This window comes from Streptomyces sp. NPDC104371 (genome assembly GCF_055583785.1).
Genome location: NZ_JBVJNF010000001.1, coordinates 851,429 through 909,099, shown reverse-complemented (window position 1 = coordinate 909,099; position 57,671 = coordinate 851,429). Strand labels below are relative to the sequence as shown.

Below are 57,671 nucleotides of genomic sequence, written 5' to 3'. Positions count from 1 at the left end.
GTCGTGTTCGTCCTGTGTCCAGCGCGTTGTATGTCGTGCGCTCAACGCCTCGGCGTCGCCGCTGTTTCGCGCAGCCGGGCGTGTGCCCGCGGTGAGTCTCGCGTGTCGGAAGTGATTCCTTGCGGAGCTTGGCCCCGTAGGTGCAGTTGGTGTCGCGTTCGCCATGGAACCCCCCGAAGGGACGGGCGCAGCCCCCCGTGGCTGCGACCTCGTGTGCATCACGGTACGGCGCTCGGCGGTTGGGCAGGAAGAGCCCGGTGTCTTCGGTGGACAACGGCGGGAATGTGGAGAACTCCCTCACTCCTGCGAGGGAAGCGGCCCCTGAGCACTCCGGGCGGTCCGCCCAGGCCCGCCGGGCCTTGTGGCGCAGGCGGGCGGGCGACTCCGGCAGGCCCTACGCCCGAGTTCCCACGGCCGCGGGATCGTCGAGCACCGCCCGTACCACCGAGTGCGCGGCACCCAGCAAGGGTCCCTCGGGGCCCAGCCGGGAGACCCGTACGGCACAGGCCCGTCCGGCGGACCTCTGCTCCAACTCCCGCTCCAGCGACGGCAGGAGCCAGGGAGCGAGAGCGGCCAGCGCACCGCCGAGCACGACGGCCTGCGGGTCCAGCAGGTTCACCGCCCCGGTCAACGCGATCCCGAGCGCGGTCCCGGCGTCGCACAAGGCCCGACGAACCTCCTCGTCCCCTTGCGCGGCACGCTCGGCCAGCACCTCGACCCGGTGCTCGCCCGGCGTCAGCCCGGCGGCACGCAGCACAGCCTCCTCGCCCGCGTACTGCTCCAGGCAACCGCGCCCGCCGCACGCGCACGCGGGACCTTCCGGGTGCACCGGCACATGCCCCAACTCGCCCGCGAAACCGCGTGTCCCGCGCAGCAGGCACCCGTCCACGACCACCGCGCCGCCGATGCCGATCTCCGCCGAGACATGCAGGAAGTCCAGCGGCGTGTCGTCCCCCAGCCAGAGTTCCGCGAGCGAACCGAAGTTGGCCTCGTTGTCGACGGTCAGGGGCAGCTCGGCAGGCAGGAGCGCGCCGAGGTCGATGTCGTGCCAGTCGAGGTTGGGGGCGCGGACCACGGTGCGCGCGTCACGCGCCACCAGACCGGGCACCGCGACGGCGAGGCCCGCCGGCCACAGCCCCTCCGACTCCGCCTGTGCGACCACCTGCTCCACCAGGGCGCTCAGTTCGGCGACCACCGGCCGCGGCGGGCGCCGACGGTTCGTGCCGTGCCGCACCGCCCGAGCCCGTACCGCACCGCGCAGATCGACCGCGCACACCGCGAGGTGGTCGACGCCGATCTCCGCGCCGATCCCGGCCGGGCCACGCCCGCTGACGGCCAGGGCGGACCCGGGGCGCCCCACCCGGCCGGGACGCTCCGGTCCCAGCTCCTCGAGCAGCCCCGAGCGGATCAGTTCGTCCACCAGCGTGGAGACGGCCGCCCGGGTCAGTCCGATCCGTGAGGCGACCGCGGCACGCGACAGCGGACCCTCGGCGTTCACGGTGTGCATCACCCGCGCGAGGTTGCGGCGGCGCATGCCCTGCTGGGTGTCAGGCAGCCGACGGCCGGGGCTCGACGGATGGGCTTCGTGCAGTGGTGCGGTCATGCCTCCCCCGGATCTCGTCGGCGACTCGTCAGCGCCGGTCCGGTTCCCGCTCCAGCAGCGGCGCCGCATCGGAGAGTACCCCGGTGATCCGCGCGAGCGTCGCCTCGTCCCGCTCCACGGCCTCCAGCACCGGTCCGTGGGCGGTGCCCCAGCGTCGGGCGACGGCCGCCGGGTCCTCGCCCGTCAGCAGTCCGGCGGCCTGCGCGGCGGCCCCCAGCGCGACCAGTTCCTTGGCCACCGGCACCCGCACGGGACGTCCCGAGAGCCGACGTACGGTCTCCTGCCAGGCCCTGCCCCGCGCGCCACCGCCGATGAGCAGCAGCGGAGCGCTGCGGTCCGCGTCGGCTTCGAGCACCAGATCGAGTGCGCCCAGCAGCGCGTGCACCGCACCGTCGTACGCCGATTGCAGGAGTTGCCCCGCCGTCGTGTCGTGCCGCAGCCCGTGCAGCAGTCCCGAGGCGTGCGGGAGGGCGGGAGTGCGCTCGCCGTCGAGGTAGGGGAGCAGCGTCACGCCCGTGCCCGGCTCGACGGCCTCGCGGTCGAGACCCAGCAGGGCGGCGATCCGGTCGACGGCGAGCGTGCAGTTCAGGGTGCAGGCCAGGGGCAGCCAGTCGCCGTGGGCGTCCGCGAAGCCCGCGACGGTTCCCGTCGGGTCGGTCGGGCGCCGCTTCGCGACCGCGTACACCGTGCCGGAGGTGCCGAGGCTCAACACCGGGGTGCCGGGCCGCAGTCCGAGGCCGAGCGCGGCGGCGGCGTTGTCGCCGGTGCCCGGTGCGACCAGGGTGCCCTTGGAGAAGGGCAGGTCATGGGTGTCGCGCACGGTGCCGGCCACTTCTCCGGGCCGGACCACGCGCGGCAGCAGGGCCGGGTCGAGGCCCACGCGCGCGAGGATCTCCTCGTCGTACGCCTCCGTCGCCGAAGCCCACCAGCCGGTGCCGGAGGCATCGCCGCGGTCGGTCGTGCCCTGCCCCGTCAGACGCTCGGTCAGATAGTCGTGAGGCAGCCGTACGGCGGCGGTCGCCCGGACGGCCTCCGGTTCGTTCTCCGTCAGCCAGGCCCACTTCGTCACCGTGAACGAGGCGCCGGGCACACTCCCGGTGCGTTCCGCCCAGGCCTTGGGGCCGCCGAGCTGGTCCACCAGGCGGCGCGCCTGCGGCGCCGACCGCACGTCGTTCCAGAGCAGGGCGGGACGCACCGGTTCGCCCTGCGCGTCCAGGGTGACCAGGCCGTGCTGCTGGCCGCCGATGGACACCGCGGCGGCCTCGTGCGCCGCCTCGCCGCACTGGCGCAGGGCGTCGCACAGGGCGTCCCACCACTGACGCGGATCGCTCTCCCGGCCCGCGCCCGACGTGACGGTGTGCGGCGCCTGACCACTCGCCACCACCTCGCCGGTCGCCACGTCGACGACCAGGGCCTTGGTGGACTGGGTGGACGAATCCACCCCGACGACGAGCGGACCCTCGGCTGCTGACATCGGGCTCTCCCTCTTCCGCGGCTCGCGGGACTCTGGCGTGTCGGCGCGCGTCTCACCAGCCGTCTCGGTCCGGCGCGCCCCCGTCACCGTACGAACTCTCCGGACGGGACACAGCGTCTCTTCCCAGAGATGCCCTCGCATACTAATTTGTTAAGCGCCATGACGAAATAGTCTTCAGCGAGCAAGGAGCCACGACATGAGCTATCAGCCCACCCCCGAGGACAAGTTCACCTTCGGTCTGTGGACCGTCGGCTGGCAGGGCAGGGACCCCTTCGGCGACGCCACGCGCGGCACCCTGGACCCCGTCGAGACGGTGCAGCGCCTCGCCGAACTCGGCGCCTACGGCGTCACCTTCCACGACGACGACCTGATCCCCTTCGGCTCCTCGGACAGCGAGCGCGAGGCGCACGTCAAGCGCTTCCGGCAGGCCCTCGAAACGGCCGGGATGACCGTGCCGATGGCCACCACCAACCTGTTCACGCACCCCGTCTTCAAGGACGGCGCCTTCACCGCCAACGACCGGGACGTGCGTCGCTACGCCCTGCGCAAGACCATCCGCAACATCGACCTGGCGGTGGAACTGGGCGCGACGACGTATGTCGCGTGGGGCGGCCGGGAAGGCGCCGAGTCCGGCGCGGCCAAGGACGTGCGCGTCGCCCTCGACCGCATGAAGGAGGCCTTCGACCTCCTCGGCGAGTACGTCACCTCCCAGGGCTACGACCTGCGCTTCGCCATCGAGCCCAAGCCGAACGAGCCGCGCGGCGACATCCTGCTGCCCACGGTGGGCCACGCCCTGGCCTTCATCGAGCGCCTGGAGCGCCCGGAGCTGTACGGCGTCAACCCCGAGGTCGGTCACGAGCAGATGGCCGGGCTGAACTTCCCGCACGGCATCGCCCAGGCCCTGTGGGCAGGCAAGCTCTTCCACATCGACCTCAACGGCCAGTCCGGCATCAAGTACGACCAGGACCTGCGCTTCGGAGCGGGCGATCTGCGCGCCGCGTTCTGGCTGGTCGACCTCCTGGAGAGCGCGGGCTACAGCGGACCGCGCCACTTCGACTTCAAGCCGCCGCGGACCGAGGACCTCGACGGCGTGTGGGCGTCCGCCGCGGGCTGCATGCGCAACTACCTCATCCTGAAGGAGCGTTCGGCCGCCTTCCGCGCGGACCCCGAGGTCTGGGAGGCGCTGCGTGCCTCCCGCCTGGACGAGTTGGCACAGCCGACCGCCGCGGACGGACTCCAGGCCCTGCTCGCGGACCGCGGTGCCTTCGAGGACTTCGACGTGGACGCCGCCGCCGCGCGCGGGATGGCCTTCGAACGCCTGGACCAGTTGGCCATGGACCACCTGCTGGGCACTCGCGGCTGATCGCTTGCCGGAGCCTCGCCGACCGGTCGGCCGACCAGCCAACCGGTCGGTCGACCAGCCGACCGACCGGCTGGCCGCCGCGCGGGATGCCGGGAATCCTGAGCTGTATCAGGGTTCGGTCTCAGGGTCGTCTCAGGGTCACGACCCGGAACCGCGCGTGGCGCGCACCCGTTCTCACCACAGAGAGCGGCGCTGGCCGTGAAGGAGGCGACACATGTCGAAGAACGCGAAGATCGCCACCGGGGGCGTGGTGGTCGGACTCATCCTGTGGATCTGGCTGCCCTGGTGGGCTGTTCTCCTGATCGTGCTGGGAGTCCCGACCGCCGCGTACCTCACGCTGGACCCCTCGCAGCGGCGCAGGCTGCGCCGGGTGACGCGCAAGGAACTCGGCCGCTGAGGGAGGGGGCGCCCTCCGGCGGCCGACGGCCCTTGTGCTCCGGCGTGTCCCCGCCGCGCGGGCGGGCGCGCCCTCACGGCGTCACGCCGGGCGCACTGCCATCCTGTCGAGCGCCTCGAGGAGTCCGGGCAACTCCGGACCCCGCCCCACCGGCAGCACCTCACCGGGCTTCTCGTCCAGCAGGACGAACGCGATGTCGTCGGTCCTGGCCACCATGGACCAGCCAGGCCCGTCGGCGCGCAGGGTGCGCGCCTCACCGGGCGCGAAGGAGGAGCGGACCCGGCCGGGCGGCGGGGGCGTGTCCACATACGCCCGCGCCTCCGCGAGGACACGACGAACGCCGCCGCGAGCAGGGCTCGCGCCCTCACCCTCCGCGGGTCGTGCGGCCGTTCCGGCCGACGCCCCGCTGTCCGCGGGCGCGAAGTCGGCGTCGTCGATCTGCTCACGCCACTGGGCCCACCGCAGCGCGATCTCGTCCGCTCCCAGGCGCCGTTGCGCGGGACCCCAGATCTCGGTGTCGGGCGGGGCCAGCGGCGCGTGCTCGGTGAGTTCGGGCGCGGGGTCGTGCGGGGCGGGGACACCGGGCGCGGCGACGGCGACGGCCAGCGGCCACCCCGGCAGCGTGGCGACGACCGTCCGCTCGTCGGGCGACAGGTCGTGCTCCATCCCGCAGTCCCAGGACGCGATCGCCACGGCCACGAGGGAGACATCGTCGGTGGCCACCGTCCAGCGCGCACCGTCGCCGTCCTGACCGAGCACGAGGCCGTAGCCCTCGGCCACAGGAGGGAGACCGAGCGCCGCGCAGGCCTCCGGATAGTCGTCGCCCAGCACGCTCGGGAACTGCGCGGGGGTCAACAGCACCGCGGTCAGCAGATACAGCGCGTCGTCCCCGACGGCGACGGCGTCATCACCCGTCCCGACCATGTCACCCTCCCCATCAGTTCGTCCGTCGGCGCACCCTAATGCGCCCCCGAGTCGGTTGTCACGAGCCCGGATCCCCTGAAGAGCTGCAAAGACGGGCGAGGACCGGGGTGAAATGACCGTGCCTGGTGCGATGTCAGGCAGCGTGCGTGTCGACAGGCCTGCGCGCGAGCGCACTTGGCGGCTCGCCGTGCCCCGTAGAGTGGAATCTCCGGAGGTACAGAAGGGGGCCCGGACGGTGAAGCGCTTCGAGCGGCTCGAGCAGATGCTGCGCATGGATCCCGAGAAGGACGCCTCGGAGATCTACCGGATCAGCAGTGCCTACGAGTTCCCCTGGGACCACACCCGCGCCTTGGAACTGGCCCTCTACCGCACGTACGCCGTCCCGTCCATCGGCCGACTGCTCGCCGAGACCGCCGAACTCACGGACCGTACGCAGCGACGCTACGACGACACCGCGATTCTCCTGGACACGGTCGTCGAGCACGGCTTCGCCAGCGACGAGGGCCGCACCGCGATCCGCCGTATCAACCAGATGCACCGCAGCTACGACATCAGCAACGACGACATGAGGTACGTGCTCTGCACCTTCGTCGTCGTGCCCAAGCGGTGGATCGACGCCTATGGATGGCGCGAACTGTCGCGGCACGAGACCATCGCCTCCGCCGTGCACTACCGCACCCTGGGGCGGCACATGGGCATCAAGGACATCCCCGAGACGTACGAGGAGTTCGAGGCCTGCCTCGAGGCCTACGAGGAGGCCCACTTCGCGTGGGATCCCGAAGGCCGCCGCGTGGCCGACGCGACCCTGAACCTGATGGCCTCCTGGTATCCGCGCCCGCTCGCACCCCTGCTGAAGCTCACGACGCTCTCCCTGCTCGACGACCCGCTGCTGAAGGCATTCCGGTACGAGCGGCCGAGCGATGCCACGCGCGCGTGGGTGCGTCGCGCGGTACGCGCGCGTGGCCGCCTCGTACGCCTCATGCCCCCGCGCCGTGCCCCGCACTTCGCGCGGCAGAACTGGGAGATCCAGAGCTATCCGAACGGCTATCGCATCACCGACCTGGGCACGCGCCCGGTCCCCGGAGTGAAGGGCTGCCCTGTGCACCGGGCGAGGACGGCACCGGCCTCCGCCGCCGAGTGAGTTCAGCCCTCGCGGACGGCCAGGGCGAGGAAGCGGGCGTCCTCGTCGACGTACGACGTCATGCGCCACCCGGAACCCGCCAGCAGCGGGCGGAGGTTGGCTTCGGCGCGCAGGTCGTCAGGGGTGATCTGCCGCCCCTGACGGGCTGCGAGGGCCGCCCGGCCGATCGGGTGGAAGAGCGCCAGCAGACCGCCGGGCCGTACCACGCGCGCCAACTCCCGCAGATTCTCGGCGGGATGGGGCAGATGGGCGATCAGCCCCGCTCCGAACACCGCGTCGAGGGACTCCGTACGCAAGGGAAGCCCCGCCACGTCGGCGAGCAGCAGGTGCCCGTCACGGTTCCGTCCCGCCTGCACGGCGGCTTCCAGCATCGCCGGAGTCAGATCGGCTCCCAGAACCACCCCGGAGGGGCCCACGGCCGCGCGCAGGGGTGGGAGGGCCCGGCCCGTACCGCATCCCGCGTCGAGCACACGGTCCCCCGCGCACAGCCCGAGCGAGGCGATCGCCGAGTCGTACGCCGGACCGTCGTCGGGGAACCGCGTGTCCCAGTCGGCCGCGCGCGCGGTGAAGAACTCCTGCACTTGTGTGTGGTCGTTGCTCATGCTTCGCATGATTCCTTACTCGGGCGAAGGACGTGTCGGTACGCACATTCGAGCACGGCGCGATCGTTCCATGGTTCGCTCGCGCCGGATCCCGACACTTCTCGGCCCGCATCCTGGCCGATATGCCGTCCAACTCATTGAGATCGCAGCAGAGTTGACATGATGCTGGCTCCGTACAGATGTGCAGGCGTCGACCGTGGTCGGCACTCCCGAGAGAAGTGATCGATGGTCTCCGAGCACTCCGACGAGCCGCCCGACGGTGAGATGGCCGAGGGTGAGCCGCCCGACGGCGAGACGACCGACCTGGCGTTGAAGATACTGATCGCCGGCGGATTCGGCGTGGGCAAGACCACCCTGGTCGGCGCGGTCAGCGACATCAGGCCCCTGCGTACCGAGGAACTGCTGACCCGGGCGGGCCAGTTCGTGGACGACACCGACGGAGTGGACCACAAGGTCACCACGACCGTCGCCATGGACTTCGGACGCATCACCATCCGCTCCGGACTCTCGCTCTATCTCTTCGGCACGCCGGGCCAGGACCGCTTCTGGTTCCTGTGGGACGAACTCTCCCAGGGCGCCCTGGGAGCCGTCGTCCTCGCCGACACCCGGCGGCTGGAAGGCTGCTTCCCCGCTGTGGACTACTTCGAGCGCCGTCGCATCCCGTTCCTGGTGGCCGTCAACTGCTTCGCGGGAGCCCGCACCTACGACGCCGACGACGTGTCACGCGCCCTCGACCTCGACCACGGCACGCCCGTGGTGCTGTGCGACGCCCGGGACCGGGAATCCGGGAAGGAAGTGCTGATCCGCCTCGTCGAGTACGCCGGGCGCGTGCACACCGCCCGACTGCTGGACTCCGTGAGCTGACGCGCTACTCCGCGACGCCCGAGTAGGCCAGCACCTTCTCGACCCGTACGCGGACGAGCAGTTCGCCCGGAACGCCGTTGCGGGTGCCGAACTCCTCGGCCCGTGCCTCGCCCATGTACCGGGCGCCGATCAGGGTGGCCCAGTGCCGCATCTCGTCGAGCTCCTCCGACAGCGCGGCCCGGCCCTGCAGGACGACGAAACCGTACGGGGGACGGTCGTCGTCCACACACAGAGCGACCCGGCCGTCCCTGGCCAGATTCCGCCCCTTCACCGTGCCCTTCCCGGTGTTGAAGACGACATCGTCTCCGTCCAGCAGGAACCAGATCGGCGCCACATGCGGGCTGCCGTCGGCGCGGACCGTGGAGAGCTTGCCCGTACGGGTGCCGTGCGAGACGAAGGCGCGCCATTCGTCGTCGGTCATCTTGTGTGCCATGCCCTCATTCTGCTTGCCGGGACGGCGACCGTGGTGAAGGCTGGCTGACGGGACCCTCCGGCCGGGGGGAGCGACACCACGGGGAGAAGGCACCATGGCGCAGAACACGGGGCTCGGTTGGCTCCTGGACGATCTGACCGAGCGCGTGGAACACATACGGCACGCACTGGTGCTGTCCAACGACGGTCTGGTGACCGGCACGAGCACGGGGCTGCGCCGTGAGGACGCGGAGCATCTCGCGGCGGTCTCGTCCGGGCTGCACAGCCTGGCCAAGGGATCGGGCCGCCATTTCGGCGCCGGCCAGGTACGTCAGACCATGATCGAGTTCGATGACGCCCTCCTGTTCGTCACCGCCGCCGGGCTGGGCAGTTGTCTGTGCGTGCTCAGCGCCGCCGAGGCCGACATCGGCCGGATCGCCTACGAGATGACGCTGTTGGTGAACAGGGTCGGGGAACATCTGGCCGTGGACGCGAGGCAGCAGGGAGACACACCGGACTCGACCCGCTGACCGCGTCACCATCACCCCTCTGACCAAGGGAAATGATGGGGCGGGCAGGGTTATCCACAGGCCCGCCCGCCGATTTCGTTCTCCAGCTACCGTTTTGTCCGAAGCGGGTGCACACCGCACTCGCCACGGACTCCACGGGGGAGAACCGCCATGGCAGCGAACACGATCACGGCCACCGTCACCGACACCACCGGCAGCGCCAGGGATTCCGCAGCGCGGCAACCCGCCCTGACCCCGAGCCGCGCCGCACGGGAACTGGAGCTCAAGCAGAGCGAGTTCGACCTCGCGGTACGACTGGGACATGTACGGACCGTTCCCGACGAGGGCGGTGGTGGCCGTCGGGTCACCCGCGCCGAGATCGACCGCGTACGCGCCGAAGACGGCTTCCCCACAGCGCTGCGGGAGCGGGTGAAGACCGTGGGCACAAGGAACGGCGCGGCCCTGATGGAGGTGTCGCCCGGCAGGTTCACGCGGCTGGCACGGCTGGGCCTGCTGGTGCCGGTGAAGTGGTATCTGAACCGCTACCGGGCCGTGGTCTGGCTGTATCTGGCCGAGGAGCTGAAGCAGTTCGCCGCCAAGGAGGAGAACGCGCTGCTGCTCACCGGTACGACACCACAAGGGCTGCGCGATCAGTTGGACGCGGGCCTGGACCTGCGGCCCCGCAACTGGCGCGGACGCCACCTCGGTTGGCATCTGCGGCAGACGGAGGATCCATGGGCGAGGGCCGCTGCCGTGGCGTCCTTGCTGGATCCGGTGGAGGTGGCGGAGATCGTCCAAGATCCCTATGAGCGCGCGCAGTTGCGCCGTCTGGAGCCCGCGCGGTCCGCGAGCGGGGCACCCGAATCGGCCGCCGGCCGGATCACCGCGCGGATCATGACAGCGGACGACCCCGACGAGATCGGCCGCCTGCGGGCCGACTTGCGGCAGGCGCTCACCGAAGCTCGTCGACTCCGCCAGGCGCCGCGTCCGTCGCCGGGGGTTTGGGACGAGACGCGGCCTGGGACCACGACCGACCGAGGAACCAAGACGCCTGGTGAGACCGGGGTTGCTCGCCACACCGCGACCTCCCGGGCAACAGAGGTCGCCCCTCGGGCCCCGGTCGTACGGTCGCAGCCGACGCGAGCGCGCGGCATGTTCGGGTGGCTGCGTCGAGGGAACCACGACCGGCCTGGCGCGGCACGGCCGAACCGCGACAGGAGACGACCCGCCGCGTCAGCGTGCGAGCCCGCGGAACAGCCCCTCCTGGACGACCGAGACGAGCGCACGCCCTCCGGTGTCGTAGCTGCGGCTTCGGGCCGGACCCTGTCGCGGACGCCCTGCGGCACGAGGACGTCGAGTGGGAATCCGCCGACGACGGCCGCACGCGCGCCACGCCCGCACTCGACTCCCGGCAACGGCTCCTCGCCCCCAGGAGTCACCTCGGTGCGGCGTTCCGCAGCGAAGCGCCGTACGCCATGACCTCCGCGATGCGGCAGTTCGCTCAACGCCTCATCGACACCATCGGATCCGGCGCGCAGCAGCCGCCCGAGGCCGGAGCCTCTCGGGGCAGGGTTCTCCCTAGTCGCTCACCGCCCGGCGGATGCCGGTGACCAGGGCGGGGTGGATGCGTACGACGTGGTCCGGGCCGTGGTCCGACTGTGGGCGCAGCGCCGCCCGGTAGCGTGCCACCTGCTCCGGGTCCGTGACGAGATGGCAGTGGCCGGTGGCGACGACGCTCCATCGCAGGCCGGTGTGGTGGTCGATCTCGTCGGCCTGGTAGGCGACGGCGACGCCTTGGGAGCCCGCCTGCTCTGTGGGGGCGGTGAGGACGGCGCCGTTGCGGGCGCAGACGATGATGTCGCCGCCGTCGAGGATGTGGTTGACGGGGCGTACGGCGGGCAACGCCCACTGCGGGACGTCCAGCGGGAAGACGATACGGCCCAGGGGGACGCTGCTGAGCAGGCGCAGGGCTTCGTCGGGGTCCAGGTCCACGGTGCGGCGCGGCTCGGGAGGTAACCGATGCGTCATGGGCGGATGTCCTTCGCGCACGGCGGTACTCGTCCGCCGTACAGGGTCGGTGCCACTGGCAGGTCTGGCGGCCCTCATACAACGCGTTTCGGCCGTGCGCTGCCAGAGCCGTTCGGCCCATAGGCGTATGTGATGCGGATCACTTCAAGGGGGTTCTTGTGTCGTACGAAGACACTCTCCGGGCGGCGTCGCTCGCTTCGGTTCGCTGGTCAGGCGGGAGATCGCTGCGAGATCTTCCGTGCGAGCGCCTCCCAGGCGCTGGCGCATTCCGCGGCTGCGGCGGACACCATCGCGGCCTGGTGGGAGGGGACGGATTCCGCGATCTCGTCCCAGCGTCGTACGCCGGCGATCTGCGTCTCCAGCATGCGCAGCAGCAGTCGCCCCGTCTCCGTGTAGCGAAGGGAGGGGTCTCCGCACAGGTTCTTGAAGACCGCGGTCAGATCCGCCTGTGCGTCACCGTCAGGAGTCTTCGCGACCGACGGGCTCGGCGGGTTCGGCGGTGCGTCGGGCGTGGTGGCGAGGGGCTTCTCCTCCGCGCCGATCGCCCCGGGAAGCCGGGTCGCCGGGCTCGGCGCCGGTGGCCGCGTGCGCTGCCTCGGGGCCGCCCGGCGGGGGGCGGGTACCGGGTCCTCGCCCCGCAGGACCCGGTCGCGTACATCGCGCACTGTCCCCAACGAGAGGTTCGCCTGCTTCGCTATCTCCCTCAACGGTGCGTCGGGTGATGCGGCGATGAGCCTGCCCGCGGTCCGGCGTCCTTCCGCCGCGCTGAGCGGACGGACCCTGCCGTCCCGGCCGATGCGGGAGGTGGGAGCCGTGCCCGCCGCGCTTCTGCGGCGCCGCAGTCCGCCCACGGTCGTGGCCGAGAGTCCGGTCGCCGAGGCGATGACGCGGTCGGACCACTGGGCGTGGGAGGCGATGATGCGCTCGGCGGCGCTCACCCGTTCGGCCAGTGTCAGCGGTAGGCCGTGGCCGACGTTCGACTTCACCGCCAGCACGAAGGCGTCGGCCGCGGACCCTTCGAAGAAGCAGACCTGGATCTCCGGCTGCCTGCGCAGCATGGCCACCCGGAGCCGGTGCATTCCGTCGATGACGCGCATGGTCTGGCGGTGCACGATGATGGCCGGGAGTTCCTGTCCCGAGGCCGCCAGCGTGTGGGCGTGCTCCAGGTTCTCACCCGACAGGCGTGGCGAGTCCGCGGGGAGCAGCAGCGCGATCGGCACGGTGGTGACCACGGCGAGGTCCGGGTGTCGGCCGCGGTCCCGAGGCGAGGCGCTCGGTTCACGCGTGGTGTGGGCGTGCGGCGGTGGCTCGAAGTGGACAGCACCCATGGACGTTCCCCCGTATTCGTCTCTCAGTGTCATCCAGGGTGCGACTCGACGCCGATGGCCACCTCACTGGCATCGGCAGTCGCATCCGCACCACAGTCACTGTCCTCAACGCCCGCTGAACAAGCGGCACATGCGGGTGATGAGCCCCGCGTCTTGTCCGGAAACCGTTGCCGTGAGATTACAAGCCCCCAAGAGGGCTTGCAACAAGCGCATTTGAAGTTTGAGATACTGTGTATCTTCACTTCACGCCGCTGACCTGCTTGTTCAGAAGAAGATCAACGTTTGGGACACGGTGTTTTATGGCTGAAAACCAACGACATCCCTCGCCTTGGCGCGTCCTGGGGGCAGGGCGGGCCGAGGCGAGGGATGTCGGGTGGGGGAGGAGGCGGGGGAGGCGGGACGAGAGGTGCCCGGAACCGGTCAGGTCACGCCGGTGACTTCTTCGGGTCGTCCAAGTCCGTGAAGAGCCGGGCCACCGCGGCTGCCTGCTTGCGGGCACAGCGCATCGACGCGCCCCCGCAGCCGTCGCCGTCGTGGTTCAGGGAGGCGATGCGACTGTGCGGGGAGAGACGCATGCCCTTGGTCCTGGCCGGATTCGGGGCGGGGAAGTCGAGGCCGACCGGTGCCGCGTACCCGGTCGCGGCGATGATGTGGTCGTACTTCTGAACACTGCCGTCGGAGAACTCGACTCGGCCTCCGTCGACGTGGAGGACACGGCTCGGCACGATCGTGCAGCGGGACGAGACCGTGGAGGGGCTCTTGGTGATCAGGAATCCGCGAGGCGCCTCACCTCTCGTGGAATAGCGCACGCACGTCCCCAGCATGGCGAGGGGGGAGTGCCGGGTTATCAGTCTCACCTTGCGCCCGGTGCACCACGACAGTCGGATGTCGGGCCGATCCTCGATGATCTCCTCGCAGATCTCCACCCCGCTCTGTCCACCGCCGATCACGAGGACCGACTGGTGGGGCTGGATGTGCGACAGGTCCCGCAGGCTGGAGGCGTGACAGCAGTTGTCCCCCGTCCATGCGTCCGGGATGCGCGGCGCCCCGTAGTGACCCGTCGCGACGACGACGAACGCGTACGGTGTCTCGCCGTCAGGGGTCGTGACACAGACGTGTGAGTCGTACTCCACGACGCTGTCGACGCGGGTGAGGAACCGCCTCCGCTGGAGGTCGGCTCTCTCGTCGGACCAGGACTTCAGGAGAGTGCGGAACTCCTGGACCGTCACCGTCGGCTTCCTTCTGAACTCGGGGGCGATGCACCATCCCGGATTCACCAGCTCGGTGCTCTCGCGGGTCTTGCCCCACGGCATGGGCTGCCAGATGCCACCCGGTTCGGGATCCGATGAGTACCAGTCAACGGTGTTGCCTCGGCGTGTGAACTCGCGGACGGCCTGGATGCCGAAGAGGCCGCTTCCGATTACGGCACAGCTCTTGTCCGTCGCCATGCGGTTGAACTCCCTCTCTGGGGGACTGACTTGGCACGTGCTCGGCAACCGGTCGAGCGGGTCGATACGGCGCGGCGAGCCCGTCGACTGTGATGACCGGGCTCAGCCGGCTCGTAGGTCTCTGCGTTGAAAGGCGAGAACGGCAACTGCCGCCAGGGCGAGCGCCAGGAGCGTCATGACCAGCGCGGCAGGCCGGTCCCAGGCGTCTCGGGGAACGGCACCCACCCAATGCACCGGAGACAGCCGTCGTGCCCACTCCGGGAGGTCGAGCAGGTCCGCACGCAGGCACACGACGATGCCCCAGCCGACGGCGAGCCAGGTGACGGTGACCACGCGGGGGTTCACCGACTGCAGCGCCAGGGCGATCACCGCCAGGAGCAGCACCGCCGGTGTGTACGCGAGGGTGGCCGGCACGCCGTCATCGAGATAGCCGAGGTCACCGAATCCGGCCGCGAGTCCGAGACCTGTGCAGACGCCCATGCAGATCAGCAGGACGAGCGACCAGGCGGTCACCAGCGCGGCGGAGGCTCCCCACCAACGCCCCCTGCTCACCGGGCTCGCGAGGGCGTACCCCACACGCCCGCTGATCTCCTCGGCGGCCAGCCACTGCGTGAGCTGGATCGCGGCCGCCGCCGCGAGCAGCGCGTTCATCTGCACGAAGAGCGACAGAGTGGCGTCGATGTCGGCAGTCCGTGTGGCGCCGGAGAGCGCGCTCAGGACGCTTATCTGCTTGGTCAGGTATCCGAAGGAGAAGGCGAAGAGGCTTCCCCCGACGGTCCAGCCGAGACAGACCCCGAGCGTGAGCCGGAACAGTACACGCACCGGTTTCGTCAGCCAGGACGGCGCCGCGGCTGGTCCGGGGCGTGGGGGGACGAGCCCGGCGCCTTGGTCGCGACGCGTGGCCACCACACCGGCGGCTGCGAACGAGACCGCGGCCGTCGCCGCGATGGCAAGCCACGGCCACAGCGGCGGCCGGTCCGCGAACGGACGGATCTCCGCCAGCCAGGACTCCGGATTCACCCAGGTCAGATCGAAGCCGCGGGCGTCCACCACGGCACGGGTCAGATAGCTGACCATCCAGCACGCGACGGCGAGTACGTACGAGGTGCGCGCGTCCCGGCAGCACTGGGCCACCAGGGCGCCGATGCCGGTGAAGGCCAGCATGAGCGCAGCGAGGCCGCCCGCGTACCGCAGCGATCCGGCGACCGGATAGTCGAGCGTGACCAGCGCGGCGGCACTGAGGAGGAAGGTCAGGACGGCGGTGAGGGCGGCGGCGGTCAGCCCGGCGGCGGCCGGGGCGAGCCGGTGGACCGACCCCGCGGTCAGGATGTCGAGCCGACCCGTGTCCTCGACGCTGCGGGTGAAGCGGATCGCCAGGTGCAGGCCGATCAGCGGCAGCATGATGAGGGTCAGGTAACCCAACTCGTTGGCCAGGATGCCGCCCAGGGTCTCCAGGCTGTAGCCGCGGCCCTGGAGGGCGGCGCTGCTCTGCGTGCCGACGTAGGTGGCCGCGTAGGCGTCCCGGCTCGCCTGCTCGGTGTACTTGTCGCCGATGGCGGACGCGCTGCTGGTGACGAGCGCGCAGACGGCCAGGGCCCAGCCGAGGACCTGGGCGGGCGCGGTGCGCAGGCTGATGGCGACCAGGCGCCAGTATCCCGTCATGCCGGGGTCCCCTCGGTGACCGCCGTGTCGCTGCGGTAGTTCGTCAGGAACAGTTCGTCCAGGCTCGGCGGTTCCACGGTGAGGGCCGTCGGGTCGGCCGCGGCGACGTGTCCGACCGCGCTCGCCAGCGCGGCGCGGCCGACCCGGAAGCGGGTGTGCACACCGTCCGGCTGCTGTTCGGCGGTGAGGTCCACGATGCCGTCGATGTCGGCCAACCGCGCTATGGCGGTCCCGGATATCGCGGTCACCGTCGTCAGTGTGTGGCTGCGCAGGTCGGCCAGCGTGCCCTCGCGGACCACCGCGCCGCGCCGGACGATGCTGACCCGGTCGCAGAGGGCCTCCACCTCGGACAGGATGTGGCTGCTCAGCAGGACGGTGCGGCCGGCGTCCTTCAACTCCCGGACGCACTGCTGGAACACGTCCTCCATCAGCGGGTCGAGCCCGGAGGTCGGTTCGTCGAAGAGGTAGAGGTCCGCGTCCACGCTCAGGGCCGCGACCAGTGCGACCTTCTGCCGGTTGCCCTTGGAGTACGTCCTGGTCCGTTTCGTGGGGTCCAGTTCGAACCGCTCGACGAGGGCGTCGCGCCGCTTCGGGTCGAGGCCACCCTGAAGCCGGCCGAGGATGTCGATGCAACTGCCGCCACTGAGCCCCGGCCAGAGAGCCACGTCGCCGGGCACGTAGGTGAGGCGCTGATGCGCCTGGACGGACTGGCGCCGGCAGTCCAGTCCGAAGATCCTGGCGCGGCCCGAGTCCAGCGTGATCTGACCCAGCAGTGCGCGGATCGTGGTGCTCTTGCCCGCGCCGTTCGGCCCGAGGAACCCGTGCACCTCGCCCTGCCGTACGGCGAGATCGAGGCCGTCCAGGGCCTGCGTACGCCCGAACCTCTTACAGAGAGCTTCCGCTTCGATGGCATGCATGCCGACAAGATGACACAATTTGCAGGTTCTTTCGTTATGTGAGGGTGAATCAAGTCACGGCGTGCCCGGCCGAGTTCTTCGGGCATGAGTGCTCCTCACGTCCGCACGCAGGCGGTACGGGACTGCCCCGGCCCAACGTGGGGTAAATGAAGAGTAATTGAGCGGCGGGTGTGGCAGCACTTCGATAAGAACATCGGGTCCCCCTGTCCCGCAAGCGCGGTCGCGGGCAGCGGTCGCCGATGGTGCCGCAGGCGCCCAGAATTCCCAAGTGAGCGCGGATCTTTGGGTGTTCAACCGGCCACGCTGGACGGTTGAACACCATGAGAGCCGAATGGCCCTTGCGGGAAGTGCCGAATGATGCAGGCGCGGTCCGCCCTTGGAAATCGCGAGTTTATGGCGCAATAATTGCGCTCCCGTCCACCTCCTAAGTGCATGTTCGTACGGGCGTCTATTCAGGATTGGCTGCCAATGCGGCAGTGGCCTCTTTCAGTACGGCACCTTGTTCTGCTCTCGCCTCGCTCACACGAGCAGGCGGAGGACTTTCGTTTTCGGGGGGATCGATGAACCCATGGATCGACGCCGTCGAACAGACTTTCCCGCCTCTTCCGGCGCGCTGCCGAACCCGTCCAGGAGCAGGCGCCGCCACCGCCTTGAGGAGCCACGATGAACGTTCTGGTGATCACCGAGTCCTGCTTCGGCAACACCTCGCGGGTCGCCGAGGCGATCGCCACGGGCCTGCGATCCCGCGACGCGACCGTGACCGTCGCCGCCGCGGCCTCCGGACCGGCGCTCGACGGCGTCCACCTGCTGATCCTGGGCGCTCCCACCCACAACATGGGGATTCCCTCACCGGCCTCCCGGCGGCAGGCCCGGGAGAAGGGCGGCCAGGCGCCCGCCACCGGCGTGGCGGAGTGGCTCGAGGCGCTTCCGGGCGATCCGGGATGCCGCGTTGTGGCATTCGACACGGTCACCGGCACGGGGTTCTTCTCCGGATCCGCGGCGAAGGCGATCGAGAAGCGGCTGCGCCGACGCTCCGTCAGCGTGAGCGCCCGCAAGAGCTTCCTCGTCACCTCGACGCAAGGTCCGCTGGCCGACGGCGAGTTGGAACGCGCCGAACAGTGGGGTGCCTCGCTCGCCTGAAGACCCGCCTGAAGACCCGACCGAGGACCCGACCGAGGACCCGACTGAAGACCCGACCGAGGACCCGGGCCGGTGCGCCGGCCGCCGCACGGCGAGCCGGGTGCGTCCCGGGCTCGGCCGCCTTCCCACGACCTGCCTCAGAGGCAGGACCTACGCCGCAAGAGCTGGAGATACGGACATGACGGGGGCTTCCTCCCACGAGACGCTCATCGACCGCTTCGGCGCCGTCCTGCTGGGGCGCGCCGAGGAACCGTGCTACCGGTTCCTGGCCGATGGGGAGGATCAGGTCGAGCTGCTCACCGGCGCGGTGCTCGACCGGCGTGCGCGCGCTGTCGCCGTGGCGCTGAGGGAACACGCGGCGGTCGGTGACCGGGCGCTGATCCTCTGTCCCCCGGGCATCGACTATGTGGCGGCCTTCTTCGGCTGCCTCTACGCGGGAGTGGTGGCCGTGCCCGCCTATCCGCCCGATTCCGGCCTTGTCCCCCGGATGCTCCCCCGGCTGCTGGGCGTGATCGAGGACGCCGCACCGTCGGTGGTGCTGGCGCCCGCCGCCGCGGCGGCGATGGCGGGTCAGATCGCGGAGCTGGCACCGGAGACGGCGGCGCTGCCGTGGCTGGCGGTGGACGAGGTCGACGAGGCGGGGGCGGCGGACTGGCGCCGACCGGGCGTACGCGGGCAGGATCTCGCCTTCCTGCAGTACACGTCCGGCTCCACGGGACGCCCCAAGGGCGTGATGCTCAGTCACGCCAACCTGCTCGCCAACCTGGCGGCCATCGACCAGCACATGTTCGAGGGCGCTGAGCAGAGCTGTGTCATCTGGCTGCCGCCCTACCACGACATGGGGCTCATCGGCGGCCTGCTGGAACCGGCCTACCGGGGCTACCCGGTGACGTTCATGTCGCCGCTGGCCTTCCTCAAGCGGCCCGCCCGCTGGCTCCGTGCTATCTCCGACTTCCGGGCCACCCACAGCGGCGGCCCGAACTTCGGCTACGACCTCTGCGTATCGAAGATCTCCAAGGAGGAGCGCGAAGGCCTCGACCTCAGCACCTGGCAGGTGGCCTTCTCCGGCGCCGAGCCGGTACGCGCGGAGACGCTGGAGCGGTTCGCCCGCTCCTTCGCGCCCCACGGGTTCCGCCGCTCGGCCTTCTATCCCTGCTACGGGATGGCGGAGGCGTCCCTGCTCCTCGCAGGCGGCGCGCGCACCACCGAACCGCCCCTGCTGCGGGTACGCGCCGACCTGCTGGAACGGCACCGTGCCGAGCCTGCTGGGTCCGTCGAATCCGCCGAGTCCGCCGAACCTGCCGAATCCGGTGAGTCCGTCGAGTCCGCCGAATCCGGTGCGGGCACCCGGACCCTGGTCGGCTGCGGTCAGATCATCTCCGGGCATCGGCTGGTGATCGTCGCGCCGGACACGGCCACCCCGCTGCCGGACGGTGAGGTCGGCGAGATCTGGGCCGCCGGTCCCAGCATCGCGCGGGGATTCTGGGGCCGTCCCGAGGAGAGCGCCGAGCGGCTGGAGGCCCGCCTCGCCGACGGCGAAGGGCCGTTCCTGCGCACCGGTGACCTCGGCTTCCTGCACGACGGCGAGCTGTACGTCACCGGCCGGATCAAGGACCTGATCATCGTCGCGGGGAAGAACCACTACCCGCAGGACATCGAGCGCACCGTGGAGGAGGCGCACCCGGCCCTGCGCCGCGGCGCGGGCATCGCGTTCTCGGTGGACCCCGGCGAGGCGGAGGAACTCGTCGTGGTGCAGGCCGTGCGGGGCGCCGCCCGCGCCGCGGCCGAGGAGATCTTCACCGCCGTCCGGGCGGCGATCGCCGCACATCACGGCCTACAGGTACACGACATCGTGCTGGTCGCGCCGGGGAGCATCCCGAAGACGTCGAGCGGCAAACTGCAGCGCTACGCCTGCAAGGAGGCGTATCTGGCCGGTTCGCTCGACCCGGTCGAGCGGTGGAGCGCTGCCTCGGCCCCCGCAGACTTCCCCGAGGCCCCCGCAGACTTCCCCGAGGCCCCCGCAGACTCTCCCGAGGCGCACGGCGCGTCGGCCGCCCGACCCAACCACGAGCTTCGCGCGACGTTCGAGAAGCGTCTCCTCGAGGAACTCGCCGGGCGTCTGCGCGTCGCCCCCGAACGCCTCGACCCCCAGAAGCCGCTCGCCAGTTACGGGCTGCAGTCCGTGGAACTGGTCGGGATGGTCGGCGAGTTGGAGCGGTGGTCCGGACGTTCGCTGCCGGCCACGCTGACCTGGGAGTACCCGACGGTCGAGGCCCTGGCGGCCTTCCTGGCAGACGGCGCCGAGGCCGAGGTGGCGCCGCTCCCCGCCCCGACCGCGGGCGGCGACGGCACCGAACCGGTCGCCATCATCGGCATCGGCTGCCGCTTCCCCGGCGGTGCCGACGGGCCGGACGAGTTCCGGCGCTTGCTCGGCGAGGGCCGGGACGCGGTGACGGAGGTGCCCGCCGACCGCTGGAAGGCCGCGGACTTCTTCGACGAGGACCCCACCGCGCCGGGGAAGACCACCACCCGATGGGGCGGGTTCCTCCAGGACGTCGACCGCTTCGACGCGGGCTTCTTCGGGATCTCCCCGCGTGAGGCCGCCCGCATGGACCCGCAGCAGAGGCTGCTCGCCGAGGTCGCCTGGGAGGCCCTGGAGGACGCGGGCATCGTGCCGGAGCGCCTGGCGGGCTCGGCCACCGGCGTGTTCGTGGGCGTCGCCACCAACGACTACGGTCACCTGCAGTTCCAGCGGCTCGACCAGATCGATGCCCACACCGGCACCGGCAGCGCGCTCAGCATCGTCGCGAACCGTCTCTCCTACCTGTTCGACCTGCACGGGCCGAGCCTGGCGATCGACACGGCCTGCTCGTCCTCCCTGGTCGCCGTGCAGCAGGCCTGTGCGAGCATCGTGCAGGGCGACTGCACGCTCGCCCTCGCGGGTGGCGTGAACCTCATCCTCTCTCCGGGGCTCGCGATCAACTTCGCCAAGGCCGGAGCGATGGCCCGCGACGGGCGCTGCAAGACGTTCGACTCGCGCGCCGACGGCTACGTCCGCGCCGAGGGCGCCGGTGTGGTGGTACTGAAGCCGCTCTCCGCGGCGCTGCGCGACGGGGACAGCGTCTACGCCGTCATCCGGGGCGGCGCGGTGAACCAGGACGGCCGGACCAACGGCCTCATGGCGCCCAACCCGCGCGCTCAGGAAGCGGTCCTGCACACGGCGTACGCCCGCGCGGGCGTCGCGCCGGAGGACGTCCACTACGTCGAGGCGCACGGCACCGGCACGCTGCTGGGCGACCCCATCGAGGCGAAGGCGCTCGCGGCCGTGGTCTCCGCGCGCCGTGACCGCGCCCGGCCCTGCCTGGTGGGCTCGGTCAAGTCGAACCTCGGTCATCTGGAGGCCGCGGCGGGCGTCGCGGGCCTGATCAAGGTCGCCCTGATGCTGCGCCACCGCCGGATCCCGGCGAGCCTGCACTTCCGCGAGGCCAACCCGCACATCCCCTTCGAGGAGCTGGCGCTGCGGGTGGCCGACACCGCGCGGCCCTGGCCGGCCGGGGACGGTCCGGCCCTGGCCGGGGTGAGCTCCTTCGGCTTCGGCGGCACCAACGCCCACCTGGTTCTGCAGGAGGCCCCGCCGTCGGCCGCGCCACAGCCGAATCGTTTCGGCGACCGGGCCCACCTGCTCACCGTCTCCGCCCCGACCGAGCAGGCCCTGCGCGAGCTGGCCGCCCGGCACCTGGCCGAGCTGGACGCACCGGGCGCCGAGGCCACCGTGGCGGAGTACTGCGCCGCGGCGGCGGTGCGCCGGACCCACCACGCGGAGCGACTGGCCTGCGTCGGCCGGTCGGCGGCCGAACTCCGTGACGGCCTGGCCGCGTTCGCGCGCGGCGCGGAGCACCCCCGCGTGGCCCGGGGCGGCGGGAGCACGGGCCGCCGTTCCCGGGTGGCGTTCGTCTTCTCCGGCCAGGGACCTCGCTGGTGGCCGCTCACCGCGGAACTGCTCGACCAGGAACCGGTGTTCCGCGAGACCCTGGAGCGCTGTGACGCCTCGTTGCGGCAGCACGTCGAGTGGTCGTTGATCGACCAGCTCACCATGGCGCCGGAGCGCTCCCGGCTCGACGACCCCGGCGTGGTGCAGCCCGCCACCTGTGCGGTGCAGATCGCCCTCGCCGCCCTGTGGCGATCGTGGGGCGTCGAGCCGGACGCGGTGGTGGGACACAGCGTGGGGGAGATCGCCGCCGCGCATGTGTCCGGCGCGCTCGATCTCGACGACGCGCTCCGCGTGGCCCTGCACCGTGGCCGGGTGATCCGCGCCGTGATCGGCCGGGGCAAGATGGCCGTCGTCGGCGCCACGTTCGACGAGACGCAGCGGATCCTGGACCGGCTCGACCACGGATCGGTCTCGGTCGCCGCGAGCAACAGCCCGACGTCGACCGTCATCTCGGGCGAGACCGCGGCGATCGAACGCCTCGCCGCCACCCTCGACGAGGAGGGGGTGTTCTGCCGGGTCCTCGAGTCGGTCGACTATGCCTCGCACAGCCCCCAGATGGAGCCGTTGCAGGGCGAGTTGCGGGACGCGGTCGCGGGTCTCACGCCGCGTCCGACGGACCGTACCGTCATCTCCACCGTCACCGGGCGGGCCATCGAGGGCACGGAGCTGGACGCCGGGTACTGGGCGACGAACCTGCGCCGACCGGTGCTGCTCGACCAGGCCGTCGACACCCTCCTCGACACCGGGCACGACGTCCTCGTGGAGATCTCCGGTCATCCCATGCTGGTCGGCGCGCTCACCGAGAAGCTCGGGACCCGGGGCCCGGAGGGCGTGGCCGTGGCGTCGCTGCACCGTGACCGGCCCGGCCGCGCCGCTCTGCTCGGCGAGCTCGGCTGGCTGTACTGCGCGGGCTTCCCGGTCGACTGGACGCGTCTGTACGGGGACGTACCGCCGGTGGTACGGCTCCCCGCGTACCCCTGGCAGCGAGAGCGTTGCTGGCTCCCCGACATCGAGGAAGCGTCGGCCGCGGGGGAGGGGACGGCGCCGCCACGCTCCGGCGCCGAGGACGCGCTCTGGCAGAGCGTCGAGCGCGGCGACCTGGAGGCGCTCGGCGGCGTACTGGGAATCGCGGGCGCAGCTCAGCGCGACGCCCTCGCCGCCGTGCTCCCCGCTCTCACGGCCTGGCACCGGGAGAGCCTCGACCGGGAGACCGCCGACGCCTGGCGCTACAAGGTCGCCTGGACCCCGACGGCCGGTACGGCCACGGCCGCGCTGCCCGGCACCTGGCTGGTCGTGACCCCGGACGGGCCGGTCCCGGACGAGCTGACCGGATGGCTGCACGCGGCGATCACCGCGCGGGGCGGCACGGTCACCGAGATCGCCGTCGCCGCGGACGCCGACCGCGCGGCGCTCGCCGCCGCGCTCGACGGCCCCGCCGGGCGCGAGCCCGCCCTGCGCGGAGTGGTGTCACTGCTCGCCCTGGACGAGACGCCGCTGCCCGATCGACCAGGGCTGCCATGCGGGGCCGCCCAGACCCTGGCACTGGTGCAGGCGCTGGGCGACCTCGGCGCGAGCGCGCCGCTGTGGCTCCTCACCCGCGGCGCCGTCGGCACCGGTCCGGACGACCCGGTCACCCGCCCCGTGCAGGCGCTCGTCTGGGGACTGGGCCGGGTGGTGGGCCTGGAGCATCCGGAGCGCTGGGGCGGCCTCGTCGACCTCGCGGGCCCGCTCGACGAGGCCGCGGGCGACCGCCTGGCCGCCGCCCTCGGCAACCCGGACCACGAGGACCAGCTCGCGCTGCGCCCCGGCGGCCTCCTCGCCCGGCGGCTGGTACGGGCGCCGTCCGACGACTCCGAGCCCCCGGCGTACCGGCCCGAGGGGACCGTCCTCGTCACCGGCGGCACCGGCGCGCTCGGCGTCCACCTGGCGCGTCGACTGGCGCGGCGGGGCGCGGACCATCTCGTACTCGCCAGTCGACGGGGTCCCGACGCCCCTGGCGCCGCGGACCTCGAGGCGGAGCTCACCGAGCTGGGCGCCCGCGTCACGCTGGCCGCCTGCGACGTGGCCGACCGGGACGCCCTCGCCGCGCTGCTGGACCGGCTGGAGGCGGCCGGTGACCAGGTCCGTGCCGTGTTCCACGTCGCCGGAGACGTCTCGCTGGTGAAGCCGCTCGCCGACACCACCACCGCCGAGCTGGCCCAGGTGGTCGCGGGCAAGGACGCGGGCGCCCTGCACCTGCACGATCTCCTGCGCCGCCCGCTCGACGCCTTCGTGCTCTTCTCCTCCATCACCGGGGTGTGGGGGAGCGGGCGCCAGTGTGCCTACTCCGCCGCCAACGCCTGTCTGGACGCGCTGGCCGAGCACCGTCGCGGCCTGGGACTGACGGCCACCTCGATGCAGTGGGGCCCGTGGGCCGGGCGGGCGCACGACGAGCACGAGCACGAACTGGCGCGCCGGGGACTGCGGCTCATGGAGGCGGGCCCCGCCCTCGTGGCGCTGGACCGCGCCTTGGGCCGGGACGAGACCACCACCGTCGTCGCCGACGTGGACTGGTCCCTGTTCGCTCCCGCCTACGCCGCGGCACGCCCCCGTCCGCTCTTCGACGATCTGCCCGAAGCGCGGCGGGCCCTCCGGCCGGGCACTCCTGCGACGGGTGACAGCCGGACGGGCGAGCTGCGCCGGGCGCTGCTCGCGGTGCAGCCGGGACGACGGCGCCGCGACGTCCTCGTCGACCGGTGCCGACGGGAGGTCGGCCGCGTGTTGCGGCTCGAACCGGCCCGCGTCAACGTCACCGTGCCGTTCACCGGCATGGGCCTCGACTCGCTGATGGCACTGGAGGTCAAGAAGGGCCTGGAGACCGCCGTCGAGGCCGCCCTGCCGGCCACGCTCGCCTGGCGCTATCCGACCATCGACGCGCTCGTGCCCTTCCTCGCCGAGCGCATGGGGATCCCGCTCGACGCGACGGCCGCCGACCCGCCCGCCGCACCGCCCGAGACCGCCGCGCCCGCCGAGCCGGAGCTAGACGTCGAAGCGCTCAGCGACGACGACGTCGAGGCGCTTCTCCTGCAACGACTGGAATCCCTCGAACGACCGGAATCCCCTGAGGGAGGCCGACATGACGCTGTCGAAGAAAGGGCCTGACATGAGCCAGCCGGCCGCCACCAAGTCGTCCCCCGTGCTGAAGCGGGCGCTCACCGCCATCGACCGGCTCCAGCGGGAGCTGGAGGCGGCACGCCGCGGACGCACCGAGCCCATCGCGGTGGTGAGCGTCGGCTGCCGCTTCCCGGGCGGCGTGCACGACGCCGACTCGTACTGGCGGCTGCTCGCCGAGGGCGTCGACGCCATCCGCGAGGTTCCGGCCGACCGCTGGGACACCGACGCCTACTACCACCCGCAGGTGGGACGCCCCGGGAAGATGACCACGAAGTGGGGCGGCTTCCTCGACCGGATCGACGAGTTCGACGCCGCCTTCTTCGGCATCTCACCGCGCGAGGCCGAGGCGATGGACCCCAACCAGCGCCTGGTGCTGGAGGTGGCCTGGGAGGCGCTGGAGAACGCCGGGTACGCCGACCTGGCCGGGAGCCGGACCGGTGTGTTCGTCGGCGTGATCAACAGCGACTACGGGCTCCAGCGGTTCTCCCGCCCCGACGACCTGACGCCGTACGCGGTCACCGGCACCGCGCACAGCATCGTCTCGGGCCGCCTCGCCTACCTGCTGGACCTGCGCGGCCCGGCGGTGTCGATCGACACCGCCTGCTCCTCCTCGCTGCTCGCCGTGCACCTCGCCTGCCAGAGCCTGCGGACCGGCGACTGCGACATGGCCCTCGCGGGCGGCGTGAATGTCATCCTCTCGCCGCTGGCCACCATCGGCTTCTCGCAGTTCGGCATGATGTCGCCGGACGGGCGGTGCCGGACCTTCGACGCCGGGGCGAACGGCTTCGTCCGCGGCGAGGGCTGCGGGATCGTGGTCCTCAAGCGCCTCTCCGACGCCGTCGCCGCGGGCGACGAGGTCCTCGCCGTCATCCGCGGCGGTGCCGTCAACCAGGACGGCCGCAGCACCGGCCTCACCGCCCCCAACGTACTGTCCCAACGCGAGCTGCTGCGCCGCGCTCTGGAGACGAGCGGTGTCGAGGCCGGGCAGGTGTCGTACGTCGAGGCGCACGGCACCGGCACCACCCTCGGCGACCCCATCGAGGTGGAGGCGCTGGCCGACGTCTATCCGGCGGCACCGGGCGCCGAGTGGCACCTCGGCTCGGTGAAGACCAACTTCGGTCATCTCGAGGCCGCCGCCGGGATCGCGGGACTGATCAAGGTGGTCCTGGCGCTGCGGCACCGCTCGATCCCGCCGCACCTGCACTTCGAGCGCCTCAACCCGCACATCGCGGTCGACCGGCCCCCCTTCGCCGTCCCCACCGAGCTGACCGAATGGACTCCGCGCGACGGCCGCCGTATCGCGGGCGTCAGCGCTTTCGGCCTGAGCGGGACCAATGTGCACCTCCTCGTCGAGGAGGGCCCCGGCCGGGCCCCGGCCACCGCGGACGAGCGCCGCCCGCTGAACGTCCTCGCCCTCTCCGCCCGCAGCGAAGCCGGACTGCGCCTGCTCGTGGAGCGCCACCGCGACCGGCTGGGGCGCGCGGCCCAGGCGCCGGTCGCGGACCACTGCTACTCCGCCAACACCGGGCGGTCCCACTTCCCGCACCGCCTGGCGGTCGTGGGCGGGTCCGCGGCCGAACTCGACGCGGCGCTCGCCGGTGTCCTGGACCGCTCCGCGCCGAACGGGGCCGCCGCGACCGACGGGCGCGAGCCCGAGGTGGCGTTCCTCTACAGCGGCGCGGGCACCGAGCGTCCCGGCATGGCCCACGCCCTGTACGAGAGCGCGCCGGTCTTCCGGGAGGCACTGGACCGCTGTCACGAACTGCTCCGGGGCGACCTGGAAGTCCCGCTCCTCGACGTCCTGTTCCCGAAGGATCCGGGCGCGTCGCACCTGGACCGGCCCACCTTGGCGCAACCGGCGCTCTTCGCCGTGCAGTACGCGCTCACCGAGCTGTGGCACGCGTGGGGCGTGCGACCGGCCGCGGTGTTCGGGCACGGTCCGGGCGAGATCGCCGCCGCCCACACGGCCGGGGTGATGAGCCTGGAGGACGCGCTGCGGCTCGTGACGCGGCGGGCGCGCCTGCACCTCCCGTCCGACGCGACGCCGGTCGAGACGGACCTCGCGCCGCTGCGTCAGACCGCCGACGGGATCAGCCAGTCGCCGCCGCGCATCCCGTTCGTCTCGGGCCTGGACGGAGCGCTCTGGCCGTGGGACGAGGCGCCCGACGCCGAGCACTGGTGTCGGCAGGTCCACCGGCCGGTCCGGTTCGCCGACGCCGTGTCGACGCTGCGAAGCCTCGGGTACACGCGCTTCGTCGAGATCGGCCCGGACGCCGCCCTCGTCGACCGGATACGGGCGGAACAGCCCGGCGACGAGCTGCTCACCGCGCCGAGTCTCCGCTCCGGCGAGGACGACTGGCGTACCGCCCTGTCCACCCTCGCCGAGCTGTACGAGCACGGCACCGACGTCGACTGGGCCGGGTTCGACCGGGGCTACTCGCGCACACGCGTGCCGGTGCCCACCTCGCCCTTCGTCCGGACGCGCCACTGGTACGACGCGCCCGCGGCCACCGTGGCCATGACGGCCGGTGACGAGGCCGACCGGGAGGAGGCGACGGTCGCCGGGGAGCGTACGGCCACCGGGGAGAGCACGACCGCGTCCGCCGCCGACAGTTCGCTGCTCACCCGCGAGGACCTGCTGGCGCTGAAGGAGGACGAGCGCTTCGACATCCTCGCCGACCATCTCGCCCGCGGCGTCGGCGCGGCCCTGGGGTCCGGCAGCGGCCCGCGCCGCCGTTCCGGCGCCGCCACCGTCGAGGTGGGGCTCGACCAGCCCCTGCTCGACCTGGGCCTGGACTCGCTGATGGCCACAGGCCTGCGGGTCCAGATCCGGGACCGGCTCGGGGTCACCCTGCCGCTCGTCGCGCTGCTCAAGGGCGCGTCGGTGCGGCGGGTGGCGGAGCAGATCCTGGAACAACTGGAGGACGAACAACCGGAGGACGACGCGGAGACCGGCACCGAGGAGGCGCCGGGCGACGACACCGAGGCGCTCCTCGCCGAGCTGACGCGCCTGCCCGAGGCCGAGGCCCGCGCGCTGCTCGAGGAGGGACGCTGATGGCGAGCCTGCGGGAACGGCTGGCGAGTCTCTCACCCGAGCAGCGCGCACACCTTGCGAAGCAACTGGCCGCACAGGCGCGGGAGAAGGCGGAGAAGGTCTATCCGCTCTCCGCCATGCAGCGGCGGTTGTGGTTCCTGGAACGGCTCACGCCCGGCACGACGGCGTACGTGGTGCCCGCGGCCGTGCGCGTGCGCGGTGCCCTCGATCGCGACCTGCTGCGTGCCGCCGTCACCGAGCTGGTCCACCGGCACGAGTCACTGCGGACCACCTTCGCCGAGCGCGACGACACCCCGGTGCAGGTGGTGGCGGAGCGCGTGACGGTGGAGATCCCGGAGGAGGACCTGCGCGCCCTGCCCGCGGCGGCGCGCGAGGCGGCCTGCCAGGAGCGGATCGCGGCCGAGATCTCGGCACCGTTCGACCTGACGGCCGGGCCGCTGCTGCGGATGCGGCTGCTGCGGACGGCCGACGACGAGTATCTCCTCGTCGTGGTCCTGCACCACATCGTCTCGGACGGCTGGTCCGTGACCGTGCTCTTCGCGGAGTTCGCCGAGATCTACGCGGCCCTGGCCGAGGGCCGACCCTCCCCGCTGCCCCCGCTGGAGATCCAGTACGGGGACGTCGCCCTGCGGGAGCGGCACGCGCGGCCGGATGCCTCGGCCGGAGCGCTGCGCTACTGGAAGGAACGCCTCGCCGGAGCCCCGCCGGTGCTGGAGCTGCCGCCGGACCACCCGCGTCCCGCGGTGCAGTCCTTCCGCGGCGGCTCGTGGCACTTCGACCTGCCCGCCCCCCTGGTACGCGACCTGGCCGCCACCGGCCGACGACGCGACGCCACACCGTTCATGGTGCTGCTCGCGCTGTTCCAGGTGCTGCTGCACCGCTATTGCGGCCAGGACGACGTTGTCGTCGGCATCCCGGTCGCTAATCGCGAGCGGGCCGAACTGGAACGGCTCATCGGCTTCTTCGTCAACACCCTGCCCGTGCGCGCCGATTGCTCCGGTGACCCGACCTTCGCCGAACTGCTGGAGCGGGTGCGCGACGCCTGCCTCGGCGCCTACGCACACCAGGAGGTGCCGTTCGAGAAGCTGGTGGAGGAGCTGAAGCCACCGCGCGATCTAGGCCGCCCGCCGATCGTCCAGATCAGCTTCGCCTACCAGACCCAGCCGTTGCCCACCCTGCGCGTGGCGGGGCTCGAGTTCTCCCGTGTCACCGTCCGCAGCCGCACGGCCCGGTTCGACCTGGAGTTGCAGCTCGTCGAGGACGAGGGCGGCCTGAGCGGACTGTTCGAGTACAACAGCGACCTCTTCGACGAGCCGACCGTCGCCCGGCTGGCGGACCACCTGTGCCGACTGGCGCGGGAGGCGGCGGCCGACCCGGACCGGCCCGTCGGGGCGCTGCCGCTGCTCGGCGAGGAGGAGCGGCGGTCGTTGTCGGCGCCGGGCGCCGACACCCGCCGTACCTGGCCCGAGGGCGACCTCGCTCACCTGCGGTTCGCCCGCCGGGTGCGGGAGACGCCCACCGCCGAGGCGGTCCGCTTCGGGGACCGTGCCCTGTCCTACGCGGAGCTGGACCGGCGCGCCGACCAGCTCGCCCACCGGCTGCGCCGCCTCGGGGTGGGCCGGGACGTGCTGGTCGCCCTCTGCCTGGAGCGCTCGCTGGAGATGGTGGTCGCGCTGCTGGCCGTGCACAAGGCGGGCGGCGCCTACCTGCCCCTCGACCCGGCCTATCCCCGCGCACGCCTGGAGTTCATGATCGAGGACTCCGGGGCCCCGGTGGTGCTCACCCAGCGCCGCGTGGCCGAGCACGTGCCGGCCGGTGCCGCCGCCGCCGTGCTCTGCCTGGACGAGCTGGACGAGGAACTCCCCGACGAGCCGACGCCCGCGCCCGGCGAGCAGCCCGGCCCCGGCGACCTCGCGTACGTGATCTACACCTCGGGCTCGACCGGCAGGCCGAAGGGGGTGCAGATCACCCACGGTGCCCTCGCCAACTTCCTGCGTGCCATGCAGGAGCGTCCGGGCATCGCCCGCGACGACGTCCTCCTGGCCGTCACCAGCCTCGCGTTCGACATCTCCGTACTGGAGCTCCTGCTGCCCCTGGTGGCCGGGGCGCGCGTGGTGGTGGTCCCGCGGGACGTGGCCGCCGACGGCCCGGCGCTGGCGGAGGCGCTCGACGCCGCCGGAGCGACGATCGTGCAGGCCACCCCCTCGACCTGGCGGATGCTGGTCGACTCGGGCTGGGCGGGCCGACCGCACCTGCGGATGCTGTGCGGCGGCGAGGCACTGCCGCCGGGCCTCGCAGGCCGACTCCTTCCCCTGGGCGCGGAACTCTGGAACATGTACGGCCCCACCGAGACCACCATCTGGTCGGCGGTTTCCCGGATCGACACCGGGCCGGTCTCCCTCGGTGAGCCGATCGCGAACACCGAACTACTCGTCCTCGACCGGCGCGGACAGCTCGTGCCCACCGGCGTGCCGGGCGAACTGCACATCGGCGGCGCCGGACTGGCCCGCGGCTATCTGAACCAGCCGGAGCTGACCGCCGATCGCTTCGTCGCCCACCCGGCCCCGAACGACCTGGGGGAGCGGCTCTACCGCACCGGCGACCTGGTGCGCCGCCGCGGTGACGGCAGCATCGAGTTCCTCGGCCGTATCGACTTCCAGGTGAAGGTCCGCGGCTTCCGTATCGAACTCGGGGAGATCGAGCGGGCGCTCACCGCCCACCCCGGGGTGAGCGCCGCGGTGGTCACCGCCCGCGAGCACGCGGGGGACACCCGGCTGGTCGCCCATCTCGCCTGCGCCGAGGCGCCGGAGTCCGCGGAGATCGCCGCCTTCCTGCGGGACAGCCTGCCCGCGTACATGGTGCCCTCGGCCTTCGTGTTCCTGACCGCGCTCCCGCTCACCCCCAACGGCAAGATCGACCGCGCGGCGTTACCGGAGCCGGAGTTCGGCCGCGCGGAGCTGCGGACGCCCTACCGGGCCCCCGCCGACCCGCTGGAGCAGGCGATCGCCGACGTCTTCGCCGACCTGCTCGGCGTCGACCAGGTGGGAGCGGACGACGACTTCTTCGCGCTCGGCGGCCACTCACTGCTCGCCACGCGGGTCACCACCCGCCTGCGGTCCGTCCTCGGGGTGGAGCTGCCGCTGCGGGAGCTGTTCGAACGCCCCACCGTGTCCGCGCTCGCGTACCGATTGCGGGAACGGGGCGCACAGCCGATGACGGGTACGGCACCGGGCGACCGCGAGGTGCCCACCGTGCCCCGCCGCGCCGACCCCGCCCTGCCCGTGCCACCGGCGTTCGCACAGCGGCGGCTGTGGTTCCTCGAACAGCTCTCCAGCGGCAACCGCGCCTACCTGATACCCGCCGCCCTCCGCGTCCGCGGCGATCTCGACGCCGCGGTGTTCCGGCGGGCCTGCGACGAGGTGATGCGGCGTCACGAGGCGCTGCGCGCGGTCTTCCCCGAGATCGACGGCAAGCCCTCGATGGCCGTACGCCCAAAGGTCCCCGCCGAGCTGGAGGTGCGCGACCTCGCGGGCCCGGACGGCATCGAGGAGCAGGTCCGCGCGCGGGCGGAGAGCTTCTTCGCGCGCCCCTTCCGGCTCGCGGACGGACCGCTGCTCCGCTTCGAGCTGCTCCGCGTCTCCGACGAGGAGACCGTCGTACTGCTCGCCATGCACCACATCGTCTCGGACCAGTGGTCCCTGGGCGTCCTGCTGCGGGAGGTGCTCGCCCTCTACGCCGCCTTCGGTGCCGGTCGGCCGAGCCCTCTGCCCGAACTCGCCGTGCAGTACCCGGACTTCGCCCTCTGGCAGCAGGAGGCGCTCGGCCGACAGGCCGACGGGGACGGCCTCGACCACTGGGTCCGGCAACTGCGCGGAGCGCCCGCCGAGCTGAACCTGTCGTTGGCCCGTCCGCGCCCCCCGGAGAAGAGCTACCGGGGTGCCGCGCTGGAGCTGCGGCTCGACCCGCTCGTCGTCCGGCGGCTGCGCGCCCTCGCCCGGCAGGAGGGCGCCACGCTGTTCATGGTCCTGACCGGCGCCTTCCAGGCCCTGCTCGCCCGCCTCGGCGGCGTCGACGACGTGGTGATCGGCACGCCGGTGGCCAACCGGCGGCTGCCCGAGCTGGAACCCCTGATCGGGCTCTTCGTGAACACGCTGGCGCTGCGTACCGACCTCTCCGGCGACCCGAGCTTCCGGGAACTGCTCGGCCGGGTGCGCCAGGTGTGCCTCGACGCGTACGACCACCAGGACGTGCCGTTCGAGCGGCTGGTCGAGGCGCTCAAACCGGAGCGCAGCCTGGCGCGTACCCCGATCTTCCAGGTCGGCTTCGCCCTCCAGAACGTCCCGTTCCCGGCCTGGAGCGGCGGGGGGCTGCGCGTCGAGCCGATGCCCGCCGACGGCGGCACGGCCAAGTTCGACCTCGAGCTGCTGCTGAGCGAGGAGGGCGACACCGTGCACGGCCGACTCGAGTACAGCCTCGACCTCTTCGACGCGCCCACCGCCGACCGCGTCGCGCGGTATCTCCAGCGCCTGCTCGCCGCCGTGGCCGACCGGCCCGACCAGCCCGTCGGCGGCCTCCCGATCCTCGACGAGGCGGAGCGACGCGAGGTGCTGGCCCTGGGCGAGGGCGCTGTGCGGGAGTGGCCGGACGCGGGCCTCATCCACCAGATGTTCGAGGCACAGGCCGACGCGACACCGCACGCCGAGGCGCTGCGCTTCGAGGGCGAGCGGCTCACCTACGCCGAACTGGACCGTCGCGCCAACCAGTTGGCCCACCGGCTGCGCCGGTCGGGCGTGGGCCGGGACGTGCTGGTGGGCATCTGCATGGAGCGCTCCACCGAGCTGGTGGTCTCGCTGCTCGCCACGCTCAAGGCCGGCGGCGCCTACCTGCCGCTGGACCCCGGCTATCCGCGCTCGCGCCTGGAGTTCATGCTGGCCGACGCGCGCGTGCCGGTGCTGCTGACGCAGCGCCGCCTGGTGCCGGGGCTGCCGGACCACGAGGCCGTCGTGCTCTGCGTGGACGAGGCGGCCGAGGATCTCGGGCGCGAGTCCGGCGAGCGGCCGCGGGTCCGGGTCGGCGGCGAGGACCTCGCCTACGTCATCTACACCTCCGGCTCCACCGGGCGTCCCAAGGGCGTCATGAACGTCCACGCGGGCATCCGCAACCGCCTGTTGTGGATGCAGGACGCCTACCGGCTCGACGCCTCCGACAGCGTGCTCCAGAAGACGCCGTACTCGTTCGACGTGTCGGTCTGGGAGTTCTTCTGGCCGCTGACGACGGGCGCCTGTCTGGTGGTGGCCCGTCCGGAGGGGCACAAGGACGGCCGCTACCTGGTGGAGACCATCCGGCGCGAGGGGATCACCACGCTGCACTTCGTGCCCGCGATGCTCCAGGTCTTCCTGCGGGAGGACGGGGCGAAGGACTGCCGCGGTCTGCGCCGGGTGTTCTGCAGCGGCGAGGCCCTGCCCCGGGAGCTCCAGGAGCGCTTCTTCGCCCACCTTCCGGCCGAGCTGCACAACCTGTACGGCCCGACCGAGGCGGCCGTGGACGTCACCGCCTGGGCCTGCCGACGTGACGGCGACACCCGGCCGGTACCCATCGGCCACGCCATCGCCAACACACAGATGTACGTGCTCGATCCGGCGCTGCGACCGGTGCCGCGCGGTGTCGTCGGCGAGCTGTGCATCGGCGGCCGCAACCTGGCCCGCGGGTATCTCGACCGCCCGGAGCTGACCGCCGAGCGCTTCGTCCCCCATCCGTTCGACCCGGATCCCGGGGCCCGTATCTACCGCACCGGGGACCTGGCGCGCTTCCGCGACGACGGGGCCATCGAATACCTCGGCAGGCTCGACCATCAGGTGAAGCTCCGCGGACTCCGCATCGAACTCGGCGAGATCGAAAAGGTGCTGGCCGCTCATCCCGCCGTACGGGAGGCCGTCGTCACCGCCCGTGGACAAGGCGGCGACACCCGGCTCGTGGCGTACCTGACCGCCGACGAGCCGCCCACGGCGGGCGAGCTCAGCACGTATCTGAAGGAGCGGCTGCCGGACTACATGGTGCCCGCCGCCTTCGTCACCCTGCCCGCCTTCCCGCTCTCGCCCAACGGCAAGGTGGACCGCGCCGCCCTGCCCGCGCCGGAGCTGTCCCGCCCCGAACTGGCCGTCCCCTACGAGGCGCCCAGGGACCGGGTGGAGCGCACCGTCGCCGAGGCCTGGACCCGGTTGCTCGGCCTCGACCAGGTGGGCGTCAACGACAACTTCTTCGAACTGGGCGGCCACTCGCTGCTCATGGCCGAGCTGCGCGGCACGCTCGAGACGGAACTACGGCGTCCCCTCACGCTCGTCGAGCTGTTCCAGTTCCCGACGGTGCGCACCCTGGCCGCACACCTGACCGGCACCCCGGGCACCGCCGCCGATCCGCTGGCCGACGCCCGCGGGCGAGTGGCCGGCCGCCGGGAGGCCATGGCGGCGCGCCGTGCCGCCGCCGGCCGCCGCTCCCGGAACCGCAACGAATCTCAAGGAGACCGACCGTGACCGACTCGACCGACGACCTGTCGCAGGTGGCCATCATCGGCATGGCGGGGCGCTTCCCCAAGGCGGCCGACGTCGGCGCGTTCTGGGACAACCTGGCAGCCGGTGAGGAGTGCCTCTCCTTCTTCTCCGAGGAGGAGCTGCGTGCGCAGGGCGTCAGCCCGACGCTGCTGGCGCAGCCCGGCTACGTGCGCGCCAAGGGCGTCCTCGACGGGGCCGACACCTTCGACGCGGGCTTCTTCGGCCTGTCCCCGCGCGAGGCCGAGCTGATGGACCCGCAGCACCGCGTCTTCCTCGAATGCGCCTGGGAGGCGCTGGAGTCGGCGGGGTACGACCCGCAGGCGTTCCCGGGCCGGATCGGCGTCTTCGGCGGTGCCAGCCTCAACACGTACCTGCTCTTCAACCTGCTGGCGAACCGCGGCGTCGTCGAGACCCTCGGCCAGTACCAGACCCAGCTCGCCAACGACAAGGACTTCCTCGCCACCCGGGTCTCGTACAAGCTCGGCCTCAAGGGCCCCGGCATCACGGTGCAGACCGCCTGCTCCACCTCGCTGGTGGCGGTCCACCTCGCCTGCCAGAGCCTGCTCTCCGGGGAGTGCGACATCGCCCTGGCCGGTGGCGTCTCCGTCAACGTCCCGCTGCGCAACGGCTATCTGCACGAACCGGGCGGCATCCTGTCGCCGGACGGACACTGCCGCCCGTTCGACGCCGCCGCCGGGGGCACCGTCATCGGCAACGGCGTCGCCCTCGTGGTGCTGCGTCGCCTCGCCGACGCGCGCGAACAGGGTGACCTCGTCGACGCGGTGATCCGGGGCTCGGCCGTCAACAACGACGGCGCGCTCAAGGTCGGCTACACCGCACCGAGCGTCGAGGGCCAGGCGGAGGTGATCGCCGAGGCGCTGGGCATCGCGGGGGTGTCGCCGGAGACGGTGGGCTACGTGGAGACCCACGGGACCGGTACGGCCCTCGGCGACCCCATCGAGATCGCCGCCCTGACCCGCGCGTACCGGGAGGAGACCGAGGCGCGTGGCTACTGCGCCCTCGGGTCGGTGAAGAGCAACGTCGGCCACCTCGACGCCGCCGCCGGGGCGACCGCACTGATCAAGGCCACGCTCGCGCTGCGGCACGAGGCCATCCCCGCCAGCCTGCACTTCGAGCGGGCCAACCCGGAGCTCGACCTGGAGTCCAGCCCCTTCTTCGTGAACACCACGCACCGGCCCTGGCCCCGCGACGAGGAGCCGCGCCGGGCCGGGGTCAGCTCGTTCGGCATCGGCGGGACCAACGCGCATGTGGTGCTGGAGGAGGGGCCCGCGCCGCGCCCCGCCGAGCCCGGCCGCCCCTGGCAACTGCTGACCCTCTCGGCACGTACCGACCAGGCCCTGGCGCAGACGGCGGAGCGACTGGCGGACCACCTGGAGACCAACCCGGGTGACGAACTCGCCGACGTCGCCTTCACCCTGGCGGCACGGCGGCGCGCCTTCGCACAGCGCCGGGCCGTGGTCTGCGTGGACCGTGCCGACGCCGTACGGCGGCTGCGGCAGGCGGCACGCGTCGGCGAGACGCGGACGGCGGGCCGGGCCGCGAAGGTGGCCTTCCTCTTCCCGGGCCAGGGCACGCAGTACCCCGGCATGGCCCGCGAGCTGTACGCCGACGAGCCGGTCTTCCGCGCCGAACTCGACCGCTGCCTCACGCTGTTCGCGCCGCACCTCGACGAGGATCTGCGGGCGGTCCTGTTCCCGCCGCCGGAGGAGGCCGAGAAGGCCGCGGCGCGTCTGGAGGAGACGGCACTCGCCCAGCCCGCCCTCTTCGCCGTGGAGTACGCCCTGGCCCGCACCCTGATGGCCTGGGGTCTCGTGCCGCACGCCATGGCCGGTCACAGCATCGGCGAGTACGTGGCCGCCTGCGTCGCCGGGGTGTTCACGCTGGAGGACGCCACCGCGCTGGTGGCGGCGCGCGGCAGGCTGATGCAGGCGACCCCGCACGGGGCGATGCTCGCGGTCTTCCTGCCCGAGGACGAGACGAAGGCGCTGCTCGACGACGACCTCTGCGTCGCGGCCGTCAACGCCACGACGCTCTGTGTGGTCGCCGGTCCGGTCGAGGCTGTCGAGCGTCTGCGGGGGCGGCTCGCCGCGTCCGGCGTCGGCTGCCGTCGCCTGCACACCTCGCACGCGTTCCACTCGCCCCTGGTGGAGGACGCGGTGCACCCCTTCCGGGAGGAGGTCGGCACGATCCGGCTGCACGCCCCGCGGATCCCCTTCGGCTCCAACGTGAGCGGGACCTGGATCGAGGACGCCGAGGCCACCGACCCCGAGTACTGGGGCACCCACCTGCGCTCCACCGTGCGGTTCGCCGACAACCTGTCGACGTTGCTCGCCGACCCGGACCTGCTCCTGCTGGAGGTCGGACCGGGCCAGTCGCTGTCGAACTTCGCCCGGCAGCACCGCTCGTGGACGCCGGACCGGGTCGTGGCCGCCACGCTGCGCCAGCCCCGCGAGGAGCGCCCCGACCGGCAGGTGCTGCTGGAGGCGGTGGGGGCGATGTGGTCCGGGGGCGCGGAGGTCGACTGGGCAGCACAGCTCGACGCGGGCAGCCGCCGCCGGGTGCGCCTTCCCTCGTACCCCTTCCAGCGGCAGCGGTACTGGGTCGACCCCGGCCCGGCGGAGCCTGCCCCGAGCGTTGCCGAGCCCGGCCCGGCGGAGCCCGCGGGATGGACGTACTCGCCGAGCTGGCGGCGTCTCCCCCCGCCCGCCTCCCCGTCCCTCGCCGCGTCGGGGCCGTGGCTCGTGCTCGGCGCGGACCTGCCCCTGGGCCGGACGCTGCGGCAGGGTCTGGAGGCCGCGGGCTGCACCGTCGTCGGGGTGTCCGCGGGTGACGGCTTCGCGCGGGACGGCGAGCGTTCCTTCACCGTCGACCCGGCCGGCCGGGACGACTTCCAACGCCTCTTCGCCGCCCTCGACGCGGACGACCTGCGACCGGCCCGAGCCCTGCACCTGTGGAGCCTCGCCGGTGAACCCGCCGCGGACCTGGACCGGGCGCGGCTGGATCGCGCTCAGGACACCGGCTTCCACAGCCTGCTGGCCCTCGCGCAGGCCCTGTCCGAGCGCCCCGGACACCCGCCCCTCGCGCTCGACGTCCTCACCCGTGGCGTCTTCGGCGTGACCGGGGAGGAGCCGCTCCAGCCCGAGAACGCCACCGTCCTCGGCCCGTGCACGGTGATCCCGCAGGAGGTGCCGGACGTCGACTGCCGCCTCCTCGACCTCACCGGGCAGCTCCTGGCCGCGCCGCCCGAGACGGTGCTCGACGCCCTGCGGGCGGCGGTGGCCGCACCCCCGGCGGAGCACGTACTGGCCTGGCGCGGCAGCCACTGGTGGGCGCGGACGTTCGACCCCGTCCCCCTGGAGGCGGGCGAGCCGGACAGCGGGCGCCTTCGCGACGAGGGCGTCTACCTCATCACCGGCGGGCTGGGCGGCATCGGCCTCGCGCTCGCCGAGCACCTGGCCCGCTCCGTGCGGGCACCGGCCATCGGGCTGCTCGGGCGGGGCGCCTTCCCGCCGGAGGACGCCTGGCCGCAGTGGCTCGCGGAGCACGGCGCCGACGACCCGACCAGCGCCCGGATCCGGCGCCTGCAAGCGCTGCGGAGCCTGGGCGCCCGACCGATGGTGCTCCGCGCCGACATCACCGAGGCTGAGCAGACCACCCGCGCGGTGGAGGAGTTGCGTGCCCGCTTCGGCGCGCTCAATGGCGTCGTCCACGCGGCCGGGGCCCCCGCGAGCGGGCTGCTCGCCGGGACGTCCCGCGCCGATACCGAGGCCGTGCTCGCCGCCAAGACGCGCGGCACGCTGGTGCTCGACGCGGTGTGCTCCCGCGACCCCCTGGACTTCTTCCTCCTGTGCTCGTCGCGGACCGCGGTGCTCGGCGGGCCCGGCCAGGCCGACTACTGCGCGGCCAACGCCTTCCTGGACGCCTTCGCCGCCTGGCGTACCGCGGGCGGGTCCGCGCCCGTGACGGCGGTGGCCTGGGACACCTGGCGCGAGACCGGCATGGCGGCGGGCCCGCACGCGCTGCCCGGCGCCGACGCGGGCACCGGCGAGGACATCGGCCACCCGCTGCTGCAACGCCGCTTGCAGCGGACGGAGAGCACCGAGGTCTTCCTGACCACGATCCGCACCTCGGAGAGCTGGGTCGTCGACGAGCACCGGATGCAGGGGCACGGCCTGGTTCCCGGCACCACGTACCTGGAGATGGTCCGGGCGGCGGTGGAGCCCCTGGCGGCGGGACGCGAGATCGAGTTCCGCGACGTGCTGTTCACCCTGCCGGTGATCGTCCCCGACGGGCAGGAGCGTGACCTGTACACGGTCCTGGACCGCACGGACGGCGACCTGAGCTTCCGGATCCGCAGCCGCGTGCCGGGGGCGGCGCAGAACTGGCAGGAGCACGCCACCGGCTCCGTACTGCTGCACGAACGCGTGGAGCGTACGCCGCGCGAGGTCGCCGAGCTGCTCGAGGAATCCGGGGTCGAGGAGGTCATCGAGGGCGAGCAGGCGCTGCGGCAGCGGCTCCGGCTGAACTTCGCCGCCGAGGGCGGGATCATCCGGTTCGCCGTGCAGGGCCGCTGGCGCTGCCTCACCCGCATCCACGTCGGCAGCCGGGGCATGGTGGCCGTCCTGGAGCTTCCGGAGCGGTACGCCGCCGACCTCGACACCTACCGGCTGCACCCGGCGTTGCTGGACGTGGTCGGCGGTGCGTCCCGCGTGCACGCCGCCGAGGGCTACTACCTGCCCTTCTGGTACGGCAGCCTGCGCGTCGTACGCGGCCTGACCCGGCGGATGGCCTGCCACATCCGGATCAAGGAGGGCGGCGACACCTCCGGCGAGACCCTGGTCTGCGATGCCGACGTCTACGACGACGAGGGCCGACTGCTGGTGCGGCTCGGTGACTTCATCATGAAGCGCATCCACGAGCCCGAGGCGATGCGCGACCAGGTCGAGTCGGCAGCCGCGGCCCCCGCGCCCGAGACTCCGGAGCCCGCCGCGCACGAGCCGGGGGGACTGGCGGCCCTGCACGCCCTGGCCGCCGGCATGACCGCCGAGGAGGGGACGGAGCTGTTCGGCCGCATCCTGCGGGCCCGGCCGATGCCGCCGCAACTCGTCGTCTCCCGGCAGGACTTGGCCACCGTGCGACGCCTGGCCGCCGAGATCGATCCGGCCCGGCTGGCGGCGGACCTGGAGACGGCCGCGCCGACCGCGGTGCACCCACGTCCCGAGCTGGACACCCCGTACGTGGCGCCGGGCACCGAGGAGGAAGCCGCCATCGCGGCCATCTGGCAGGAGGCGCTCGGAGTCGAACCGATCGGCCTGCACGACGACTTCTTCGCGCTCGGCGGTCACTCCCTGGCGGCGGTGCAGATCGGTACCCGGCTCCGGGCCCACTTCGGCGTGGAGCTGACACTGCGTGACTTCTTCGACCTGCCGACCGTGGCCAACACCGCCCGGCTCCTCGCCGCCGGAGGCTCGGACAGCGGGACGGCGGCGGAGGAACCCGCCCCCATCGAGCGACTCGCGCGCGACGAACCGCCCGAGGTGACCGACGTGGACACGCTACCGGACGACGAAGTGGACGCCCTGCTGCGGGAGTTGCTCGCGGCAGAGGCGGCCGAGGCGGACCTGGAAGGGGAGACCGAGGCATGAGCATGCCTGACCTGGACGGCATGACCGCCGAACAGAAGCGGAGACTGCTGGCCGAACGGCTGGGACGGGCCCGGCGGCCGCGGGTGCGCCAGTTCCCCCTCTCCTTCTCGCAGCAGCGGCTCTGGTTCCTGCAACAGCTCGTGCCGGACAGCGCCGCCTACAACGTCCCCAGCGCGGTACGGATCCACGGGCAGCTCGATCTCGACGTGTGGCGGCGCTGCACCGACGAGATCGTGCGGCGCCACGAGGCGTTGCGCACCACCTTCGCGGAGGTCGACGGCGAGCCCGTACAGCGAGTGGCCGAGACGGGGCGGGCCGACTTCGCCGTGGTCGACTGCGCCCACCTCCCCGCCGACGACCGTGAGCGCGAGGTCCAGCGCCTGGCCCAGGAGGAGGTCCGACGGCCGTTCGCGCTGGAGCAGGGCCCGCTGCTGCGGGTCAGGGTGTTCCGGCTGGGCCCCGAGGAGCATGTCCTGCTGCTCACCATGCACCACATCGTCGCCGACCTCTGGTCCATGGCGGTGGCGGTCCGGGAGCTGGTCGCCCTCTATCCGGTCCTGCGCGCGGGCGGCGCCTCACCGCTGCCCGAACTCCCCCTCCAGTACGCCGACTACGCCGCCTGGCAACGCCGCCGGGCGGACGGCTCCGGCGTGACCGACGACCTCACGTACTGGAAGCAGGCGCTCGACGGCGCCCCGCCGGTCCTCGCCCTGCCGACCGACCGCCCGCGCCCGCCCGTGCAGACGTCACGCGGCGGATCGGTCCCCTTCGAACTGCCCGGACCGCTGATGACGCGGCTGCGCGCGCTGAGCCGACGCGAGGGCGCGACGCCCTTCATGACGCTGCTGGCCGCGTTCGCCGTGGTGCTCCAGCGCTACGCCGACCAGGACGACCTGGTGATCGGCGCGCCCATCGCCAACCGGACCCGTCCCGAACTGGAGCCGCTGATCGGGTTCTTCGTCAACACCCTGGCCCTGCGCGCGGACCTCTCCGGCGACCCCACCTTCCGTGAGGCCCTGGCGCGGGTGCGCGCGACCTGCCTCGGGGCCTACGCCCACCAGGAACTGCCGTTCGAACGGCTGGTGGAGGAGCTGCACCCCAAGCGCGACCTCTCCCGGTCGCCGCTGTTCCAGGTGTCGTTCGTCTTCCAGAACATCGACATGCCGGAGCTGGACCTGGGCGGGCTGCGGGTCACCCCGCTGACGCTGGAGAGCGCCACCGCCCGGTTCGACCTCGAGCTACAGGTCTTCGACCGGCCGGACGGGCTGAGCGGCTGGTTCGAGTACAACGCCGACCTCTACGACCACGCCACCATCCAGCAACTGTCCGACGCGCTGCGCGTCCTGGTCGAGGAGATCGCCGACGCGCCCGACCGCCGTCTCTCCGAACTGAGCCTGCTCACCGAGGAACAGCGGCACCGGCTGGCCCGGGAGCCCAACGACACCCGGCGCGTCTGGCCGGACCTGCGCTGGGCGCATCACAGCTTCGAGGAGCGGGCCGGGGCGACACCGGAGGCGGCGGCCCTGTGCTGCGGGGAACAGACCCTGACGTACGCCGAACTCGACCGGCGGGCCAACCGGCTCGCACACCACCTGCACCGGCTCGGCGTCGGGCGTGGCGACCTCGTCGGGATCTGCACCGAGCGCACGCCGGAGATGGCGGTCGCGGTCCTCGGCACACTCAAGTCCGGCGCCGCCTACGTGCCGTTGGACCCGGCGTACCCGAGCGAGCGCCTCGCCTTCATGGTGCGGGACTCCGGGCTCAAGCTCCTGCTCACCCAGCGCACCGTCCTCGCCGACCTGCCCGAGCCGGCCGCGGGGGTCCTCTGCCTGGACGAGGCCACCGAGGCGCTGGCGGCGGAACCCACCACCCGGCCGGACGTGGAGAGCCGAGGCGAGGACCTGGCCTACGTCATCTACACCTCCGGCTCGACCGGCACACCCAAGGGCGTGCGGATCCCGCACCGCGCGCTCGCCAACTTCCTCCGGTCGATGCGGGACCGGCCGGGGATCGGCCCGGACGACGCCCTGGTGGCGGTGACCACGCTGTGCTTCGACATCTCCATGCTGGAGCTGCTGCTGCCGCTCACGACCGGTGCGCGGGTGATCCTGGTGGACCGCGAGGTGGCCGCCGACGGCCGACGGCTGCGCGCGGTGCTGTCGGAGACCGGGGCCACACTGATGCAGGCCACTCCGTCCACCTGGCGGCTGCTGCTCGACGCGGGCTGGTCGCCGCGCCCCGGCTTCCGCATGCTGTGCGGCGGTGAGGCGCTCCCCGCCGACCTGGCCCGGCAGCTCAGCCGCGACGGCGGCGAACTGTGGAACATGTACGGCCCCACCGAGACCACCATCTGGTCGGCGGTGGCCCGGATCGACGAGGGCACCGTCTGTCTGGGCGAGCCGATCGCCAACACCGAGCTGCACGTGCTCGACGCCCACGGCGCGCTCGTCCCGCCGGGCGTCCCCGGAGAGCTGCACATCGGCGGCACCGGGCTGGCGCTCGGCTATCTCGGCCGCCCGGAGCTGACCGCCGAGCGGTTCGTGCCGCACCCGTTCCCCATCGGCCTCGGCGACCGGCTGTACCGCACCGGGGACCTGGTCCGCCGACGCGGCGACGGCAGCCTGGAGTTCCTCGGCCGCATCGACCACCAGGTGAAACTGCGCGGCTTCCGGATCGAGTTGGGGGAGATCGAGGAGGTCCTGGCGCGGCAGCCGGCCGTCCGGCAGTCGGTGGTGACCGTACGCGAGGACACACCGGGCGACCAGCGCCTGGTGGCGTACGTGGTCGCCGACCCGTCCGGAGCCGACCCCGCCACGAGCCCCGACGAGCTGGACCAGTGGCGCACCATCTGGGACACGGCGTACGACGAGCCGACCGCGGACGTCGACCCGTCCTTCGACATCAGCGGCTGGACGAGCAGCTACACCGGCGAGCCCATCCCCGCCGAGGAGATGCGCGACTGGGTCGACCGCACCGCCGAGCGCGTGCTGAGCCGCGCGCCGCAGTCGGTGCTGGACGTGGGCTGCGGCACCGGCCTCATCCTGCACGCGGTCGCGCCGCACTGTAAGCGGTACTGGGGCACCGACTTCTCGGCCGTGGCGCTGGCGCGGCTGCGGCGGGCGACCGCCGACCCCGAACGCTTCCCCGGCGACGTGCAGTTGCACGCATGCGCGGCGGACCGCCTCGACCTGCTGCCGGACCAGCAGTTCGACGTCGTCCTGCTCAACTCGGTGGTGCAGTACTTCCCCGACGAGGAGTACCTGGCCCGGGTGATCGCGGGAGCGCTGCCCCGGCTCGCCCCCGGTGGCGCCGTCATCGTGGGCGACGTCCGCAGCCTTCCGCTCCTCGAGGCGTTCCACGCCTCGGTCGAGCTGCACCGGGCGGCACCCGGCCTGAGCGCCGACGCGTTGCGCAAGCGGGTGCGGCGCCGGGCCGCCGAGGAGGAGGAACTGGTCATCGACCCGCGCTTCTTCCTGGCGTTGCAGGCCCGGCTGCCCGGCATCGCCGAGGTGCGGATCCTGCCCAAGCGCGGCCGGTACGACAACGAACTGACCCGTTTCCGGTACGACGTGATCCTCACGAGCGACCCGGAGGCCCCGCCCGCCGACCTCGCCCCGCTCGACTGGCGTGCCGACGGGCTCTCCCTGGCCGCACTCCAGGAACGGCTGGCCCCGGCCACCGCGGACGTCATCGCCGTCCGGGACGTGCCGAACGCGCGGGTGCGACCCTTCGCCGACCTGGTGGAGCGGCTGGGCACCACCGGGGGCACGGCCGCCGACCTGCGGCAGAGCCTGGCCGCCGCGGCGGCGGGCGCGGTCGATCCGGAGGAGCTGGCCGCCCTGGCCGAGCGGACCGGATACCGGGCCGAACCGGACTGGACCCGGCACGGCCCGGACGGCGCGTTCGACCTCGTGCTGCGCCGACTGGGCGGCGACGGGCACCCCGTGGCCCCGGCGCGGGCCTTCCCGGAGGCGGCCGCGGTGCCGCCCGAGCCGCTGTCCGCGTGGGTGAACGGTGCCGCGTCCCGCCGCGCCCGCACCCTCCAGCCGCGCCTGCGTGCCGCGCTGGCCGAGAAGCTGCCCGCGTACATGCTCCCCTCCGCGTTCGTGTTCCTCGACGCGCTGCCCCTCACCCCCAACGACAAGGTGGACCGCAAGGCGCTGCCCGAGCCCCGGGCCGTCCGCTCCGATCCGCGCACGCCCTACGAGGCGCCGCGTAACGACCTGGAGCGGGACCTCGCCGAGATCTGGGAACAGCTCCTGCACCTGGAGGCGGTGAGCATCCACGACGACTTCTTCGCGTCGGGCGGCCACTCGCTGCTCGCCACTCAGGCGGTCTCGCGGATCCGGACCCGGCTGGGACGCGAGGTGTCCCTGCGCGACCTCTTCGCGTATCCGACCGTCGCGGCGCTGGCCGCATGGCTGACGGACGCCGACACGGACGGCGGCGCGGAGGGCACCACGGAGGGCGGCGGCCCGGCGCTCGTGCCCGTCCCGACAGCCGAGCGCGGCGCGGACCTCCCGCTGTCGTACGCGCAGGAATGGCTCTGCGTCGACCACCCGATCGACCCCGAGAGCCCCGCTCACAACGTGGTGACCGCCGCGCGGCTGCGCGGACGGCTCGACGAGGACGCCCTGGCGCGCGCCTTCGACCATGTGGTGCGGCGGCACGAATCGCTGCGTACCCGCCTGGTCCCGCGGTCGGCGGGGCTGGCACAGGTCGTCGAGGCCACCGGTACCTGGCCGCTGACCCGGTCCCGGCTGGAGGGCACCGCGGCCGAGGACCCGGGCCAGGCGATCCGCGCCGTCCTCGAGGAGGAGAGCAGCAGCCCGTTCCGCCTGGCGGAGGGCCCGCTGGTACGGGGGCGGCTGGTCACCCTCGCTGACGAGGAGAGGATCCTGGTGCTCACCGTCCACCACGCCGTCACCGACAACTGGTCGTACGGGGTGCTGCTCCAGGACCTGGTCGGCGCCTACGAGGCCCTCGCCGAGGGGCGGGAGCCGACGTTGCCGGACCTTCCGCTCCAGTTCGCCGACTTCGCGGCATGGCAGCGCCAGGCGTTCGAGAGCGGTGCGCTGGACGCCGACACCGCGTACTGGCGGCGTACCCTCGCGGAACTCCCGCCGCCGCCGCGGCTGGACGACGCCGGGCTCCCGGACGAGGCGGCGGTGGCCACCTCGGGCCACGCCTTCGAGCTGTCCCCTGAACTGACCGCCGCGCTGCGGGAGTTCGCCAAGCGCGAGGGCGCGACCCTCTTCATGGTGCTCCTGGCCGCCTTCGGTGCCCAGCTCGCCGCGTACACCGGGAGCCGGGACCTCGCCGTCGACTTCCCCACCGCGGGCCGCGACCGGCCGGAGACCGAGCAGCTCATCGGCTTCTTCGTGAACCCGTTGGTGCTGCGCGCGGATCTCGGCGGGGACCCCACCTTCCGCGAACTGGTCGCCCGGTCCCGGGAGCGGATCCTCGACGCGTACGCCCACCAGGGCGCGCCGCTACAGCCCCTGCGCCGCGAGTTCGCGCCGCAGTGCGAACAGGTCCGCCTGGGATTCAACCTCCTCAACGCGCCACTGCCCGCCGCGATGCTGCGTGACGTCCGGCTGGAGCCGCTCGCCGCCGACCGGGGATTCGTGCACGTGCCGCCGGGGATGGAACCGGCGGTGGTGGATCTCAGCCTCATCATGCTCGAGGACACGGGGGCGCTGCGCGGCATCTGGCTGCACGCCGTCGAACGCGTCGATCCACGGCTGGTCGGCCGGGTGACCCGCCAGTGGAGCCGGTTGCTTCAGACCGTGGTGGCCGAACCCGACCGCCGGATCGAGGAGTTGTGCCGACTCCTGCGGGAGGACGAGGTGCCCGCCACCGCGAGCGGTACCGGCGTAGAGGGAAGCGAAGCGTGACGGAGCAGTGGTTCCGGGTGCCGCGGGCCCGGCCGGCCGCCGCCACCCGCCTGGTGTGTCTGCCGTACGCGGGCGGGTCGGCGGCGGTGTACCGCACCTGGGGTCAGCTCGTACCGGGCGATGTGGAGGTCTGCCCGGTCGAGCTGCCCGGCCACGGCAGGCGCATCGGTGAGCAGCCCTTCTCCCGCCTCCCGCCGCTGGTCCGTGCGCTGGCGGACGCGATGGAGCCGCTGCTCGACCGGCCCTTCGCCCTCTTCGGGCACAGCCTGGGCGGACTGGTGGCGTTCGAGCTGGCACGGCTGCTGCGCCGCCGCGGGTGGCCCATGCCCTGCCACCTGTTCGTGTCGGCGTCCGGAGCCCCCGCCCGGCGTCGCGAGCCGGTGCTGCACGGCGCCTCCGACGCCGAGTTGAAGGCCCGGCTGCGCGCGTTCAACGGAACGCCGCGCGAGATCCTGGAGAACGACGAGCTGATGGAGCTGGTCCTGCCCGTGCTCCGGGCCGACTTCGCGGTCCTGGAGACGTACGAGTATCACGAGGAACCACCGCTCGACGTGCCGCTCACGGTGCTCGGCGGGATCCACGACCGCACGGTGCGGCCCTCGGAACTGGAGGGCTGGCGCGGGCAGTCGACCAGTTCACGCCTTCGTCTGCTGCCCGGCGATCACTTCTTCATCCAGGGCATGACCGCCGAAGTCGTGCAACTCGTCGTCGACCGCCTCACGCCGCTGATCCCTTCTGTCGTGGAGAGTTGAGACTCTGTGTTTAGAATCCTGGGTTCGAGAGTCGGCATCACAAGAGTCGGCATCAAGGGTCTGCCGGGTGTCCGCGCTTGCGCGGTGGCGACGTTCGCCCGTCGAACCGGCGCAGCGTTCCGCAGGCCGTGGTTACCGTGAGGGGTGAACGACTTGGCCGATGTGTCATCCATGGGGTCCGGGCTGTCCCGTCGACGGCGCAGGCTGTCCGACGAGGAGACCGAGCAGCGCATGCTCCGGGCCGCGATGAGCATGATCAACAGCTCCGGCCTGACCGTGGGGCTGGACCACATCAGCTTCGAGGACGTCATCCGCCACGCCGGCGTCGCCCGGAGCGCCGCCTACCGCCGCTGGCCCTACAAGGACCTGTTCTTCAGCGACCTCCTGAAGGAACTGGCCAGGCGCGCGGGCCCCGCCATCAGCGTGTCCGACCCGGAGTCGGCCGAGGCGGTCCGCCAGGTCATCCTCGACCGGCTGGACTGGGTGGCGCAGCCAGGGCTGCGGACCGCCCTGGTGGCGGAGGTGCTGCGCCAGGGAGCTCTCAAGGAGCTCCAGATCTTCTCCGACTCCCCGGAGTGGCGCACCTACCTCGCCCTACAAGCCACCTTCCTGAGCCTGGCCGAGAGCGAACTGCGGAGCGAGATCCAGGCCTCCCTGCGCGAGGCCGAGGCCGACATGACCGCGGGGCTGGCCGCCGCCTACGAGCGGACCACCAAGCTGCTGGGCTGCCGTCTCCGCCCCGAACTGCGGGTCACGTTCGCCGATGTCGCCCGGCTGACCACCGCCGCCACCCGCGGCATGGTCATCATGACGCCGGCCAGCCCCGAACTGGCCACCCACACCGTCCACACCGACCCGTTCGGCGCGCCCGCGCCCGCCGACTGGACACAGCTCGCCCTCGCGCTCGCCGGTATCGCCATGACGTTCGTCGAGGCCGACCCCGACGTCCACTTCGACGAGGAACGCGTCGAGGCCCTCCGTACCGCGCTCACACCCCCACCGCAGCAGCAGCGCGCCCGCCGCAAGGGCACCTTGCAGCGGGCGTTCGGGACAGAGGAACCGCCCTTCACCTCGCCGTGAGGTCAGCCCAGCTTGCGGAACAGCCCCTCCTGCACGACCGAGACGAGCAGCCGCCCTTCGGTGTCGTAGATGCGGCCCCGGGCCAGGCCCCGGCCGCCCACGGCGATCGGTGACTCCTGGTCGTACAGGAACCACTCGTCCGCGCGGAACGGCCGGTGGAACCACATGGCATGGTCCAGTGAGGCCATGTCGAAGCCGCGCGGCCCCCAGAGCGGCTCGACCGGGATACGGACGGCGTCCAGGAGCGTCATGTCGCTCGCGTAGGTGAGCGCGCAGGTGTGGACGAGCGGGTCGTCCCCCAGCGGGCCGACCGCCCGCATCCACACCGCGCTGCGCGGCTCGGCGTCCTTCGTCTCCTCGGCGCTCCAGCGCAACCGGTCCACATAGCGGATGTCGAAGGGCTGCCGCCGGGCCATCCGCTCCAACGTCTCGGGCAGGGCACCGAGATGTTCCCTGACCTCTTGCGCCACCGTCGGCAGCGACTCCGGGGCCGGTACCTCACGCGCGGGCGGCAACTGATGCTCGAAGCTCGCCACTTCGGGCTTGTGGAAGGACGCGGTCAGGGTGAAGATCGTGCGGCCCTGCTGCACGGCCGTGACCTGACGGGTCGTGAACGACCTGCCGTCACGCACCCGTTCGACCTGGTACACGATGGGCACACCCGGTATGCCCGGACGCAGGAAGTACGAGTGCAGCGAGTGCACCGGCCGTTCGCCGTCCGTGGTGCGGCCGGCGGCGACCAGCGCCTGACCGGCCACCTGGCCCCCGAAGACCCGTTGCAGGGACTCCTGCGGGCTGCGGCCACGGAAGATGTCGACCTCGAGCTGCTCCAGATCGAGCAGGTCGACGAGCCGTTCGGCGGGGTTCGTCATGGGTGAGGTTCTCCTGGACTCGGAGCCGGTCGACATCTCAGAGCTGCCCGACGTCGGTGACCCGGACGACGGCGCGGCCCTCGGCGTCGGAGGCGGTGAGGTCGATCTCGGCGCGGATGCCCCAGTCGTGGTCGCCGTTCGGGTCGGCGAAGGCCTGCCGGACGCGCCACAGCCCGTTCTCCGGCTCCTCCTCGATCATCAGCAGCTTCGGGCCGCGGGCGTCGGGGCCGGTGCCGAGGTCCTCGTACTCGTCCCAGTACTTGTCCATGGCCGCGCCCCACGTCTCGGCGTCCCAGCCGTACTCCCCGTCCATCTCGCCGAGTTCGTCGACCGCGTCGAGAGCGGCGAGCTCCACCCGGCGGAACATGGCGTTGCGGACCAGGACGCGGAAGGCGCGCGCGTTCGCCGTGACCGGCTTGACCTCGTCCGCCTTCTCCTGGGCCTCCTCGGCCGTCATCTCCGCCGGGTTGGCCAACTGCTCCCATTCGTCCAGCAGGCTGGAGTCGACCTGGCGCACCATCTCGCCGAGCCAGGCGATCAGATCCTCCAGATCGTCCGACTTCAGGTCGTCCGGGACGGTGTGCTCCAGGGCCTTGTAGGCGCTGGCGAGGTAGCGCAGCACGATGCCCTCGGTGCGGGCCAGTTCGTAGAAGGACACGAACTCCGTGAAGGACATCGCCCGTTCGTACATGTCGCGGATGACCGACTTCGGCGACAGCGGATGGTCGCCGACCCAGGGGTGGCTCTTGCGGTAGGTGTTGTACGCGTGGAAGAGCAGCTCCTCCAGCGGCTTGGGGTACGTCACGTCCTGGAGGCGCTCCATGCGCTCCTCGTACTCGACGCCGTCCGCCTTCATCGCCGCCACGGCCTCGCCGCGCGCCTTGTTCTGCTGGGCGACCAGGATCTGCCGCGGGTCGTCCAGCGTGGACTCGATGACCGAGACCATGTCGAGGGCGTAGGACGGGGACTCCGGGTCGAGGAGTTCGAACGCGGCCAGCGCGAAGGTCGACAGCGGCTGGTTGAGCGCGAAGTCCTGCTGGAGATCGACGGTGAGGCGCGCGATGCGCCCTGTGGCGTCGGGTGTGTCCAGCTTCTCGACGATCCCGCCGTCCAGCAGCGAGCGGTAGATCGCGATCGCGCGCCGGATGTGCCGCAACTGCTGCTTGCGCGGCTCGTGGTTGTCCTCGAGCAGATGGCGCATGGCGTCGAAGGCGTTGCCCGGCCGGGCGATCACCGACAGCAGCATCGTGTGGGTGACCCGGAACCGGGAGGTGAGCGGCTCGGGGTCGGAGGCGATCAGCTTCTCGAAGGTGTTCTCCGTCCATCCGACGAAGCCCTCCGGTGCCTTCTTGCGCACCACCTTGCGGCGCTTCTTCGGGTCGTCACCGGCCTTGGCGAGCGCCTTCTCGTTCTCGATGACGTGCTCGGGTGCCTGTGCCACGACCAGGCCCGCCGTGTCGAAGCCGGCCCGCCCGGCCCGCCCGGCGATCTGATGGAACTCACGGGCGCGCAGGGTGCGCACCCGGCTGCCGTCGTACTTGGTCAGCGCCGTGAACAGCACCGTGCGGATCGGGACGTTGACGCCGACGCCGAGGGTGTCCGTGCCGCAGATGACCTTCAGCAGACCGGCCTGGGCCAGCTTCTCCACCAGACGGCGGTACTTGGGCAGCATGCCCGCGTGGTGGACGCCGATGCCGTGGCGTACGTAGCGGGAGAGGTTGCGGCCGAACTTGGTGGTGAAGCGGAAGTTGCCGATCAGCTTGGCGATCTCGTCCTTCTCCTCGCGCGAGCACATGTTGATGCTCATCAGCGCCTGGGCCCGCTCCACGGCCTGCGCCTGGGTGAAGTGGACGATGTAGACGGGCGCCTGCCGGGTCTGGAGGAGTTCGGTGAGCGTCTCGGTGAGCGGGGTGAGCCGGTACTCGTACGAGAGCGGGACCGGCCGGGTCGCCGAGCGGACCACCGCGGTCGGACGGCCGGTACGGCGGGTCAGGTCCTTCTCGAACATCGAGACGTCGCCGAGCGTCGCCGACATGAGGATGAACTGGGCCTGCGGCAGCTCCAGGATCGGGATCTGCCAGGCCCAGCCCCGGTCGCCCTCGGCGTAGAAGTGGAACTCGTCCATCACGACCTGGCCGACGTCCGCCTGCTTGCCGTCACGCAGCGCGATGGACGCGAGGACCTCGGCGGTGCAGCAGATCACCGGTGCGTCCGCGTTGACGGAGGCGTCGCCGGTGAGCATGCCGACGTTCTCGGTGCCGAAGAGCTTGCACAGCTCGAAGAACTTCTCCGAGACGAGCGCCTTGATCGGCGCGGTGTAGAAGGTGACCTCGTCCCGGGCGAGCGCCGCGAAGTGCGCGCCCGCGGCGATCATGCTCTTGCCGGAGCCGGTGGGCGTCGACACGATCACGTTCGCACCCGAGACCGCCTCGATCAGCGCCTCCTCCTGGTGCGCGTACAGGGTGAGGCCGCGCTCGCTCGCCCACGACTCGAAGGCTTCGTAAAGGGCGTCGGGGTCTGCGGTCTGCGGGAGCTGATCGATGAGGGTCACGCCACCATCTTGCCTGTCCTCGCACCGGATGGGGGAATCGGATGCCTGTCAGAAGATCACGAACGCTACGCTGTGGCGCCTACGAAGCGTCAGCGTGAGTCGGCAACTGGGCAGCGCTGCAAGAGGGATGGGGCGGGAAGCGGCCATGATGGGACCAGCACACTCACTGTCGGGGGCCGCGGCCTGGCTCGGGGTGGGGGCCGCAGCCGCTGCGGCGGGTCATGCGATGCCCTGGCCGGTCCTCCTCGTCGGCGCGCTGATCAGCGCGGGGGCCGCGCTGGCCCCGGACCTGGATCACAAGGCGGCCACCATCTCGACGGCCTTCGGACCCGTGTCCCGCTGGCTGTGCGAGATCGTCGACAAGCTGTCGTACGCCGTCTACAAGGCGACCCGGAAGGCGGGTGACCCGCGCCGCTCGGGCGGTCACCGTACGTTGACGCACACCTGGCTGTGGGCCGTGCTGATCGGCGCGGGCACCTCGGTCCTGGCCATAACGGGCGGCCGTTGGGCGGTCCTGGCCATCCTCTTCGTGCACATGGTGCTCGCCATCGAGGGGCTGCTGTGGCGGGCGGCCCGCGGTTCGAGCAGCGACGTCCTGGTGTGGCTGCTGGCCGCGACGTCGGCCTGGATCCTGGCGGGCATCCTGGACAAGCCGGGCAACGGCGCGGACTGGCTGTTCACCGAGCCGGGGCAGGAGTACCTCTGGCTCGGCCTGCCGATCGTCCTGGGCGCCCTGATGCACGACCTCGGGGACGCGCTGACCGTCTCGGGATGCCCGATCCTGTGGCCGATACCGGTGGGCCGCAGGCGCTGGTACCCCCTCGGCCCGCCGAAGGGGATGCGGTTCCGGGCGGGCAGTTGGGTCGAGCTCAAGGTGCTGATGCCGGTGTTCATGGTGCTGGGCGGGGTGGGCTGCGCGATCGCGCTCAACGTCGTCTGACGGCGGGCCCGCGCCCGGCCCCCGAAGCGCGGTGTCAGCCGGACAGCGAGTCCTCGTCGACGATGTGCACGGCCGCCTCCTCGGCCGAGGCCGCCGCGCCGTCGACACCGACGTCGCTGGCGATCAGACCGCTCTCCTCGTCCTCGTGGGCCCCTTCGTCGGGGGCGACGAGACGGCCGGAGCGGGCGGCGCCGACCTCGTTGTCCAACGGCTCGCCGTCGCTGTCGGGGCAGTCCCCTATGTCGTCGCCGTCCGGGATCGCGATGTCCGGGAGTTCCACGGCGAGACGCTGGTCCAGGGTCTCCCCGCGGTTCCCCTCGGCCGCGGTGACGCCCTCGTGCTCCACCGCCCACGGCCGCTCCGGAGGCGACCAGCCCCGGTCGAGCGGGTCGCCGACCCCGTCGGCGAGCAGCGTGTCCTCGGCGTCGAGCAGCCCCGCGTCGTCCTGCACCTCGGATCCATCGGGCTGGTAGACGTCGTCTCCCCATCCGTCGGTGCTGTCCACGGGTACCTCCAGGTGGTGCTACGGAACCGGGTGCCGCCGTCCGGGACGGCACGGCGGGGCGGGGACCGCTCGGCGCGGGCCGGGCCGCCGCGAACCGGACGGGTCCGGGACGTTCCCCGCGCCGGTACCGACATCCAGCCTTCCACCCCCCTTTGCCCCCGCGCAACGGCAGCGCGGGGAGCAGGGCCCCCGGACGCCGGCGGCGGGCGGCCACCGGGCGTCCTTCGACGTCCCGGAGCGCCGCCCGCGCGCGCGTCAGCCGTGCCAGGACCGCCACAGCGCCGCGTAGGCACCGTCGGCGGCGACCAGGTCGTCGTGGCTGCCCAGCTCGCTGATCCGCCCGTTCTCGACGACGGCGATGACGTCGGCGTCATGGGCGGTGTGCAGCCGGTGGGCGATGGCGACGACCGTACGGCCGTCCAGCACACGGGCCAGGGAGCGCTCCAGATGGCGGGCCGCGCGGGGGTCGAGGAGCGAGGTCGCCTCGTCCAGGACCAGCGTGTGCGGATCGGCGAGCACCAACCGGGCCAGCGCGATCTGCTGCGCCTGCGCCGGGGTGAGCGCCACACCGCCGGAGCCCACCTCGGTGTCCAGACCGTCCTCCAGACCGCGCGCCCAGCCGTCAGCGTCGACCGCGCCGAGGGCCGCCCACAGCTTCGCGTCGAGCGCGTCCACGGGGGCGTCCGCGAGCCGGGCGTGGGGGAGCGCCAGCAGCAGGTTGTCGCGCAGCGAGCCGACGAAGACGTGGTGCTCCTGGTTGACCAGCGCCACATGCGAACGCACCTGCTCGGCGGGCATCCGGGACAGGTCCGCGCCGCCGAGGGTGATCCGGCCGTCCCGCGGCGCGTAGATCCCGGCGAGCAGGCGGCCCAGCGTGGACTTGCCCGCGCCGGACGGCCCGACCAGGGCGAGCCGGGTACCGGGCGGCACCTCCAGGGAGACCTGCCGCAGGACGTCGACGCCCGCGCGGTAGCCGAAGTGCACGCGGTCGGCCTCGACAGCACGCCCGTCGGGGACCAGCGACGCGTCGCCCTCGCCCGCCTCGATGTCGCGGACGCCCACCAGCCGGGCCAGCGACACCTGGGCGACCTGCAACTCGTCGTACCAGCGCAGGATCAGGCCGACCGGTTCCACCAGCATCTGCGCGAGGAGCGCCCCCGTCGTGAGCTGTCCGACGCCCATCCAGCCCTGGAGGACGAACACCCCGCCGATGAGCAGGACCGAGGCCAGGACCATCGTGTGCGTGAGGTTGATGACCGGGAAGAGCACCGACCGCAGCCACAATGTGTACCGTTCCCACGCGGTCCAGTGCTCGACCCGCTTGTCCGACAGTTCGACGCGCCGGTCGCCGAGGCGATGGGCCTCGATCGTGCGCCCCGCGTCCACGGTCTCGGCGAGGACGGAGGCCACGGCGGCGTATCCGGCGGCCTCGGACCGGTACGCCGACGGGGCGCGCTTGAAGTACCACCGGCAGCCGACCACCAGCAGCGGCACGGCGAGGAGGACGACCGGAGCGAGCGTCGGGGCCGTGACGGTCAGGCCGCCGAGCAGCAGTACCACCCACACCACACCGATGGCGAGCTGCGGCACGGCCTCCCGCATCGCATTGGCGAGCCGGTCGATGTCGGTGGTGATCCGGGACAGCAGATCGCCGGTCCCGGCCCGCTCCAGGACGCCCGGTGGCAGCCCCACCGACCGTACGAGGAAGTCCTCCCGCAGATCGGCCAGCATCTGCTCGCCGAGCACGGCCCCGCGCAGCCGCACGAGCCGTACGAACAGCGCCTGCACGACGAGCGCGAGGACGAACAGGGCGGCGGTGCGCTCCAGATGGAGTTCCCGCGCGCCGTCCGACACGCGTTCCACGAGCCCGCCCAGCAGATACGGTCCCGCCATCGAGGCGACGACGGAGACCGTGTTCACGCCGATGAGCAGCAGGAAGGCCCAGCGGTGCCGACGGAACAGTTCGGCCACGTAGGCGCGTACGGTCGCGGGGGCGCCCACCGGCAGCGTGTCCGCCGCCGTCGGGGCCGCCGGGTCGTACTCCGGTGGCGCCACGCCGATCATGCGCTCTCCTCGATCTCTTCCGGTGCGGTCAGGACGTCGTGCGACGCGGGTGTCTCGTCATCGCTCTCGCGTGTGACGACGGCGCGGTAGCGCGGTTCGCCGCGCACCAGTTCGCGGTGCGGGCCCACCGCGGCGACCTTGCCTTCGTGCACCAGCACGACCTGGTCGGCGCGGTCCAGCAGCAGGGGCGACGAGGTGAACACGACCGTCGTCCGGCCTGCGCGTACCTCTCGGACGCCCGCGGCGATCCGCGCCTCCGTGTGCGAGTCGACGGCGGAGGTCGGCTCGTCCAGGACCAGCACCTCCGGGTCCGTGAGCAGCGACCGGGCCAGGGCGAGCCGCTGGCGCTGGCCACCGGACAGGGAACGGCCGCGCTCGGTGATCCGCGCGTCCATCGGGTCCCCGGCGTGCGCGGATCCCTGCGCGAGCGCGTCCAGGACATCGCCGCACTGCGCGGCGGCAAGTGCCTCCTCGGCGCTGACCTTGCCCGAGGCGGGCACGTCGAACAGGTCGCGCAGCGAGCCGGACAACAGGACCGGGTCCTTGTCCTGGACGAGCACGGCGGTACGGGCCGAGCCGAGCGGCAGGTCGTCCAGCGGGACGCCGCCCAGGAGCACCGAGGCGCTCTTCTCGGCCGGGTGCCCGCCCAGGCGTTCGGCCAGCAGACCAGCCGCGTCCGGGTCGCCGCAGACCACGGCGGTGAACCGCCCGGCCGGTGCGAGCAGCCCGGTCCGCGGGTCGTGCAGATCCCCTGTCGGCGTACCGGCCTCGCGGGAGCCCGTGGAGTCCATGGCGCGCCGCAGCGACAGCACCCGGGCCGCCCGCCGGGCGGAGGGCCGCGAGAAGGAGTACGCCATGGCGATCTCCTGGAAGTGCTGCAACGGATAGGCGAGCAGCATGATCGAGCTGTACACGGCGACCAGTTCACCGACGGTGATCCGGCCCTCGTGGGCCAGTTGGACGCCACGCCAGACGACCGCGATCATCAGCAGCCCCGGCAGCAGTACCTGGACGGCCGCGATCAGCGACCACATCCGGGCGCTGCGCACGGCCGCCGTACGGACCTCCTGCGAGGCCTCGCGGTAGCGGTCCAGGAACAGCTCCTCGCCGCCGATTCCGCGCAGCACCCGCAGCCCCGCGACGGTGTCCGAGGCCAACTCGGTGGCACGGCCCGCCTTCTCGCGCTGGACGTCGGCGCGCCGGGTGGCACGGGGCAGCAGCGGCAGCACCGCGAGCGCCAGCACCGGTACGCCCACGGCCACGAGCACACCGAGCGAGGGTTCGTAGACGACGAGCCCGACACAGACCGCCACGACGGTGACGGCGGCGGCGCTGACCCGCGAGACGGCCTCGACGAACCAACCGATCTTCTCGACGTCACCGGTGGACACCGCGACGACCTCACCGGCGGCGACCCGCCGGGTCAGGGCGGAGCCGAGATGAGCCGTCCGGCGTGCCAGAAGCTGCTGGACGCGCGCGGAGGCGGTGATCCAGTTGGTGACCGCGGCGCGGTGCAGCATGACGTCGCCGAGCGCGATGCCCGCGCCGCACAGCAGAAGCAGTCCGCCCGTCAGGGCGAGGCGTGCGCCGGAGCGTTCGACGACGGCCTGGACGGCGAGGCCCACGCAGAACGGCAGTCCGCAGACGGAGAGGAAGTGCAGCAGCCCCCACGCGAGGGCCTTGAGCTGCCCGCCCAGTTGGTTCCGGCCGAGCCACCACAGGAAGCGAGGGCCCGAGCGCACGTCCGGCACGCCTGGGTCGGGATAGGGAAGGTCTTGAATCTGCATGATGTCCCGGTGGGTCGGGTCAGGGATGGACTCGGGGTGCGGCTCAGGGAGCCGGGGCGGCTTCTTCGGCGTCGGCGAAGGCCCGCAGCAAACCGTGCAAGGTTCGCCTTGGAACAAGGCCGTACGCAAACGGTTTTCCATCGCCACCACCACGATCCGGCCCGCCTCGCGAGCCATGAGAGCCACGAGAGCATGAGCCCCGACACGCGACTGAAAGAGGCATATGCGCCGTACGCCTGACAGGTCATGTGATCGTATGACTTATGCGATGGGATGGTCTGCGTAGAGCGATGCGCTCGGGATCCGTGGCGGCGGCCTGCGGCGTGCTTCTGGTGTCCTTGGCGGCCTGCGGCGGGCCGAAGGGAGACGGGCAGCGCCTGGAGTACGGCGGCCCGGGAAGCAGAGGTGGCGGCGCGTCAGTTCCCGGCGCCGAACCGGGAAGCGGGGGCGGCAGGGCGTCCGCCCCCGCGGCCGGCCCGACTCGTGTCCCCGGCATCGGCGACTGGCTGTACGGGCAGATCCCCGCGGATTCGCGCCAGGTGGTGGCGGTGTACGGCGACGGCGAGGACTCGCCGAACTCCACGATCGTCCTCTACGCGAAGTACGGCTCCGTCTGGAGCGAGGCCGGGCGCTGGCGCGGGCACAACGGCCGGAAGGGCTGGACGACGGACCATCACGAGGACGACATGCGCAGCCCGGTGGGCGTGTTCACGCTCAGCGACGCGGGCGGTGTCCTCCCGGACCCCGGTACCCGGCTCCCGTACTCGCAGAGCGAGGCCTATGAGGTGCCGCGGAGTTGGGGCGAGGCCCACAGGCGCGACTTCTACTACGTCATCGCCGTCGACTACAACAGGGTCCCGGGTACGCCGCCGAACGATCCGACCCGCCCCGAAGGGCAGACGAAGGGCGGCGGCATCTGGATGCATCTGGACCACGGTGACGGCACGCTGGCCTGCGTCAGCCTGCCCGAGGAGGGCATCACGCGTCTGCTGCGCACAC

Annotated in this window: 30 protein-coding genes and 2 pseudogenes (1 of these 32 cut by a window edge); 16 read left to right on the top strand and 16 right to left on the bottom strand. The window is 72.4% G+C overall.

Annotation, left to right across the window (positions count from 1 at the left end; translation table 11 throughout):
- Window positions 1-394: 394 nt before the first annotated feature.
- Both ACZ60T_RS04115 and xylB read right to left on the bottom strand, forming a co-directional pair.
- Window positions 395-1,603 carry an ROK family protein gene (locus ACZ60T_RS04115; protein WP_469664236.1) on the bottom strand — a complete coding sequence of 403 codons (1,209 nt, stop codon included), beginning with the start codon at window positions 1,601-1,603 and terminating at the stop codon, window positions 395-397.
- A 28-nt stretch (window positions 1,604-1,631) separates the two neighbouring features.
- On the bottom strand, window positions 1,632-3,077 hold the full coding sequence (xylB, locus tag ACZ60T_RS04110) for a xylulokinase (RefSeq protein WP_469664234.1): 1,446 nt from the start codon (window positions 3,075-3,077) through the stop codon (window positions 1,632-1,634).
- Between the two features lie 196 nt (window positions 3,078-3,273).
- On the opposite strand from xylB, the gene xylA reads away from it, so the two are divergent.
- Window positions 3,274-4,440, top strand: coding sequence for a xylose isomerase (gene xylA / locus ACZ60T_RS04105; RefSeq protein WP_469664232.1), 1,167 nt, complete (start codon window positions 3,274-3,276; stop codon window positions 4,438-4,440).
- Window positions 4,441-4,654: 214 nt separating this feature from the next.
- On the top strand, window positions 4,655-4,837 hold the full coding sequence (locus ACZ60T_RS04100) for a hypothetical protein (RefSeq protein WP_071365621.1): 183 nt from the start codon (window positions 4,655-4,657) through the stop codon (window positions 4,835-4,837).
- 81 nt (window positions 4,838-4,918) lie between these two features.
- On the opposite strand, the gene ACZ60T_RS04095 is transcribed toward ACZ60T_RS04100, so the two are convergent.
- Complete coding sequence (locus tag ACZ60T_RS04095) at window positions 4,919-5,761, bottom strand: hypothetical protein (protein WP_469664230.1); 843 nt, start codon at window positions 5,759-5,761, stop codon at window positions 4,919-4,921.
- 235 nt (window positions 5,762-5,996) lie between these two features.
- On the opposite strand from ACZ60T_RS04095, the gene ACZ60T_RS04090 reads away from it, so the two are divergent.
- Window positions 5,997-6,902 carry an oxygenase MpaB family protein gene (locus tag ACZ60T_RS04090; protein ID WP_469664228.1) on the top strand — a complete coding sequence of 302 codons (906 nt, stop codon included), beginning with the start codon at window positions 5,997-5,999 and terminating at the stop codon, window positions 6,900-6,902.
- Window positions 6,903-6,904: 2 nt separating this feature from the next.
- On the opposite strand, the gene ACZ60T_RS04085 is transcribed toward ACZ60T_RS04090, so the two are convergent.
- Entirely contained in the window at window positions 6,905-7,504 is a 600-nt protein-coding gene (locus tag ACZ60T_RS04085) for a class I SAM-dependent methyltransferase (RefSeq protein WP_469664226.1), read from the bottom strand.
- A 225-nt stretch (window positions 7,505-7,729) separates the two neighbouring features.
- Here ACZ60T_RS04085 and ACZ60T_RS04080 point away from each other — a divergent pair, with 225 nt between their 5' ends.
- Window positions 7,730-8,368: a GTP-binding protein gene (locus ACZ60T_RS04080; protein ID WP_469664224.1), complete on the top strand. Its 639-nt coding sequence runs from the start codon at window positions 7,730-7,732 to the stop codon at window positions 8,366-8,368.
- A 4-nt stretch (window positions 8,369-8,372) separates the two neighbouring features.
- On the opposite strand, the gene ACZ60T_RS04075 is transcribed toward ACZ60T_RS04080, so the two are convergent.
- On the bottom strand, window positions 8,373-8,801 hold the full coding sequence (locus ACZ60T_RS04075) for a PPOX class F420-dependent oxidoreductase (protein WP_469664222.1): 429 nt from the start codon (window positions 8,799-8,801) through the stop codon (window positions 8,373-8,375).
- A gap of 94 nt (window positions 8,802-8,895) precedes the next feature.
- On the opposite strand from ACZ60T_RS04075, the gene ACZ60T_RS04070 reads away from it, so the two are divergent.
- Window positions 8,896-9,309 (top strand): roadblock/LC7 domain-containing protein, encoded by a 414-nt coding sequence (locus ACZ60T_RS04070; RefSeq protein WP_252427334.1) that lies wholly within the window; start codon window positions 8,896-8,898, stop codon window positions 9,307-9,309.
- Window positions 9,310-9,459: 150 nt separating this feature from the next.
- Window positions 9,460-10,461, top strand: a pseudogene (locus ACZ60T_RS04065) (DUF6397 family protein); the annotation flags it as partial.
- A 60-nt stretch (window positions 10,462-10,521) separates the two neighbouring features.
- Here the strand turns inward: ACZ60T_RS04065 and ACZ60T_RS04060 are convergent.
- From ACZ60T_RS04060 to ACZ60T_RS04035, 6 genes and pseudogenes are all read right to left on the bottom strand, one after another.
- Window positions 10,522-10,614: pseudogene (locus ACZ60T_RS04060) on the bottom strand (acyl-CoA thioesterase II); the annotation flags it as partial.
- A gap of 252 nt (window positions 10,615-10,866) precedes the next feature.
- Window positions 10,867-11,316 carry a pyridoxamine 5'-phosphate oxidase family protein gene (locus ACZ60T_RS04055; protein ID WP_469664220.1) on the bottom strand — a complete coding sequence of 150 codons (450 nt, stop codon included), beginning with the start codon at window positions 11,314-11,316 and terminating at the stop codon, window positions 10,867-10,869.
- Window positions 11,317-11,525: 209 nt separating this feature from the next.
- Entirely contained in the window at window positions 11,526-12,644 is a 1,119-nt protein-coding gene (locus ACZ60T_RS04050; RefSeq protein ID WP_469664218.1) for a ParB/RepB/Spo0J family partition protein, read from the bottom strand.
- Window positions 12,645-13,069: 425 nt separating this feature from the next.
- Entirely contained in the window at window positions 13,070-14,092 is a 1,023-nt protein-coding gene (locus ACZ60T_RS04045) for an NAD(P)-binding domain-containing protein (protein ID WP_469664216.1), read from the bottom strand.
- Between the two features lie 102 nt (window positions 14,093-14,194).
- On the bottom strand, window positions 14,195-15,754 hold the full coding sequence (locus ACZ60T_RS04040) for a hypothetical protein (protein ID WP_469664214.1): 1,560 nt from the start codon (window positions 15,752-15,754) through the stop codon (window positions 14,195-14,197).
- Window positions 15,751-16,671, bottom strand: coding sequence for an ABC transporter ATP-binding protein (locus ACZ60T_RS04035; RefSeq protein WP_469664212.1), 921 nt, complete (start codon window positions 16,669-16,671; stop codon window positions 15,751-15,753). The genes ACZ60T_RS04040 and ACZ60T_RS04035 overlap by 4 nt, the downstream gene beginning before the upstream one ends.
- A 663-nt stretch (window positions 16,672-17,334) precedes the next feature.
- On the opposite strand from ACZ60T_RS04035, the gene ACZ60T_RS04030 reads away from it, so the two are divergent.
- From ACZ60T_RS04030 to ACZ60T_RS03995, 8 genes are all read left to right on the top strand, one after another.
- Complete coding sequence (locus tag ACZ60T_RS04030; protein ID WP_469664210.1) at window positions 17,335-17,811, top strand: flavodoxin family protein; 477 nt, start codon at window positions 17,335-17,337, stop codon at window positions 17,809-17,811.
- A 178-nt stretch (window positions 17,812-17,989) separates the two neighbouring features.
- Window positions 17,990-24,943, top strand: a complete 6,954-nt coding sequence (locus tag ACZ60T_RS04025; RefSeq protein ID WP_469664208.1) for a type I polyketide synthase — start codon at window positions 17,990-17,992, stop codon at window positions 24,941-24,943.
- A gap of 1 nt (window position 24,944) precedes the next feature.
- A complete protein-coding gene (locus tag ACZ60T_RS04020; RefSeq protein ID WP_469664206.1) occupies window positions 24,945-28,010 on the top strand; it encodes a type I polyketide synthase in 3,066 nt (1,021 codons plus the stop codon).
- Window positions 28,010-34,540: an amino acid adenylation domain-containing protein gene (locus ACZ60T_RS04015; RefSeq protein WP_469664204.1), complete on the top strand. Its 6,531-nt coding sequence runs from the start codon at window positions 28,010-28,012 to the stop codon at window positions 34,538-34,540. Before ACZ60T_RS04020 ends, ACZ60T_RS04015 begins: the two co-directional genes overlap by 1 nt.
- On the top strand, window positions 34,537-40,224 hold the full coding sequence (locus ACZ60T_RS04010) for a type I polyketide synthase (protein WP_469664202.1): 5,688 nt from the start codon (window positions 34,537-34,539) through the stop codon (window positions 40,222-40,224). The genes ACZ60T_RS04015 and ACZ60T_RS04010 overlap by 4 nt, the downstream gene beginning before the upstream one ends.
- Window positions 40,221-46,121 carry an amino acid adenylation domain-containing protein gene (locus tag ACZ60T_RS04005; RefSeq protein ID WP_469664200.1) on the top strand — a complete coding sequence of 1,967 codons (5,901 nt, stop codon included), beginning with the start codon at window positions 40,221-40,223 and terminating at the stop codon, window positions 46,119-46,121. The genes ACZ60T_RS04010 and ACZ60T_RS04005 overlap by 4 nt, the downstream gene beginning before the upstream one ends.
- Entirely contained in the window at window positions 46,118-46,873 is a 756-nt protein-coding gene (locus tag ACZ60T_RS04000; protein ID WP_365630872.1) for a thioesterase II family protein, read from the top strand. The genes ACZ60T_RS04005 and ACZ60T_RS04000 overlap by 4 nt, the downstream gene beginning before the upstream one ends.
- A 153-nt stretch (window positions 46,874-47,026) precedes the next feature.
- Window positions 47,027-47,953: a TetR/AcrR family transcriptional regulator gene (locus ACZ60T_RS03995; protein WP_469664197.1), complete on the top strand. Its 927-nt coding sequence runs from the start codon at window positions 47,027-47,029 to the stop codon at window positions 47,951-47,953.
- A gap of 2 nt (window positions 47,954-47,955) precedes the next feature.
- Here ACZ60T_RS03995 and ACZ60T_RS03990 read toward each other — a convergent pair whose 3' ends face one another.
- Window positions 47,956-48,825, bottom strand: a complete 870-nt coding sequence (locus tag ACZ60T_RS03990) for an acyl-CoA thioesterase (RefSeq protein ID WP_365630868.1) — start codon at window positions 48,823-48,825, stop codon at window positions 47,956-47,958.
- 37 nt (window positions 48,826-48,862) lie between these two features.
- A complete protein-coding gene (locus tag ACZ60T_RS03985; protein WP_469664195.1) occupies window positions 48,863-51,376 on the bottom strand; it encodes a DEAD/DEAH box helicase in 2,514 nt (837 codons plus the stop codon).
- Window positions 51,377-51,521: 145 nt separating this feature from the next.
- Here ACZ60T_RS03985 and ACZ60T_RS03980 point away from each other — a divergent pair, with 145 nt between their 5' ends.
- The gene (locus ACZ60T_RS03980; protein ID WP_365630864.1) at window positions 51,522-52,316 is read left to right on the top strand and encodes a metal-dependent hydrolase; all 795 of its coding nucleotides are present in this window, start codon (window positions 51,522-51,524) and stop codon (window positions 52,314-52,316) included.
- A 34-nt stretch (window positions 52,317-52,350) separates the two neighbouring features.
- Here ACZ60T_RS03980 and ACZ60T_RS03975 read toward each other — a convergent pair whose 3' ends face one another.
- The 3 genes from ACZ60T_RS03975 to ACZ60T_RS03965 all read right to left on the bottom strand — a co-directional run bounded on the left by ACZ60T_RS03975 (window position 52,351) and on the right by ACZ60T_RS03965 (window position 56,672).
- Entirely contained in the window at window positions 52,351-52,821 is a 471-nt protein-coding gene (locus ACZ60T_RS03975; protein WP_365630862.1) for a DUF5709 domain-containing protein, read from the bottom strand.
- A 255-nt stretch (window positions 52,822-53,076) separates the two neighbouring features.
- A complete protein-coding gene (locus ACZ60T_RS03970; RefSeq protein WP_469664192.1) occupies window positions 53,077-54,885 on the bottom strand; it encodes an ABC transporter ATP-binding protein in 1,809 nt (602 codons plus the stop codon).
- Complete coding sequence (locus ACZ60T_RS03965; RefSeq protein WP_469664190.1) at window positions 54,882-56,672, bottom strand: ABC transporter transmembrane domain-containing protein; 1,791 nt, start codon at window positions 56,670-56,672, stop codon at window positions 54,882-54,884. Before ACZ60T_RS03965 ends, ACZ60T_RS03970 begins: the two co-directional genes overlap by 4 nt.
- Window positions 56,673-56,962: 290 nt before the next feature.
- On the opposite strand from ACZ60T_RS03965, the gene ACZ60T_RS03960 reads away from it, so the two are divergent.
- Window positions 56,963-57,671 carry the 5' portion of a hypothetical protein gene (locus ACZ60T_RS03960; RefSeq protein ID WP_365630856.1) on the top strand. The gene runs 59 nt beyond the window's last position, so 709 of the gene's 768 nt are visible here — the first part of the coding sequence; its start codon is at window positions 56,963-56,965; its stop codon lies beyond the right edge, outside the window.

Bases quoted from the DNA above. Each gene is read 5' to 3' on its own strand.
- ACZ60T_RS04115 (WP_469664236.1), bottom strand. From the start codon at position 1,603: ATGACCGCACCACTGCACGAAGCCCATCCGTCGAGCCCCGGCCGTCGG.
- xylB (WP_469664234.1), bottom strand. From the start codon at position 3,077: ATGTCAGCAGCCGAGGGTCCGCTCGTCGTCGGGGTGGATTCGTCCACC.
- xylA (WP_469664232.1), top strand. From the start codon at position 3,274: ATGAGCTATCAGCCCACCCCCGAGGACAAGTTCACCTTCGGTCTGTGG.
- ACZ60T_RS04100 (WP_071365621.1), top strand. From the start codon at position 4,655: ATGTCGAAGAACGCGAAGATCGCCACCGGGGGCGTGGTGGTCGGACTC.
- ACZ60T_RS04095 (WP_469664230.1), bottom strand. From the start codon at position 5,761: ATGGTCGGGACGGGTGATGACGCCGTCGCCGTCGGGGACGACGCGCTG.
- ACZ60T_RS04085 (WP_469664226.1), bottom strand. From the start codon at position 7,504: ATGAGCAACGACCACACACAAGTGCAGGAGTTCTTCACCGCGCGCGCG.
- ACZ60T_RS04080 (WP_469664224.1), top strand. From the start codon at position 7,730: ATGGTCTCCGAGCACTCCGACGAGCCGCCCGACGGTGAGATGGCCGAG.
- ACZ60T_RS04075 (WP_469664222.1), bottom strand. From the start codon at position 8,801: ATGGCACACAAGATGACCGACGACGAATGGCGCGCCTTCGTCTCGCAC.
- ACZ60T_RS04070 (WP_252427334.1), top strand. From the start codon at position 8,896: ATGGCGCAGAACACGGGGCTCGGTTGGCTCCTGGACGATCTGACCGAG.
- ACZ60T_RS04055 (WP_469664220.1), bottom strand. From the start codon at position 11,316: ATGACGCATCGGTTACCTCCCGAGCCGCGCCGCACCGTGGACCTGGAC.
- ACZ60T_RS04050 (WP_469664218.1), bottom strand. From the start codon at position 12,644: ATGGGTGCTGTCCACTTCGAGCCACCGCCGCACGCCCACACCACGCGT.
- ACZ60T_RS04045 (WP_469664216.1), bottom strand. From the start codon at position 14,092: ATGGCGACGGACAAGAGCTGTGCCGTAATCGGAAGCGGCCTCTTCGGC.
- ACZ60T_RS04040 (WP_469664214.1), bottom strand. From the start codon at position 15,754: ATGACGGGATACTGGCGCCTGGTCGCCATCAGCCTGCGCACCGCGCCC.
- ACZ60T_RS04035 (WP_469664212.1), bottom strand. From the start codon at position 16,671: ATGCATGCCATCGAAGCGGAAGCTCTCTGTAAGAGGTTCGGGCGTACG.
- ACZ60T_RS04030 (WP_469664210.1), top strand. From the start codon at position 17,335: ATGAACGTTCTGGTGATCACCGAGTCCTGCTTCGGCAACACCTCGCGG.
- ACZ60T_RS04025 (WP_469664208.1), top strand. From the start codon at position 17,990: ATGACGGGGGCTTCCTCCCACGAGACGCTCATCGACCGCTTCGGCGCC.
- ACZ60T_RS04020 (WP_469664206.1), top strand. From the start codon at position 24,945: ATGAGCCAGCCGGCCGCCACCAAGTCGTCCCCCGTGCTGAAGCGGGCG.
- ACZ60T_RS04015 (WP_469664204.1), top strand. From the start codon at position 28,010: ATGGCGAGCCTGCGGGAACGGCTGGCGAGTCTCTCACCCGAGCAGCGC.
- ACZ60T_RS04005 (WP_469664200.1), top strand. From the start codon at position 40,221: ATGAGCATGCCTGACCTGGACGGCATGACCGCCGAACAGAAGCGGAGA.
- ACZ60T_RS03990 (WP_365630868.1), bottom strand. From the start codon at position 48,825: ATGACGAACCCCGCCGAACGGCTCGTCGACCTGCTCGATCTGGAGCAG.
- ACZ60T_RS03980 (WP_365630864.1), top strand. From the start codon at position 51,522: ATGATGGGACCAGCACACTCACTGTCGGGGGCCGCGGCCTGGCTCGGG.
- ACZ60T_RS03970 (WP_469664192.1), bottom strand. From the start codon at position 54,885: ATGATCGGCGTGGCGCCACCGGAGTACGACCCGGCGGCCCCGACGGCG.
- ACZ60T_RS03965 (WP_469664190.1), bottom strand. From the start codon at position 56,672: ATGCAGATTCAAGACCTTCCCTATCCCGACCCAGGCGTGCCGGACGTG.